43 protein-coding genes and 2 pseudogenes (2 of these 45 running past the window's edge) are annotated in these 57671 nt (G+C 63.0%); 16 read left to right on the top strand and 29 right to left on the bottom strand.

What is annotated here, in order from left to right; translation table 11 throughout:
- On the bottom strand, positions 1-236 hold the 5' end (the start) of the coding sequence (locus tag BMW76_RS06560) for a proteasome-type protease (protein WP_090864269.1). It extends 676 nt beyond the left edge of the window; 236 of the gene's 912 nt are visible here — the first part of the coding sequence; its start codon is at positions 234-236; its stop codon lies off the left edge, out of view.
- A 361-nt stretch (positions 237-597) separates the two neighbouring features.
- Here BMW76_RS06560 and BMW76_RS06555 point away from each other — a divergent pair, with 361 nt between their 5' ends.
- Entirely contained in the window at positions 598-1497 is a 900-nt protein-coding gene (locus BMW76_RS06555; protein WP_245763133.1) for a hypothetical protein, read from the top strand.
- Between the two features lie 608 nt (positions 1498-2105).
- Entirely contained in the window at positions 2106-3137 is a 1032-nt protein-coding gene (locus BMW76_RS06550) for a helix-turn-helix transcriptional regulator (protein ID WP_143062215.1), read from the top strand.
- A 34-nt stretch (positions 3138-3171) separates the two neighbouring features.
- Here the strand turns inward: BMW76_RS06550 and glmS are convergent, their stop codons facing one another.
- The gene (gene glmS / locus BMW76_RS06545; RefSeq protein ID WP_090864262.1) at positions 3172-4989 is read right to left on the bottom strand and encodes a glutamine--fructose-6-phosphate transaminase (isomerizing); all 1818 of its coding nucleotides are present in this window, start codon (positions 4987-4989) and stop codon (positions 3172-3174) included.
- Positions 4990-5112: 123 nt separating this feature from the next.
- On the opposite strand from glmS, the gene BMW76_RS06540 reads away from it, so the two are divergent.
- The 5 genes and pseudogenes from BMW76_RS06540 to BMW76_RS06520 all read left to right on the top strand — a co-directional run bounded on the left by BMW76_RS06540 (position 5113) and on the right by BMW76_RS06520 (position 12217).
- Positions 5113-7107 carry a glycosyl transferase family protein gene (locus BMW76_RS06540; RefSeq protein ID WP_322789259.1) on the top strand — a complete coding sequence of 665 codons (1995 nt, stop codon included), beginning with the start codon at positions 5113-5115 and terminating at the stop codon, positions 7105-7107.
- On the top strand, positions 7104-8789 hold the full coding sequence (locus BMW76_RS06535; protein WP_090864258.1) for an NfrA family protein: 1686 nt from the start codon (positions 7104-7106) through the stop codon (positions 8787-8789). Before BMW76_RS06540 ends, BMW76_RS06535 begins: the two co-directional genes overlap by 4 nt.
- Before the next feature lie 23 nt (positions 8790-8812).
- Positions 8813-9922, top strand: a pseudogene (gene wecB / locus BMW76_RS06530) (non-hydrolyzing UDP-N-acetylglucosamine 2-epimerase); the annotation flags it as partial.
- Positions 9923-10201: 279 nt separating this feature from the next.
- On the top strand, positions 10202-10549 hold the full coding sequence (locus BMW76_RS06525) for a hypothetical protein (protein ID WP_090864255.1): 348 nt from the start codon (positions 10202-10204) through the stop codon (positions 10547-10549).
- Between the two features lie 24 nt (positions 10550-10573).
- On the top strand, positions 10574-12217 hold the full coding sequence (locus BMW76_RS06520; RefSeq protein ID WP_090864253.1) for a DUF2334 domain-containing protein: 1644 nt from the start codon (positions 10574-10576) through the stop codon (positions 12215-12217).
- 78 nt (positions 12218-12295) lie between these two features.
- Here the strand turns inward: BMW76_RS06520 and BMW76_RS06515 are convergent, their stop codons facing one another.
- The 10 genes and pseudogenes from BMW76_RS06515 to bcsB form a co-directional block, all read right to left on the bottom strand.
- The gene (locus BMW76_RS06515; protein WP_245763129.1) at positions 12296-13198 is read right to left on the bottom strand and encodes an alpha-amylase family protein; all 903 of its coding nucleotides are present in this window, start codon (positions 13196-13198) and stop codon (positions 12296-12298) included.
- A gap of 125 nt (positions 13199-13323) precedes the next feature.
- Positions 13324-13509, bottom strand: a complete 186-nt coding sequence (locus tag BMW76_RS06510; protein ID WP_245763128.1) for a hypothetical protein — start codon at positions 13507-13509, stop codon at positions 13324-13326.
- Entirely contained in the window at positions 13506-15056 is a 1551-nt protein-coding gene (gene bcsG / locus BMW76_RS06505; protein WP_090864249.1) for a cellulose biosynthesis protein BcsG, read from the bottom strand. Before bcsG ends, BMW76_RS06510 begins: the two co-directional genes overlap by 4 nt.
- Positions 15057-15098: 42 nt before the next feature.
- Positions 15099-17633 carry a UDP-forming cellulose synthase catalytic subunit gene (bcsA, locus tag BMW76_RS06500; RefSeq protein WP_407668891.1) on the bottom strand — a complete coding sequence of 845 codons (2535 nt, stop codon included), beginning with the start codon at positions 17631-17633 and terminating at the stop codon, positions 15099-15101.
- On the bottom strand, positions 17630-18415 hold the full coding sequence (bcsQ, locus tag BMW76_RS06495; protein WP_090864245.1) for a cellulose biosynthesis protein BcsQ: 786 nt from the start codon (positions 18413-18415) through the stop codon (positions 17630-17632). The genes bcsA and bcsQ overlap by 4 nt, the downstream gene beginning before the upstream one ends.
- Positions 18412-18618, bottom strand: coding sequence for a hypothetical protein (locus BMW76_RS06490; RefSeq protein ID WP_245763127.1), 207 nt, complete (start codon positions 18616-18618; stop codon positions 18412-18414). Before BMW76_RS06490 ends, bcsQ begins: the two co-directional genes overlap by 4 nt.
- Positions 18618-20555, bottom strand: coding sequence for a cellulose biosynthesis protein BcsE (bcsE, locus tag BMW76_RS06485; RefSeq protein ID WP_245763126.1), 1938 nt, complete (start codon positions 20553-20555; stop codon positions 18618-18620). The genes BMW76_RS06490 and bcsE overlap by 1 nt, the downstream gene beginning before the upstream one ends.
- Before the next feature lie 31 nt (positions 20556-20586).
- Complete coding sequence (locus BMW76_RS06480; RefSeq protein ID WP_090864241.1) at positions 20587-24633, bottom strand: cellulose synthase subunit BcsC-related outer membrane protein; 4047 nt, start codon at positions 24631-24633, stop codon at positions 20587-20589.
- A complete protein-coding gene (gene bcsZ / locus BMW76_RS06475; protein ID WP_177200319.1) occupies positions 24612-25898 on the bottom strand; it encodes a cellulose synthase complex periplasmic endoglucanase BcsZ in 1287 nt (428 codons plus the stop codon). Before bcsZ ends, BMW76_RS06480 begins: the two co-directional genes overlap by 22 nt.
- Before the next feature lie 9 nt (positions 25899-25907).
- Positions 25908-28217: pseudogene (gene bcsB, locus BMW76_RS06470) on the bottom strand (cellulose biosynthesis cyclic di-GMP-binding regulatory protein BcsB); the annotation flags it as partial.
- Positions 28218-28363: 146 nt separating this feature from the next.
- On the opposite strand from bcsB, the gene BMW76_RS06465 reads away from it, so the two are divergent.
- Positions 28364-28786 (top strand): diacylglycerol kinase, encoded by a 423-nt coding sequence (locus BMW76_RS06465; RefSeq protein WP_090864235.1) that lies wholly within the window; start codon positions 28364-28366, stop codon positions 28784-28786.
- Between the two features lie 845 nt (positions 28787-29631).
- Here the strand turns inward: BMW76_RS06465 and BMW76_RS06460 are convergent.
- The 6 genes from BMW76_RS06460 to BMW76_RS06430 form a co-directional block, all read right to left on the bottom strand.
- Positions 29632-30438 carry a transglutaminase family protein gene (locus BMW76_RS06460; protein ID WP_090864233.1) on the bottom strand — a complete coding sequence of 269 codons (807 nt, stop codon included), beginning with the start codon at positions 30436-30438 and terminating at the stop codon, positions 29632-29634.
- Positions 30439-30451: 13 nt separating this feature from the next.
- Positions 30452-31402: an alpha-E domain-containing protein gene (locus tag BMW76_RS06455; protein ID WP_090864231.1), complete on the bottom strand. Its 951-nt coding sequence runs from the start codon at positions 31400-31402 to the stop codon at positions 30452-30454.
- Positions 31403-31531: 129 nt separating this feature from the next.
- Positions 31532-32941, bottom strand: a complete 1410-nt coding sequence (locus BMW76_RS06450) for a circularly permuted type 2 ATP-grasp protein (RefSeq protein WP_090864366.1) — start codon at positions 32939-32941, stop codon at positions 31532-31534.
- A 371-nt stretch (positions 32942-33312) separates the two neighbouring features.
- Positions 33313-33765: an HU family DNA-binding protein gene (locus tag BMW76_RS06440; protein ID WP_054919981.1), complete on the bottom strand. Its 453-nt coding sequence runs from the start codon at positions 33763-33765 to the stop codon at positions 33313-33315.
- 229 nt (positions 33766-33994) lie between these two features.
- A complete protein-coding gene (gene pdxR, locus BMW76_RS06435) occupies positions 33995-35482 on the bottom strand; it encodes a MocR-like pyridoxine biosynthesis transcription factor PdxR (RefSeq protein WP_090864227.1) in 1488 nt (495 codons plus the stop codon).
- A gap of 188 nt (positions 35483-35670) precedes the next feature.
- Complete coding sequence (locus BMW76_RS06430) at positions 35671-37191, bottom strand: peptide MFS transporter (protein ID WP_090864365.1); 1521 nt, start codon at positions 37189-37191, stop codon at positions 35671-35673.
- Between the two features lie 325 nt (positions 37192-37516).
- Here BMW76_RS06430 and BMW76_RS40195 point away from each other — a divergent pair, with 325 nt between their 5' ends.
- From BMW76_RS40195 to BMW76_RS06390, 8 genes are all read left to right on the top strand, one after another.
- Complete coding sequence (locus BMW76_RS40195) at positions 37517-37705, top strand: hypothetical protein (protein WP_143062214.1); 189 nt, start codon at positions 37517-37519, stop codon at positions 37703-37705.
- 252 nt (positions 37706-37957) lie between these two features.
- Complete coding sequence (locus BMW76_RS06420) at positions 37958-38527, top strand: cupin domain-containing protein (protein WP_090864223.1); 570 nt, start codon at positions 37958-37960, stop codon at positions 38525-38527.
- Between the two features lie 210 nt (positions 38528-38737).
- Positions 38738-40354, top strand: coding sequence for a peptide ABC transporter substrate-binding protein (locus BMW76_RS06415; RefSeq protein ID WP_090864221.1), 1617 nt, complete (start codon positions 38738-38740; stop codon positions 40352-40354).
- Positions 40355-40372: 18 nt separating this feature from the next.
- Complete coding sequence (locus BMW76_RS06410; RefSeq protein WP_090864217.1) at positions 40373-41311, top strand: ABC transporter permease subunit; 939 nt, start codon at positions 40373-40375, stop codon at positions 41309-41311.
- Between the two features lie 11 nt (positions 41312-41322).
- The gene (locus BMW76_RS06405; RefSeq protein WP_177200312.1) at positions 41323-42207 is read left to right on the top strand and encodes an ABC transporter permease; all 885 of its coding nucleotides are present in this window, start codon (positions 41323-41325) and stop codon (positions 42205-42207) included.
- A gap of 13 nt (positions 42208-42220) precedes the next feature.
- Entirely contained in the window at positions 42221-43210 is a 990-nt protein-coding gene (locus BMW76_RS06400) for an ABC transporter ATP-binding protein (RefSeq protein WP_090864213.1), read from the top strand.
- A complete protein-coding gene (locus BMW76_RS06395) occupies positions 43207-44205 on the top strand; it encodes an ABC transporter ATP-binding protein (RefSeq protein ID WP_090864211.1) in 999 nt (332 codons plus the stop codon). Before BMW76_RS06400 ends, BMW76_RS06395 begins: the two co-directional genes overlap by 4 nt.
- 155 nt (positions 44206-44360) lie before the next feature.
- Entirely contained in the window at positions 44361-45878 is a 1518-nt protein-coding gene (locus BMW76_RS06390) for an OprD family outer membrane porin (RefSeq protein WP_090864209.1), read from the top strand.
- A 79-nt stretch (positions 45879-45957) separates the two neighbouring features.
- On the opposite strand, the gene BMW76_RS06385 is transcribed toward BMW76_RS06390, so the two are convergent.
- From BMW76_RS06385 to BMW76_RS06335, 11 genes are all read right to left on the bottom strand, one after another.
- The gene (locus BMW76_RS06385; RefSeq protein ID WP_090864364.1) at positions 45958-46257 is read right to left on the bottom strand and encodes a hypothetical protein; all 300 of its coding nucleotides are present in this window, start codon (positions 46255-46257) and stop codon (positions 45958-45960) included.
- A gap of 71 nt (positions 46258-46328) precedes the next feature.
- Positions 46329-47264 (bottom strand): 2-dehydropantoate 2-reductase, encoded by a 936-nt coding sequence (gene panE, locus BMW76_RS06380; RefSeq protein ID WP_090864207.1) that lies wholly within the window; start codon positions 47262-47264, stop codon positions 46329-46331.
- Between the two features lie 157 nt (positions 47265-47421).
- On the bottom strand, positions 47422-48606 hold the full coding sequence (locus tag BMW76_RS06375; RefSeq protein WP_090864205.1) for a thiolase family protein: 1185 nt from the start codon (positions 48604-48606) through the stop codon (positions 47422-47424).
- Positions 48607-48673: 67 nt separating this feature from the next.
- Positions 48674-50128: an efflux transporter outer membrane subunit gene (locus tag BMW76_RS06370; RefSeq protein WP_090864202.1), complete on the bottom strand. Its 1455-nt coding sequence runs from the start codon at positions 50126-50128 to the stop codon at positions 48674-48676.
- A gap of 58 nt (positions 50129-50186) precedes the next feature.
- Positions 50187-51767 carry a DHA2 family efflux MFS transporter permease subunit gene (locus BMW76_RS06365; protein WP_090864200.1) on the bottom strand — a complete coding sequence of 527 codons (1581 nt, stop codon included), beginning with the start codon at positions 51765-51767 and terminating at the stop codon, positions 50187-50189.
- Between the two features lie 22 nt (positions 51768-51789).
- On the bottom strand, positions 51790-52905 hold the full coding sequence (locus tag BMW76_RS06360; protein WP_090864198.1) for an HlyD family secretion protein: 1116 nt from the start codon (positions 52903-52905) through the stop codon (positions 51790-51792).
- A 76-nt stretch (positions 52906-52981) separates the two neighbouring features.
- A complete protein-coding gene (locus BMW76_RS06355) occupies positions 52982-53425 on the bottom strand; it encodes a MarR family winged helix-turn-helix transcriptional regulator (protein ID WP_090864362.1) in 444 nt (147 codons plus the stop codon).
- Between the two features lie 63 nt (positions 53426-53488).
- Entirely contained in the window at positions 53489-53914 is a 426-nt protein-coding gene (locus BMW76_RS06350; RefSeq protein WP_090864195.1) for a MarR family winged helix-turn-helix transcriptional regulator, read from the bottom strand.
- 96 nt (positions 53915-54010) lie between these two features.
- Positions 54011-54910 (bottom strand): transglutaminase family protein, encoded by a 900-nt coding sequence (locus tag BMW76_RS06345; protein ID WP_090864193.1) that lies wholly within the window; start codon positions 54908-54910, stop codon positions 54011-54013.
- Positions 54907-57540, bottom strand: a complete 2634-nt coding sequence (locus tag BMW76_RS06340; RefSeq protein ID WP_090864191.1) for a circularly permuted type 2 ATP-grasp protein — start codon at positions 57538-57540, stop codon at positions 54907-54909. The genes BMW76_RS06345 and BMW76_RS06340 overlap by 4 nt, the downstream gene beginning before the upstream one ends.
- Positions 57541-57582: 42 nt before the next feature.
- Positions 57583-57671: the 3' end of a transglutaminase family protein gene (locus BMW76_RS06335; RefSeq protein ID WP_090864189.1), read on the bottom strand. The gene runs 3358 nt beyond the window's last position; only the last 89 of its 3447 coding nucleotides appear in the window; the start codon falls outside the window, past its right edge; its stop codon occupies positions 57583-57585.

Genomic DNA, 57671 nt, shown 5'->3' with positions numbered 1-57671 from the left:
GTCGAAACGGTCCATAGCGTGGGCCGCGAAGGATCGGCGGACTCGGACAGCTCGTGCAGCACGGCCTGTGTGAGCGACAGATTGCCCGCGCTGAGCAGCACCAGCACGCGCTCGCCCGGCTCTTCGAACACCGACATCTTGCGCGCGGTGCTGATGTGATCGACTCCGGCGTTGGTCCGCGTGTCCGAGAGGAACACGAGGCCGTCGTCGACGCACATCGCCACACAGTAGGTCATTTCGGTACTCCCGCGTCTCTCGATCTCTCGATCTCTCGACGATAGACGATATGCAGACAGGCCAGTGGATCGCCCAGAAAAAACCCGTCGCCTATGCCGACAGCGACGGGCTCACTTTAACCGCTCTCTGTGCATGGTACCGCATGCCCAGTGCTCTGCTCAGCAGAAACAGAGGTGCAAAAAGCCACCTCACAATCACGGCAGTGGCGGCTGCAAACCCTTATCTTCAGACAATTACTCGTTAATTTGCTGGTAACATCGCGCTTTTTTTACTCTTTTCAGACGAATGACCTTTCTCGCCAAGACAAAGAAATCCCTCCCCGCCGCGGCCGTCGCCGCCTGTCTCGCAACTACATCGCTGATGTTCGCGCCGTCCGCTCAGGCGCAAGTCGAAACATTGAAAGCGCCCGTCTACGGCGTGACGCTCGATGATCTGACGAAACTGGATGCGATCGTCGCATCGCTCAGCAATTTGCCCTATCGTCCGACCGTGCGCGTCGTGTTCGATCCCGACACACCCGCTTCCGATTACTATGCGCCGCTTCTGCGTCTGCACGCCGTCGCCTATGTGATGGGCGAAGTCATGGACTCGTATTACTTTCCGACGGATCTCGCCACGTATAAGGCGCGCACCCAGGAACTGGTATCGAAGCTGAACGGCACCGTCGACGTCTGGGAAATCGCAAACGAAATCAACGGGGAATGGCTGCGCAATCATCCTTCCGGTTCAGCCGCGACAGTCAATTCGGAAGAGACGCAGATCGGCCAGATGGTTCTGGCGGCCAACTCGATCGTCAAGGCGGCCGGTGGCAAGACGGCAATCACGCTGTACTACAACGATGACAGCAAGGGCAATAACTGCTGGGAAAAGCCGCAAGACTATTGGAAAACCTGGCCGACGAGTTTCCTGCCCGCGTCCGTGCTTCAGTCGACGGACTACGCGCTTTTCAGCTACTACCCGTATCAGGATTGCACCGGCCTGTCGCCCTCGTGGAATGCAGACTTCGCGGCCCTCGAGAAGATCTTCCCCAATGCGAAAGTCGGCTTCGGCGAGATCGGCACGTCCAGCACGTCCGCTCCAACGTCGGTTCAGCAGAACCTGATCAAGACGTACTATCCGATGGTCAACACAATGACCGATCCACGCTTTATTGGCGGCTTCTTCTGGTGGAATTACGCCGAGCAGATGCTCCCGTATTCGACGAGTAGCTATTGGCAACTGCTGCGCCAGACGATGATCAATCTGAAGGCGCCCAGCTAATGCGGTGACTGTATCGCATTAACTCGCTAATGCATTCGTAACACGAGTGCCGGAAATCGGTGCTCGTGCTTTCGTAATACGCCCAATGATATTAATTAGATAAATTGACTGCATCGACTCTGGGTGAAAGTACCTATCTTGGGTTGGCGTCAAATGCAGTACAACAAAGCCAGATAGACCTGTTGTTATCGAAAAATTCATTGATGGTCAAAGGTAAGATCGTGCATATGTCGATGCCCTCGAAGTACGAGTTACCTTTCCTTCTCTAGCAAAATAGAATGCCCTTTCCCTCCGGCACGATAACAACATCAGTCGCTCTCTTTTCCTGAATATGTTGCTTTGCGGTGCTCCTGCATGGTTGAATCTTTAAAACCTTTTGGCCGCACCACATCGGGGAGCGTCGAAAATAGATAGTGCGCAGACGCTGCATAACAAGCTGTCTACGACGGACGATACATCGTATGAGAATATTAAAAGACGCCAAATAGCGGCATTACGTCACGGAACGTGAGAAGCCGTCGACTCGTATTTCCAATCCCAAAGAAGACCGTTGAATTGATCTGACAGGCGACATCGGCCTGTCATGGTCGACCTTTGCAATCTTCTTTGTGGAAAGCGAGGCCGTAAAGAATAGCGAGGTGACCATCATGCGACAATTGAGCGATGCAATACTGTCTATCTATAAGGCTTCGAAGAGCAGTACGCAGACCCAGTTTTTGATGTACGCCTTTCGCACCATCAGCGAGTACGTGCCATTCGACCGACTCCGCTGGCGCGCCGGTGTCACGGGTGACACGGGCCTCGTCATCTATACGCTCGGCTCGCTCGCCCCGCCTCGTACACCCGCAGACCATCTGATCACCATTGGGTGCGATGGCCATCGATCAGCCGAAGACAACAAGCCAGTACTTCTGCCCCGAATCGTCGGGGCGCTGGAAGAAGAAACGCGCGATTGCTATGAATTCGAACACCGCGCGAACACCGTTGCCGTCTGGTATCGCTTCGCAGAACATGAAGAGGCGCGCCTCGGCGAGCCCAATCTGCGCTTCGCAACGCTCTCGTTTCTCGTACTTTCATTACATCGCGATGGCGCGATGCGGTCGTTCACCGACAACGAACGCGATATCGTTCAGACGCTGCACACGCATATCAGCGAGGCGTGGGCAACGAACGTATCCGACGGGCTGCAACGGTTCCAGTACGACCAGCACGAGCGCGATCGAGCGGGCGCCATCGTGACCGCGGATGGCATCCTTCTATTCGGCGACGAGCGATTCTTGCGCCACCTTGCCGAGCGATGGCCAAGACCGGTCGATGCGCGTTTGCCGGAGCCGCTGCGCCTCGCATTGGCCGCCGGCAAAACGCGCCACATCGAAACCACGCATGGATACCGGATCATGCGCGAGGGGGCGATCGCGTATATTTACGCGCACCCGAGAAGAGCCGTCGATACACTGACGGCACGCGAGCTACAGGTTGCGCAAAAGGTGGCATCGGGTCTGACTCACAAGGAAATCGCGCGACTGTTTGGCGTCTCACCGAGTACTGTCCGAAAACAGATCGTGTCGATACACGAGCGAATGGGTGTGCGCAACAATGCGGAACTTGCGGCTCAACTCGGACCAGGCCTTAGCCAGTAACCGCAAGTTCACGCATTAGCGACTCTCCGCGAGCTCATTCAACTGTCACCGACTTCGCAAGATTGCGCGGCTTGTCGATGTCGGTCTGCCTCGCACACGCACAGTGATACGCAAGCAGTTGCATGGGCAGCACATGGAGTATCGGCGAAAGAAGCCCGAAATAGGCACCTGTTTCGAGAACCCGCAATCCGCTCGCACACGAAAGCCCTGTTCCGCTATCGGCGATCACGAACAACTGGCCTCCGCGCGCGCGTACCTCCTGCATGTTCGATTTGAGCTTATCCAGAAGCGCATCGTTCGGCGCGGACACGATGGTCGGCATTTCCGGCGTGACGAGTGCCAGCGGCCCATGCTTCAATTCACCCGCGGCGTACGCTTCGGCGTGAATGTACGCAATTTCCTTGAGCTTTAGCGCGCCTTCCATTGCAATAGGGTAATGCGCGCCGCGTCCCAGATAGAACGCGTTCTCATGCTGACTGATCTCGCTCGCCCACGCGATGATTTGCGGTTCTTGTGCCAGCACTGCGCGGCACGCTATGGGCAAATCCCGCAACTGCTGGAGATAGGCACTCTCCTGTTGCGATGTCACCGTACCGCGCACGCGCCCTAATGTCGCCGCAAGTAGAAAGAGTGCGATGAGTTGCGTGGTGAACGCCTTCGTCGAAGCGACGCCGATTTCCATGCCTGCACCAGTTAGAAACGTACTGCGCGTCGTCCTCATCATCGCACTGTTCGCGACATTGCCGATTGCCAGCGTGTTGTCGAGCCCCATCATTTGCGCGTACTTCAACGCGGCCAGCGTGTCAGCCGTTTCTCCTGACTGCGAGACGGGCACGACCAGCGTGCGCGGATCGTGGCATTGATCCCGATAGCGGAATTCGCTGGCAATCTCGACCTGCACCGGCAACCTCGCGATCGTCTCGAACCAGTGCTGCGCGACTAGCCCTGCGTGGTGGCTGGTGCCACACCCCAACAGCAAGACTTTACCGACCGATTCAAACGTCGAGCGGTCGGCGCTCTGAAAAATCGACGGAGTCAGCGCGTCGATTTCTCCCAACGTTCGGGCAATCGCAAGCGGCTGCTCGAAAATTTCCTTTTGCATGTAGTGCGAGAACGAACCGAGCGATGCGCCTTCGAGCGATTGGGCGATCATGCGGTCGGGACGCTTCACGCTGCGGCCATTGCGATCCCATGTGATGAGGTTGCCCGGCGTCAGATCCACGACGTCGCCATCTTCCAGGAAGACGAAGCGATTGGTATAGCCTGCAAGCGCGATGGCGTCCGATGCCAGAAACGCTTCCGTCTCACCAATGCCCGCTACCAGCGGCGACCCGTCTCTCGCGCCGACCATGCGGCCCGGCTCGTCATTGCTGAATGCAGCGATCGCATACGCGCCATGGAACATGCGGGTTGCGCGAATCACGGCAGAAAGAAGATCGCCGTCATAGAAAGAATGCACGAGATGCGCAATGACTTCCGTATCCGTCTCGGTCTGAAACTCGTAGCCTTGCGCCGTCAAAATCGCCTTCAGCGATTCGTGATTTTCGATGATGCCGTTGTGCACGATCGCGATCAGATCCCGCGAGAAGATCGGATGTGCGTTTTCAGTCGCGGGCGCACCGTGCGTCGCCCATCGTGTATGTGCAATGCCAAGCGATCCTTCCAGATGTATGTCGGAGATCGTTCTCGCCAGCGAATTGACGCGCGCGGTACATCGCGCCCGACGAGGCATTCCGGCCCGGTGCACGGCCACGCCGCACGAATCATAGCCCCGATATTCCAGCCGGCGTAGTCCCTCGATCAACATCGGCACGACGTTTCGCCGCGACACAGCTCCCACGATTCCACACATGACACACCTCCCGAGCAAATCATTCGACTGCAACTCAAGGATGATGTGAAAGTGATAGACGCTGGAGAAGTGGCAAGCAATGGTTCAAATGTTCCATTGCTGATTGAACACGCGCCGCCTTCAATGAGAGTGCCGAGATCACGCGAGCATGAAGACGCCATGCAAACGACTGCCCTCTGGACTCTGTACCTGACCGCACTCAACGTCGTCGCACTTTTCACCGCGTGTGTCATTTTCGTCAGCACGATCGACGATCTGATGCTCGACGGCTTTTTCTGGCTGACCGAGTTGAAGCGGCGAATGCGTGGCGAACAGAGGCAAACGGTCGACGTGCCGATGCTGAGACAGCTAAGCGAACAGCACTTCGCCATCATGGTGCCCGCGTGGAAGGAATATGACGTGATTGCCAAGATGGTCGAGAACACGCTGTCGACTATCGAGTACGACCATTACACGATCTTCGTCGGCACGTATCACAACGATGCCGAAACGACGGCTGAAGTCGAGCGCATGATTCGCCGCTATCCCGGACGCGTCACGCGCGCGACCGTGCTTAACGACGGACCGACGTGCAAGGCGGACTGTTTGAACTGGATCGTCGCCGCGATCTTGCGTTATGAGGAGAAACACCACATCCATTTTGCGGGTGTCGTGATGCACGACTGCGAGGATGTCATTCATCCGATCGAACTGAAGTACTTCAACTATGCCGTTGAACGTCACGACCTGGTGCAACTTCCCGTGCTCTCGCTGCCGCGCAAATGGAACGAGTTCGTCGCGGGAACGTATATGGACGATTTCAGCGAAACCCATCAGAAAGACATTCCGACACGCGAGCGCTTGACGGGCGTCGTGCCCGGTGCCGGTGTCGCTTCATGCTACGGGCGCCGCGCGATAGAAACGGCCATGAGACTGCGCGGCGGCTGTCCGTTCAACACCGACTCGCTGACGGAAGACTACGACTTCAGCTTCCGGCTCCGCGAGATGGGCATGACGGAGACGTTCGCGCATTTTTCCATTTCGGAAGATTCGACCGATCTGCCCCGTGTGCGAGGCGGACGCAATCAGCACACGACGCGCGCACTGCTCGCCACCCGCGAGTACTTTCCCGATACGTTCAGAACCGCCTATCGTCAACGGGCCCGCTGGATTCTCGGCATTGCCTTCCAGGGCTGGGAGCAACTGGGCTGGAACGGCAGCCTGCGGGCGCGCTACATGTTTTTCCGCGATCGCAAAGGCATGGTCACGTCTGTCGTGTCGGTAGTCGCCTATTTCGTGCTGGTCAATTTCATTGCACTCGCCACATTACAGGCAGGCGGCTATGACATATACGTCGATGCACGACTCGCAATGGCTACCGATTATCTCTATCCCTTGCTGTCGACCAATGCAGCGATGCTCTTTCTGCGCGTGTGGGAGCGATACTACTTTGTCGCAAAGCTCAATGGCCGTCTGCAAGGGCTTCTATCGATACCACGCCTCATCGTCAACAACCTCATTAACTTCTGCGCCGTCTGCCGTGCGTGGAAGATCTATATCCGGCACCTCGCAACGGGCAAGCCGATCGCCTGGGACAAGACGGCTCATACGTTTCTCTCCAATGAAGCAATGGGAAAGTCACGTCGCCGCCTTGGCGAGATCCTCATCGACTGGGGCGTGCTGACTCAGGAAAAGCTCGAGGCGATTTTGACGCTGCAAGGCCAGTGCGGCAGAAAGCTCGGAGAACTTCTTCTCGAACACGCGTATGTGATGGCCGATACACTCGCCGACGCTCTTGCGGAGCAGTCTGAACTACCGCGCGTCAGCCTCGCCAACGTGGCCGTCGATCTCTGTGCCGGCGCGCTGCCTTACGAGCTTCAGCACGCCTTTATCATTGTGCCTTTTTCGATTGGCGAAGACGGCACGCTAAATTGTGCAGTCGGCAGTCCCTTGACGGTGGACGAACAAGGGATCGTCCACCGAGGTGCCGGAACTAAAGTCGCGTATTTCATTGCTGCCGATTCAGAACTGAAAAGCCAACTGCGCAAGCACGCACGATATGAAGAACTGGAACGGGCGCGCGCACAGGTTTTGCCATTCGTCGACCCGAAGATAAGCCCCGGACCGGGGGTCGCATGAATACAACCCGGCCGACAGCATCCGACTACACCCGGAAGCAGCTTGGTTGTGCGGCCGCCGTGCTCGTGTGCCTTACGCTTTGCAGCATCGACGCGTATGCGCAACCGAAGCTGACTCCGCGTGCATATCGGCTGGCGGACGCCGCGTACAAATCGATCGCTGACGGCAACCTGCCTCGCGCGGAAAGCTACGCGGAACGCGCATGGACAGTGCAGCCCGGTAGCGAGCAACTGGGCCTGCTGCTGCTCGATGTGTACGTCCGCGAAGGCAAAACACCCGAGGCGGACTCTCTCGGGGAAACGCTGCTGGAGCGCTTTCCTGACAGTCCACAAGTACTCGCGCAAAACGGCTTTCTCGCACAGCGTCAGCAACGAAGCCAGATGGCTTTCCGCTATCTGTCCGCGGCGCTTGAAAAAGGGAAGTGGACGACAGAACAACAGCGAACCTTGCGCCTCGCGTGGGCCGATAGCGCGCTCACCGCGCAGCGTCCCGACGAGGCTGAGAAAGCGCTCGCCCCGCTAGCGGACCAGACAGACGCCGCCGTCCAGTTGCGGCTCGCGCAAACCCGACTGATCGAAGGCGACCGTCAATCAGCCGTTTCAGCCGCACAGATGGCGCTCGATCACGCGACGACGGACGCCGACCGCACGTACGCGCAGGCAATCATCGACCAGGCCCACAATGCCGAACTACAGGAAACACAGGCCGCCGCCACAGCGCATTTGCAGGCTGCGTATGACCTCCTGCGAGAGCGCAAGGACTCGCAGGCACTCGAAGAATTTCAAACGGGTTTCGATCAGGGCGCGGGCACTGCCGGGAATTATGCAGACGCCGCTTATGCCGCAAAGCGCACTTTCGATAACGAGCGCTCCGTCAAACTCTTCGAGCAAAGCCTCGATGCCGACGACAAAGAACACGCTTTCGACGAGCAGCGGCGCTTCGGATATAAGCGCGAAGTCGAAGAACTGCAAAGAGAATGGGGCTTTCAACTAAGCCTGCCGTATCAGACGGCCGCTTTCGGTCCCGAAGGCACAGTCGACGTATTACAGCCCGGCTTCGAAGCCTATTGGCAACCGCCGAAGATCGGCTACCGGGACGGCCGCATTCTGCAGTTCTTCGTACGCGGTTACGGCACAGCCTACGACGGCGCCGGCAATGTGACGGGCGCGCCGACCATTCAAGGTTCAGTCGGCGTGCGTTACAAGCCGCTTCCGTCTCAGAACCTAGTCGTGACGGGCGAGCGGCTCTTCAAGATCGGAAGCCTGTCGACGAACGATTTTCTATTCAGGCTGGGCTATTCGTCGGAGGACGGCACTGACCTGCGCGTCACCGAACCAAGCTGGCGAAGCTGGCAGGCCTATATCGAAGGCGCGTATTTCGTCAATGCGGGCCGCTACATCATTTACACAGAACTTCGCTATGGGCATACGTGGCGCGTGACGCCCATCAGCGAAAAGCTCACCGTCTATCCCCACGTGGCGCTCGCGGGCGATCACGACAACAAGGCAACGGATCAGACAGCGCTCGGCATCGGACCGGGGGTGCAGTTCCGTTTCTGGTTCCGCGAATCGAAATACCGTGCCCCGGCAAGCTGGGCTGACGTGACGGTGCAATACCGCTTCCCGTTGACTTCGGCCGCACGCGCACGCGGTCTCGTCGTGCGCGCAACTCTATGGTTCTGAAGACGCAACTGAAGGAGATGACGATGAGGAAAGTATTGACTGTGTTCGGTACCCGGCCCGAGGCGATCAAGATGGCGCCGCTCGTCCAGAAACTGCGCGAAGCACCGGGTTTCGATGTTCAGGTATGCGTGACGGGCCAACACCGCGAGATGCTCGATCAGGTACTCGGCCTGTTCGACATATCGCCCGATTTCGATCTGGACGTCATGCGCAAACGGCAGTCGCTGACGGAGATCACGTCGGACATTCTCAACAGCATCGGCGAGGTTTATGACTCGGTGAACCCGGAGATCGTACTCGTGCATGGCGACACGACGACGACACTCGCCGCGAGCCTTGCTGCCTTTTATCGGCGTGTAAAGGTGGGGCACGTCGAGGCCGGTCTGCGAACGGGGAATATCTGGTCTCCGTGGCCGGAAGAATTGAACCGCAAGCTCTGCGATGCCGTGTCGAGCTGGCATTTCGCTCCAACCGCACGAGCCCGCGACAACCTGTTGGCCGAAGGCGCAAACGCAAAGCAAATCGTGCTAACGGGCAATACCGTGATCGACGCACTGCTCGGCGTGCGTAGAAAAATAGAAAGTGATTTCAATTTGGCCGAAGCAATCTCGCTGCGATTTCCCGGCATCGACTGGACACGCCGCATCATCCTCGTGACAGGACATCGCCGGGAAAGCTTTGGCGAGCCGTTCCGGAAGTTTTGCACCGCGCTGCGCATTCTCGCGCAGTCGTATCCGGATGTGCAAATCGTCTACCCCGTGCACCTCAATCCGAACGTACGAGAGCCGGCAGAGCAAATACTTCGCGACTCGCCGAACATTTATCTGACCGGCCCGCAAGACTATTTGCCTTTCGTGTTCCTCATGACGCGCGCGTATCTCGTGATAACCGATTCGGGCGGCGTTCAGGAAGAAGCGCCATCGCTTGGAAAGCCCGTGCTGGTGACACGCGATACGACGGAGCGCCCAGAAGCCATAGAAGCGGGAACAGCCAGACTGGTCGGCACGGATATCGGCCGCATTCTCACAGAAGCATCGAGTTTGCTCGACAACGAACATGCCTATCGCAGCATGGCCTGCGCAACCAACCCTTATGGCGATGGACAGGCGTGCACAAGAATCGTCGCTGCCCTGGAAGAAGCGTCTGCGCGTGCGCCGATTCACGTGGCAAACGCGCCCATGCTCGTCGACGTTCTTGCGCCAATAGCGTCGCCATATCTCCCCGTCGAGGATTCCGAAGATATCGTCGTTCCGGACCTCGACATCCCCGGGACAAAGAAGCCGGACAGTGAGCCTTCAATCGACGTTTCGCTCGATGAAACAGGCAACGTCAACGTGCGTCCCGATTAACCGCTTCGCTCTTTCGCGTCGACGTCACATTGATGGCGTCCACGAAAGGGCAATGGAGAGTTCATGATGAAACCGCTGAGACTTATCGCAAGCACCGCCTTGTGCGCCGCCTGTCTCTGTGCCGTGTGGCCGGCTGCTGCACAGGAGGTCGCGAGTGTTGTCAATTCCGCCGCCGTCGCGCGTCCAGGCGGGCTCGCAGTGACACAGAATCTGCAGGTTTATGGAACGAAGCCACCGCCGCCCAAGCCAGGCGGAAAAGTGACGCCGCCCGACAAGCCGCCTGTCGTTTCCGTCATTTCACCCGGCATGCCGGATAAGGACAAGGACGATAGCGAAAAGGGTCATGGTCAACGCAACGGCCAGAATCTGCGGCAGTTCAGCCGCGCTGACGGTACATTCGTTCGTCAGTAATGACGCGCATACAGGAGCCTCATCATGAAAAAGCTCATGACGATTGCAGTACTCGTCTGCGCGATATGTCTGGCCGGCACGCCTCGCCTGACAAGTGCGCAAACGACCACGGCGAAAGTGCTCGTTCTTTACGATGCACCCGCCAACGATCTCTATTCAAATCTCGGCCTCGCTTATGCGATCATGCTTCGCAACCTGATCGGCCACTTCAATGCAACGGTCGATCTGAAGCCCGTCAACAACTACACGGCGGGCACGCTCGCGCCCTACTCCGCTGTCTTCTATATCGGCAGCTACTACGGCAATAGCACGCCCGCCGCGTTCCTCTCCGACGTATCGGCGAGTACCAAGACCGTCGTCTGGTTCAAGTACAACATCTGGAACCTCGCATGGGACCAGACGTATAACTTCACGGGGAAAACGGGCATGACGTTCTCGGGTCTGCGTGGTCTTAGCACGACGCCGTCATCGAGTAATCCGACGCCCGATTTCTTCGACACGGTCAGCTACAAGAACGTCAATATGGTGAAGTACTATTCGTATGATTCCACGTCGGGCGTCATCAGCGCGGACCCGGATATCGGCGTCGTCGCAATCGCCGATCCGACAAAAGCAGCGACGCTCGTCACGATCAAGGATAGCCAGACCAGCGAGGTTGCGCCCTACGTCGTCAAGGCGGGCAATTTCTGGTATTTCGCCGACGTACCTTTTTCGTTCATCGGGCCGCGTGACCGCTACCTCGTCATCTGCGACATGCTGCACGACATTCTGCAAAGTGGTGCGGCCATCAACCATCGGGCACTGGTCAGGCTGGAAGACGTCAGCGCGGTTACGACGGTCAGTTCAATGAAATCGCTGACCGACTACCTGTTCTCGAAGCGAGTACCTTTCTCGATTGCGACCATTCCACTCTATAAAGATCCGCTTGGCGTGTATAACGGTGGTGTCCCGCAGACCATTCATCTTGCGCAGGCCACGGGCCTCAAGCAGGCGCTGAACTATGCGCTGACGCGAGGCGGCAAGATCCTGATGCACGGGTACACGCACCAGTACAACTCGGTTCCCGATACTGAAAATGCCGTCAGTGCAAACGATTACGAGTTCTGGTACAAGCCTCAGGAACGGCCCGTGGATGAAGACTCGACACAATGGGCCTCAGGCCGTCTTTCGGCGGGGCTGCTGGAGCTTTCGCAAAACGGCTATACGCCGTTTGCGTGGGAAACGCCTCATTATCAGTCGTCGCCACTTTCGATCAAGGCCGTGCCGCCGCTCTTCAAGAAGACGTATCAGCGTGTCGTGTACTACACGTCCGATACGCCCCAGCTCAATTCGAATGTGCCAAACAAGGACTTCGAGGTCGGCCAGTTCTTTCCTTACATCATCAAGAGCGACTACTACGGGCAACTCGTACTGCCGGAGAACCTTGGAAACGTCGAGTACAACATCTGTTCGATCGATCCGTTTTCATGTCTGACATACACGAAGCAGGACATTCTGACGAATGCCCAATATGCGCTCACCATACGTGACGGATTCGCGTCGTTCTTCTTTCATCCGTTCTGGCTCGAACCCGATCTAGGCCAACCCGGACTAGCGGATTTCAAGTCGATCATCACGGGAATCACAGGGCTTGGCTTTACGTTCGTCGATGCCAGTACCGCGCAGTAGCGGCGCGGCGAGTCTCTGCAAATGCGCGCCTGTCTTTATGATGGCGCGCATTGCGTTGAGTCGGCTACAAGCCTTTGGCTAAAAGCCTTTATGCGCTGACGCCTCGGGCGCGAGCAACCGGATAGTGCTGTCCGAGACGTAGTGCGGGCCATCGAACAGATACACCGAATAGCCTTTATAGGCGAGCAGTTGAGGACGGATTTCGTCGGCCGTGGCGGGACGGAAAGTCTCGCCGCCAGCCGGACGAAACGCTTCGGCTATCACACGTATGCGCTGCTTGCCGAAACGTTCCGACAGTACATCCAGATATTGACGCGCGATGCGCGGCTCGCGGGCATAGACACCGCAACCGTCCTGAAAGAAGACACCAACGTCGGGGGGCAGCCAGGTTTGCATCCAGTCCGCGAGCGGAACAGGCCCGATGTTGGACTGATCGTAGACCGTGATCCACAGTGGTCGCGGCAGATCGGCAAGTCGTGCTGCGAATGCCGATACGTCCTTCCACGTCGGGTCGACCTCGACGGGAAAGTAGTAACCCGTCACATGCAGCGGGACAGGGACTCGCGCGATGTCGAGCGACTGGGTGACGAGCTTTGCGACGTTCGCGCGCGCTTTGGGTTCGGACGGGTACGTAGCCAGTCCGAGTATGACGTTTCTGGCCCACGGTTGCTGGCCGATTCGCTGCCAGTCGACATGGTACGGTGCCGTCGGCAACGCGCTGCCGTCGATGAGCGACATGTTATCGAATGCCGTCCACTGGACGAGGAGGTTCTGGCCGCCCAGCACGTCCCAATGCCCCGTTGGGTATGCCGTCTGTTCGTCCGGCTGCCAGACGGTGCCATCGACGTGGACGTCCTGTGCCATCGTCGAGCAGCCCGCGATCATTGGCACGAGCGCTGACATGAACGCCAGCACGCGGAGATGGGAGATCGCTTTAACTGCGCCGCCACGTCGTAATGTCCCTGTTGCCGTCTTGGTCATGTCAGCTCACGGTTGGCGCTATGCAGCGGTTTGCGCCGTGACTATTGCCTGAAGATTTGCAACGCCAGCATTGCTAATGCTAGTTCGTGTGAGTGGTCCATTCAACTGGCTTTGTTAGCCTCTCCTCATGCCCCGTTATCGCCTTCGAGCTTCATCAGCCGCGCGAGCACAGGCCAGCGCACGAGCGCGTCCTCGTACGCGCCGCGTGCCTGCTCGTCGACGTAGCGTGCGGGGTCGACCTCGGGAACATGGCGCACGAGGCCGTCGATGTCATGTCCGGGCTCGTACCCGTTTTCCGCGTGTCCTTTCATCGTGCATCCACCCATACGCCGTCCGGCGTCCTGACCATGTAGCCGGCGGCCGTCGTCATCGTCACTGTGCCCTCGTTCTCACCGATCATCTGCGTCTGCGGCAGATTCGCCGCATATTGCGAGAGCGCGACGCCGGGCTTGAAAGGACTGTTCGATACGAGGTTCGACAACAACTGCGCGATCGCGAGGAAGCTCGTCGGATGATCGATCACGGTGGCCGGACCGTGATTTCCATCGAAGCCCACCAGCCGCACGCCGACCGGCCCGTGGACGATGCGCGGCGTCGGAATCTCGCGCAGACCCGCCACCTGGTTGCTGTCACCGCGCAACGCGGCACCATGCTCCGGCACGAACACGATCACCGCGCGCCGGCCTGATGACGCAATCAGGTCTGCAAAGCGGTCAAAGTCGTTCATCAGCCTGTTCACGCGCTGCGGATAGGACTCGAGGCTCGACAAGCTGCTGTCGGGCAACTGGTTGCCGTCGTGCAGGCTGATCGTGTTGTAGTACAGCGCGACCGGGCCGGCAATTTGCGCGCGTTGCGCGTACCACTTTGCGAGCGTGCCGTAGTCGTCGCGAATCGCGGAGCCGTCGAACGCATGCATTGCGACGGGCACGTCCGTGTTCGAGATCATCGGGGCGTTGGGCACGCCGATGTTGTCGTGAATGATCTGCAGGAAATTGTCGAATTGCCCGTCGTGGTTGAGCAGCGTCTGCGCCGTGTAGCCTGCCGCGGCGAGTTGCCCGAACAGATGGCACTGCGGCGGCGCGTCCTTGTACAGATCCGCATGCGACTCCTGTCCGCAGGTTGCGCGCAGCACGCGAATCGCCGCCGGGCCACTGTAGCTTGCAGCCGTGCTGAAGTTCGTAAACAGATAATCGAAGTGACTCAGCATCGGATGATTGCGCGCCTTCGCCGCGTCGAGATCATCCCAGGAAAGCGAGCAGATATGCAGCACGATCACGTCGAACTGGCGCGAGGGGTCTTCACCGGGTTTGCCGAAATTCACCTGTCTCTGTGATTCCGCCTTCCTGAAAGCCGCAAGCGCCGCGTCGCGATCGACGGGCTGCGCCACTGTCTGACCCGCAGCCACTGCTGCCGTGGATGTCTGCGAAGTGCGTACGAGCAGCGCCGCGCCTGCCTGCCAGACGGGAATTGCGACAAGCGCCACGAACACGAACGTCGCGACGCGCAACCAGCGATTGACGAGCAGGTAGCCGAGCACCGCGCCGACGATCGCGAGCAGCAGCATCGGCGGCAGAAAGCGTCCTGCCAGTTCAAGCCAGTAGCCGCCGCTGAACGTAGTGAGGTTACCGAATTCCTCGACAACGCGCGAAAAGGGCGGGACGTTCGCCTCCCGATACATCAGCGGCAGTCCGATTGCGAGCCCGATCAGATTGCGCACGACGCGCAGCCAGCGGCGCCGGAACATCGACGTCGCGGCAAGCACAGCCGCGAATACGATATTGGCGAGCCACAGCGGCGTCAGATGGCCGGACTCAAACAAATAAAGCTTCGCGATGAAATACAGGTTCCACAAAGTCATGATCGAGGTCAGAGAGTCGACGAGGGTTGCGGGCGCTGCCCATCAGTATCGTGTGCGATCGAGTGCAAGCAGTGATTGCACGGCGCGCCGCCCGCTCGCCAGCACGCGCGAATAGCCTTCCACGCCCATCAGCAACACTTCCTTCAGGCCGCGCAATGGCGCGTCATTGTTGTCCGTGCCGTTCCATCCGAGCCAGGCATCGGCGCGGCCGAACGTGCACTGCACGAGCTGCCGTTCCTGCTCGAGCGTGAGCGCGTCGAACTGCGCGCCGAGCTGCCGGCCAGCGTAGCGGCACGCGCGAACCGGGAAGTGGAACAGACGGTCGCCGCGGCTGACGCAGACGTCGAGCGTGTCGCCCGCCCGGATCGCGAGCCCCGGCTCGACATCGAATCCGAAGCCACCCGTCGAGTAGTCGGTCGTCGTGCAGCTGACGGTGGTGCCATCGGGGAGAATGAGGGTGGCAGGTATGCGCATCGCGATACGGTGCGTCACGCGTACCTGCTTCACCTCGCGCGCGACGCCAAGCGCAGCGCCTAGCATCACGAGGTTATAGAGTGTCCAGGCCATGTTCATGACGATCGTGGGACCTTCCGCGCCCTGCTCCAACGCGAGGCGCGACGCGCCAACTATCAATGCGCACGCGTTGAGCGCAAGCAGCAGGAGATAGGGCCGCGATATGGTCCAGTCGAAGAATCCCTCGGCGATCCGGCCACCCTTACTGGTCACGTTGAACTTGCCGTGCCGGGGGCTGAAGAACGCGACAGTCGTCGGCAGCGCGATGTACCACGCAAGCACGGACTCGTACACTTCGGCCCAGAACGAGTGCCGGTAGCGACCTTGCATCCGGGAGTTCGCGATATTCGCAAGCACGATATACGGCAACACGTAGCTCGCGATTCGCGTGGCGGCAGCATTGATGAAGTACATCTGAAAGAACAGGTACGCCATCGGCATGGTCAGGAAAATCAGACGCGGGATGCCGTAGAAGAAATGCAGCATCGCGTTGCTGTAGCAGAGCCGCTGAAAGAAGCTGAGTCCGCGCCCAAGGAAAGGGTTGTCGATGCGAAATATTTGCGCCATGCCGCGTGCCCAGCGTGTGCGCTGTGCGATGTGACTGGCGAGCGTTTCGGTTGCGAGCCCCCCTGCCTGCACGGTGGGCAGGTACGCGCTCGTGTAGCCGCGCCGATGCAGCTTGAGCGCGGTGTGTGCGTCCTCGGTCACGGTCTCGACGGCAATGCCGCCAATTTCATCGAGTGCGCTGCGCCGGAGCACCGCGCAAGAGCCGCAAAAGAACGCGGCATTCCACAGGTCGTTGCCGGCCTGAACGAGCCCGTAGAACAGATTGCCTTCGTTGGGCACGCGGCGGAACGTCCCGAGGTTGCGCTCGAACGGGTCCGGAGAGAAAAAATGATGCGGTGTCTGCACGAGCGCACAACGCTTGTCGCGCAGAAACGTGCCCATCGTCATCTGCAGAAACGAGCGTGTCGGCACGTGATCGCAGTCGAAGATCGCGACGTACTCGCCCTGTGTACGTGCAAGTGCGCGGTTGATATTGCCCGCCTTCGCGTGCCGGTTGTCATCTCGCGTCAGATAGCCGATCCCCGCTTCGCGCGCAAAGGCTGCGAATTCAGGGCGATTGCCATCATCGAGCAGATACACGCGCAGACGATCGGCGGGCCAGTCGATGCCTTGTGCAGCGAACACCGTCGGCTTCACGACGGCAAGCGGCTCGTTGTAGGTCGGTATGAAGATGTCGACGCTCGGCCAGTCGCGCGGATCGGCTGGCAATGCCTCGACCTTGCGCTCGAGCGGCCACGCAGTCTGCAGCAGGCCGAGCACGAGGATCAACCACGTGTAGGCTTCCGCGCCGAACAGCATATAGCCGGCGACGGCTTCACCGGGTGACGCGAACACGAGCGTCTCGGTGGCGCGCCACCACGCATAGCGCGTCATCGCGAACAGCACAAGAAGCGCAAGGACCAGCAGCGGCGCGCGTCCGGGCACACGGCGCAAGACGAGCGCGACGAGCACGGTGACGGAGAAAAACTCGAACTGGCCACTGGGCGTCAGCGGCGACGTGCCGACAAGCAGCCAGATCGCCGTGCCAATTGTCGCGAAGACGGGCAGGAGCCAACGCACCTTTCCGACTGCGCCCACGCCGCGTTCGACGCGTTCGCCCCAGCGCACCCACGGCAAATCTGGCAGACGCGCCAGCAACGCTCGCCAGCAGGCCGCGAGCCAGAGATAGGGCGGCACGATCCACGTGTCGATCCATTCGAACGACAGCGTGCGCCGCGGTCGGACGAACGCGCGCCACAACCATTCACGCGCACTGCGGATATCGAGCACGCCCCAACGCGCGGCGAGCGCAATGAGCGCTGCACGCGCAGCATCGCGCACGCGATCGGGCCGCCCCGCTGCTGGCGGATGGAAAAAGAGGCGCACGCACCAGTCGAGCGCCGTTCGCTCGGCGGGCAGACCGAGCCCGCGTGCGAGCCAGTCCAGCACGCGCGTGCGCCAGCCGACGTCGACGGCATCGGCAGACTGGCTGTTGTCGTCCATGTGTGACGTGCTCATCGGTCTTTGCCCTTGTCGGCACGTTCGCCGAGCCACGCGTCGAGCCAGTTCGCGAGACCCTGGAAGTCGTGTGCAGTCTGCGAGTACGGTGCGTCGTCGAAGAGCCAGCTGCCACGCGCGAACGACTCCGGCAGCGCGGCATCGAAATGCACGCGCTGATCGACGAGGAGATCCGGGCCGAGCGCGGCACGGAGCATCGCCAGCACATCGCGCTGCATGTCGCGCGCAGGGTTCAGCCGGTTCACGACCACTTTGAACCGCGCACTTGCGGCCTGCAGATGGGGCAGATTCGAAACCAGCGTCGCACAGGCAACCGGTTCGGGCGGCGTGACACATAACACGAGATCGGCAGCGCGAATCGCCTGGTCTGCCTGAAGCGACGGATAGCGTGGCGTATCGATCAGCACGGCTGCGTCATCGTCCAGATCGAGCATCGCGAGCGCGCGTGCAAGCCACTGCGGCGTCTGTGCAAGCCGCGTCTCGCATCGCGTGTTTTCGGCGAGCGGTCGCCGGCCGTAGGGAACGAACAGCACGCCCTCTTCGTTGCGCCACGTCCATTCCTGCCACGGGTCCACGCCGTCTGCCGCTTCGACTGTGATCGCATCGCCGATGCCCGGCCCATCCACCGAATCGAGGCCGAGATACGCACCCAGAACGTTCTGCGGATCGAAATCGAGCGCGACGATCGGACGGCCGCGGCGCGCGAGCAACACGGCAAGCGCAGCGCTCAACGTGGTACGCCCCGTCCCGCCCGCCGTCGATACCACCGCGATGGTCTTCATCGGCCGGCCTCATCACGTCGTGCAACTTCGCGCACGAGTTGCGCGCTCAGTGCGACGGGCTCGAGCGTACACGGCACGGCCTCGCGGGGATCGAAGCGCTTCACGCCATCGAGACCGCGCCGGGTGCCGAAGCGTTGCCAGAGCATCCAGACGGGAACGGCAACGACCATGCCCGTCACCAGACAGATAAGCAGAAACGGCATCACGCTTTCTCCCGGATGAGCACAGGCATCGCCGCGCGAACGGCGCGGCGTGGGCGCGGTGTGACGAGCGCCCTGTCGCCGGATCGCGACGTCGCTGAAGCCGAGGTCTGCGCACTCATATTCGCCGTGCCCGGCTGATCGGCTGTCGTGTGGCTTTCCTCATCCGCTCGCGGCGGCCTGTCGACTTCTTCGGCTGTCGACGATGACGGGGCAGAACGAGGCACCGTGAGATACAGGTCGCTGTAGTCCGCAAACCGCGTGCGACGGTTCGCTGCTTCGAGATCGCGCAGCTCTGCGTCGATCGCGTCCTCGGTGAAGCGCTCCACGCGTTCCGCGAGCTGGTCCACGGGCACATCGAAGACGTTCGCGAGTGCGCGATCGACGTCGGCTGGCCGGCACGCGAACAGAAACAGATAGAGATGACTGGCGTCGAGCGTCAGCACGTCACCGGAGCGCCGGGGCATGCAGTGGCGCAGCGCCTCGCGATGAGCCTGGCCGGGCGCGAGCCTGAGCTTCACGAGGACATGCGGCAACTTGAGCGGCGCGCCGCGCGCGACGGTCGTGCGAAGCCGCTCGCAGAATTCGCCAACGGGCAGATAGCCCGACCCCGAGTCGCTCAGGGCGGCAGCCAGCGCGGCGCGGTAGTCGATGGCAACAGGGCGCGTATGCAGCTGCCCCTGAAGCGAGTGCAGCAACGACTGGATACGCGAGAACGGCAGCTCGCGACCTAGCACCAGATTCGCGCCCAGATTCAGGACGAGCAATTCGTACTGGTGCCGCAAGACCTCGCCTCGCTCCACCACCGCGATCTTGAGCGCACGTCCGCATCGACGGCGCAACGCATGAACCGTCGAGCAGAGAGGCTCGAGATCTGCGCTGCCTCGATAGTCCAGCAAGACGGTCGCAGCCTGGGCGCCGCTGCATGCGGCGAGGAGCGACATCTGATCTTCCACGATCTCCCAATGCGGCGGCAGCCAGCGCTCTTCACTCTGCACCGCGGCGCGCGTCACCACGACGCGCGCGTCGTCACGGGCGAGCAACACGTCGCCGTCGACTTCCCATGCATCCGCCGTCACGGGAGCCACAGTTAGCCGTCCCGCCTCGGAAAAGCGCAACCCGAGACGCTCGCCCGTCACCAATGTTTCTCCACTGCGCCAGAAATCCCCGTGCCATAGCAGCTCGCCATGCGTGTGTTGCACTCGTGCGACTCCCGCGCATGCGGCATGGAATTCGGGACGCCCGGCGAGCGCCGCCAACCCGTCCGACGCATCGTCCATTCCGTCCGTCTGCGACAGGCCGTGAGATGTGGCGTCGCTCGGCCGGGACGCAGCTTGCGCGGCTTCGGCGTCCAGCAGCAGCACCATCGCGACACGTCGTGCCGCGCACCAGCCGGCGAGCGCGCGGCCTTCGCGCGCGAGGGCCACGGGATCGCGCCAGCTGAACCAGCGCTCGCCTCCCTCGATGATGTAAAGCGCCCGCCGGCGCACGCCGAACCGGCGAAGCGCTTGCAGCGCGCCAATCAGACGCGCGAATGCGACAGGGCGCGCGCCGTGTTCGGCGTGCGCCGCCTCGGGAGGCATCGCGAGGACGTTCAGGCCACGGGGCCAGCCACGCGCCGGGCGATTGTCGTCGAAGCCGAGCTCGCGCAGCCGCGCAGTGACGGCGTCCCGTTCTCGCGCGAGCACCACGGTCACGTGACGCGATTGCGCGGCCCGCACGCTCGCCCAGATCAGCGCGTCCGCGGCCGGCGTGCGTCCCGTCGCGTACACCGCGTAGAGCTTGCCGTTCTCGATCCACGCCCAGTCGTCGGGCAGGCCGTCGACTCCGAGCCGGCCAGTCCTCGCAGAGGGTGGGCGCATCATGCTCTTTGCGGCGGCCAGCCAGCGACGCAGCGGTAGAGCGCCCGTCGTCGCGAGGGAGGAGGAAGCGGTGTCCATGAAAGTGTCCGTTCGTTGATCGATGCGCCGTTCAAAAGCTCGAATACAGGCGAACCGGTGTCGGCGACAGGCTGCGGTCCTTTTTGCGTGCATCGAAGGAATAGCGCACGTACACCATGCCTGCGCTCGGCGCGTAGTCATGCGCGTGATCGATCTCGACGCGCACACCCGCTACCAGATGTGCGTTGACGCGATATTGCGCAATGGCCGAAATCCCATACGAAAAGCTCACGCCCTGCGTCGAGCTGCCCCCGTAGACCAGGTTGCTGCCGGAAGCAAGCGGAGGAAAGCCGGGTCCGTAGAACGACGGCAATCCGTTCGGGTAATAGGGCGAGTCCTTTTCGTAGGCGTTCGACAATCCGACGGTCGCCGTGATGTCCCAGGTGAGCGCATCGTGCCGCCCTTCCCATTCGAGCGGCACGCCGAGCGACAGGTAGCGCTGCGGACTGTAGTAGCCGCCCTGTCCGTAGCTGTAGAAACGCAGATTGTCGGTGTAGTGCCAGGCGTTGCCGATGAGGCCGGTGTTGACGCGCATGGTCGCGCGCTGCCAGACGGGCGTGATGAAACCCGTGCGCAGCGTGACCTCCTGGTTCGACGCAACGTTGCGCCCGGTCAGCTCGGCGACGCCCAGGTCGGCGAACACGCTCACGCGGCCGACGTCGACAGCCGAATGCAGATCGATGCCGTCACGCCGCACGCCGCCCCAGACGGCGCCCGTCACCGGGTCGTGCATGCCGGCGTAGGCCAGCACGCTGCCCGTCTGCGGGCGCCGGGACACACTCGCGCTGAAGCTCGCCGGACCGGCATCGAAGCGGTAGCGTATGCCACCCACCAGGTAGTGCACAGGAAAGCCGAGCGGAGTCGTGCCGATGTCGACACGCCACGCATCCGATACATAGCCCGTACCCAGTGCCACGCCCGTCGCTCGCTGGCTTGCATAGCGCTGCACGTTCGCGTTGACCGCGTCGGCGAGCGCCGGGTTGTTCGCCCTCCATTGGGCGAGTTGCGCCAGGTCCGCATTGTCGACCCTCGCAAACGTGCCGAACGTATCGCGCGTGAAGGTGTTGGGGCCGCCGATATCGTTGGGCCAGTCGCCCAACGACAGCTTGCCGGCATCGAGTGTCACGGTATCGATATGCGCGAAGAAGTGTCCGTCATAGCGATACGGGATCTGCACGTACACGGGCGCCTGCCACGCGTGAAACTCGGAGATGCCCGCGTCGCCCGACTTGTACGCGGGCAGCACGCCGGCTTCGATCATCGGATCGCGGCGCTGCTGCAGCCCGGCTAGCGCGGCCTGCGCGGGCGTGCCGTCGGCAGCGTCAGAAGTCACGCCCGCCAGCTTCTCTTCACGCGCCGACATCCGGTACAACGATTCGGCTTCCTGATAATGACCGAGATCCTGTGCAATGCGGCCCGCCTGCACCGTGACGTCCGCTCGCCCCGGATAAGCGACACGCAAGGCGTCCGTGATCTGTCCGGCTTCCGTGTACTGGCCCAGCACGGACAGCCGGCGGGCTGCCGAAATGCGCGTGTCGACATCGTCCTCGGGAGCCGCATCGACGACGCGCCGCACGACGGCAAGGGCAGCGCGCCGTTCGCCGTCTTCCGCCTCGATGCGCGCAAGCGCAAGCTGTGCGTCCGCGTTATTGGGCGTAGCGGCGAGCAATGGCGCGAGCGCCGCGCGAGCCGCGTCGTAGTGCCCCTGCGCACGTTGCACATCGGCGACCTCGAGCGCATAGCGCGGATCGCGCTGGCCCGCGGCGCTGACGCGAGCGAGCAAGCGCTGCGCGCGCGCGTAGTCGTCGCTGTCCAGTGCATCGTCGATCTCGCGCAACGCAAGACGCAGCGCCTGATCTTCGAGCCGCGAGCGCTCGCTTTCGTCGAGTCCGTCTATCGCTCGAATCTGCGCGAGCCAGCTATCAAGCTCGGCGTCGCGGCGCGCGTGCCCGAGCAGGTCGCCGTATCGCAGGCGCACGCCCGCATCCGCGCGCGCGGGGTTCGCGCGAATCCAGTCCCGCAGCAAGGCAAGACCGCGATCCGCGTCGCCCGCATCGATCAACATCGTGCCGACGCCCGCCAACATATCGGGGTCGTCGGCTGATAGCGTTTCGGCATGTTCGAGCATGCGCGTCGCGCCAGCCCGGTCGCCGGATGCGAACGCGGCACGCGCGCCTGTCAGCGTCAGTTGCGCATCGAGCGTGCGCGCGAGCGCGCGCATGCTCTCGCTGCGCCCGGCGTCGTCGACGCGCGCGAGTGCCTGCTTCGCTCCCGCCACATCGTCGATGGAATTCAGATAGAGCGCGCTCGCATAGAACATCTCCGGCGACGCGGACTGCTTCATGCCATCGTTCATCACGTCGCGCCCGAGTTGCGGCAACCCGATGTCGCGATAGAGCCGCGCGAGCGCAAAGCGCGTCCATGGCGCATCGGGTGAGAGCCGCAGCGAAGCCTCGTAACGCTGCGCGGCGGGACCCAGCTTGCCCTGCGCGGCCTCGCGCGAAGCCTCGTCCGCGAGCACGCCGCCGCGCATCGCATCGAGGCTGCGCCTGTCTGCCGGGTCGCTGAAGCGGCTGCGCAGCGCCTCGATCAGCGGTCCGAACTGCTCGCCGCGGCCCGTCTGATCGAGCAGCGTCTGCATGCTGCGCACAGCGCCGAGACCAGGCGCGCGCGCCGACAAGAGGCTGCGCAGCAACGGCTCCGCGCCCTGCCAGTCGTGCTGTGCAAGCAACGCATCGGCAAGCAGCAGTTTTGCATCGGGACTGTCCGGTTGCATCGCGAGAGCGGCGCGCGCGGCGTTCGCCGCGTCCTGCGCACGGCCCGCTGCCGCTGCTGCGCGGCCATCGGCGAGCGTGCCCCAGAATGCCGCCGTGCGCGCGAGACCTTCCCATTTGCCGCGATCGTCCGCGTCGAGCGCGGCTGCGCGCAGAAACAACACGCGTGCTTCGTCGCGCCGTCCCTCGCGCATCCGCGCGAGCCCGAGGCCGCCGACTGCGTTCGCGTCGTCGGCCCGCGCGTGGGCAGCCTGGGCGAGAAGCGGCTCCGCGCTGGCGAGATCGCCGCGTGCAAGCGCCTTGAGCCCGCGCTGCTGCGCGATATAGTCCGGGTCTCGTTCGAGCCGGCGCTGTGCGTCGAGCCGGGCATCGATCGCCGCCACGCGGTCCTGGAACTCCGCGTCATCGGGTACCAGCGCAAGCCAGGCGCGCAACGCATCGCGATAGGCCGGATCTGCACCCGCCGATTGCAGCACGTGACGCCAGACGTTCATGGCCGCGGCGTGATCGGCGTCTGGTCTCAACGCAAGCCGCCACGCGAGACGATTCGCCTCCGCGCGTGTGTCGCTGCTGCCGTTCAGCAGCCCGGCGAGAACGAGCATCGCATCGACGTCGTCAGGGTTCGCGGCAATGCGCTGGCGCAGCCCATCGACGGCGAGCACCCTGCCTTCCTTCGTGCCGGAGAGAATCTGGTAATACTCGACACCGAGCGGGCCAGGCGACGCGCCATGTGGAAACAGCGCGACGAGCCTTCGCGCGGCCTCGGCCGACTGGCCGCTTCGCGCAAGCAGACGGATCGTGGCGAACTCCTCACGGCCGCTCGTCGCGACGCGCAATTCGTCGGCGAGCGCTTCCGTCTGCGCGCTGCCAGGCGACTGCCGTCGCAGACGCGCGAGCGCGTCCTGCGCTTCGCGAGTGCGTCCGATCCTCAATTGAATGCGCGCCTGCTCGGCCAGCAGATCGGGCGCATCGGGCGCGATCAGCAGTGCCTTATCGATCGACTGCGAAGCCAGATCGTCGCGATGCTTGGTCGACCACATGCGCGCAGCCGCGAGCAGACGCTGGGCGTCGGCGGGCAATCGCTGCGCGACATCGCTTGCGAGCGCGGGCGGCATGGAGGCACCGGACGCGGGCCGCGCCCGCCCCGCGGGTGCAGCAGCAACCGACGCCTGCGCGGCGACGGACGCGAATCCCGTGAACACGACCAGGCTCGTGATAGCGGCGAGCGCACCCCTCGCGCGCGATCGGCGAAATGCGCAAGTGCGTGCTACGCGGCGCACGTTCAACGCGCACCTCCGTGGCATGCCGCGCTCCAGCGCACATCGAGCGTGCCGTCGGCAGCGAAGCGATAGCGGCCTTCGCGCCAGCCGAGTCCGAACAGCGTCAGCACACTCGAGTAGTAGCCGGGCGGCGTTTGGGCGTCGAGTGTGTCGATCCGCGCGACCTGCGCGTCGGCGAGCGGCGAGCGTCCAAGCGCATCGAGAAACGGCACCGACGCCGCGGAAAACCCCGCATTGCCCATGTTCTGGCCGGGCTTGCCGCTCACGGCATCGATCGTTTCGGGCGGAGCACCATGAGCGGCAATAAAGTCCGCGTAGGGTTTGAAACGCTCGGCAAGCCGGTTCGACAGCGGGTCCCGCCCGTTCATGGTGCCTATCCACAAGTACACGCGAATCGCGTTGTACGCGCTGACGGCATGCGTCTCTGCGTCAGGCTGAAAGCCGTGTCCACGGCGGTACAGCGCCCAATCCGGCGCGTAGCCGAGAGGCGCCGTATCGAGCAGCACGCGCGAGCCGCTTTCGACGACGCGAGCCCAGCGCGCGTCGGAGGGCAAGCGCGTACCGATGCTCCGCAACACCTGCGGGGGCGAATAGGACGGGTTCACACGCCAGAGGTCCGGCTCCGGATGAAAGCCCACGGCTCCGGGCAGCAGCGTAAGGCCGAGACCAGGAATATTGGCGGTCTCGGCATCGAGTACATGCTTTGCGAGCAGCGCACCAAGCGCAAAGTAGCTGCGTTCGTCCCACAGCGCGCCCGCTTCGAGCAGGGCGTAGGCGATCCACAAGTCGGCATCGGATGCCGCGTTTGCATCGAGCACGGCGAATTCGCCATCCGGGCGACGCCCCCATAGCCATGCGGGCAGATGCGTCGCCAGATCGCCTTGGGCGAGATTGACTTCCGTCCAGCGCAGGATTTTGTCGAAGCTCGCGCGGTCGTTGGCGACCAGCGCGAAGAACAGCGCGTAGGCCTGTCCTTCGGAGACAGTGCGCTCATCGGCCGACCCTGCGTCGATCACACGGCCGTCTGCGGAAACGAATCGCTGAAGGAAACCCTGCCAACGCGGCCAGACCTGAGGCGCGCCGCATGATCGCGTCGCGACGGCTTGCGCTGGATTGTCCCGTCCCGCCGCGTCCGCGAGGACGACGGTCGCCGCATGCGCAATCGCGCAGCCGAGCAACGCGAGCGCGCCCGCAAGCGCCCGCAGATACGCCCCTCGCGCGCGGACTCGTGGTCTGCGCAAACACGCTGAACGCGCGCCTCGCGTGCGCTGTTGCTCTTCACGGCACATCGGCATCGCTCAGATTCCCCGCCGCCGCTCTGCGAGCGCCTGCAAACCTGCGAATGCGCCGATCGCCAGCAGAAGACCCGCAATCACGCCGAGAACGCCAAGCAGCAACGGATGCTGGATGGCATAGCGCCACAGCGGCGCGTACCACGGCAGTTCGCCAACCAGATAGGTCGGCCCGACCCGCATGCTTTCCACCGAATCCGCACGGATCAGCGCGACGTCGCCCTGCACCTTGCCCACGCGATCGGCCTTGTCGAATGCATCGAGCAGCGCAGGGAGATGTGCTTCGTCGGTCGCCGTCAATGCAACGACGCTTCGATGACGGCTGCCGGGCGCTTCGAATCCGATCAACGCAGCGAGCGCACCATCGCGGTCGAGGTGCGCGCCGCCCTTCGGCAACAGCGAACCATCACGCCAGTGCTCACGGACGGAGAAAGACGCCGGCTGGATGCCGCCCTTGGCCCCGTCGATCGCGAGCGGCAGGCTCGCGCGCCAACGTGCGAAGAGCGGCATCGAATCGCCCGTGCCGATCACGAGCAGATCCTTGTCGGGCACCGACGGGAGTTCCGACGGGCGCGTGATCTGCACGCGCAACGACGGCAGCCCCGTCCACTGCCCCATATGTCCGAGCACCGTCAACAGGGATTCGAGTTCTTCGCGCGACGGATGATCGGGGATCACGACGGCAGTCTGCGCAAGGTCTGCATACCGCGTGAACGGAAAACCACTGTTCGAGAAGTACGCGAGATTGGGCATCTCCGCATAGTGAATGAAGCGCGAAAAGTCGATTGTCGAGTCGGGGTCGATCGCGGCCTGTACGGGATTCGCCGCGACACCCTGGCACAGCCCCGTCTTCTGCGAGTCGAGACGGAAGCGCAGTTGCAGCTGGTTCGCACTGCCGACGCGAAAAGCAGGAATCTCCAGCGCGCTCGCCGCGCCTCCGCCTGCAGCCGGCAGCAGCGGCAATTGCAGATGGCCCTGGGCATCGTCGGCTTTCGCTGGCGCAAGCCGGTAGGACTTCACAAGCTGATCGTTGATGTCGATGGCGAGAGCGGAGTTGTTCTGCACCGTCGGCGCGGTGTAGCGATACTTGAGCTCGAGCGGCACGCCCGCTCCGCTCCACGAGAAAATGTCGGCGGGCACGCGCAGGTTGAGCCGGATCGCGTCCGGCGTGCTGCCCGTCACCTGTAGTTGCTGCGTGTTGTCGACGAGTTCGTGGAACGCCACCTTCCGGTCCACGGGCAGCCAGCGAGGCGCGTCATATGGCTTGCGCGGCGCGCCGATATCGACCTGTGAGACGCGCACGGCCGGCCCCGACATCGCGTTCTTGCCGAGAACGAGTGCGTAGGCAGCCTCATCGACTTCGCTCGCGTCGCGCCCCGTGACGACGAGCAGCTTCTGCGCGGGCGCGCTCGGGTTGTCCGCGACGATCAGCATCGGCCCGTCGACATCCGGCAGCGAGAGTGCGGCCGGCAACTGCGCGCGCGTGCCGATTACGACGGCGTGACTGTTGGCTGGCAACGCGTCGAGCGCCGGAAAGCGCGCGCCGCGATAGTCGGCGAGCGCGCCGAACCACGACGCGACGATCGCCGCGCTGCGCAGCGTCGCGTTGTCGGGCGACGGCGGCAGCACGAACGGCAGATCGAGCCGGCCGACGTCGCGCCGGTCGAAGAATGGTGCAGGCAGCAACGCCAGATCGTTGGGCAGACGGATCGGCGAAGTTTGCAGGATCACCTCGCTCGCGGGGCTTATCTGGGCCCACAGGGCAGAACTATCCGGGTCCTCGCAATGGTCGAGCGTGTAATGCGCGACGAGGTTGAGGCCGATCTGCGTGTAGTCGGTCAGAAAACGCGGATCGAGCGGAATATCCTGAGTCACCATCTGGCCCGCATGCTCGCGGTCGAACGGCACGGTCGCGAACGCCTCGCCGTTGAGCATCACCTTCATGTGCGAGATCGGAAAGACGAGCGCCGGCGAGTACGTGAACCGCAGACGCAGCCATGCTGCACTCACGGCATGATCGAGCCGCACGCCCAGATTCACAGTGCGCGTGTCGTCGAGACCATGCAGATTGAGCGGCTGCCAGGCCCCCAATGCAGCGAATGAAACATGCTGCGCAGAGGCAACCGATGAGGACGCGACGCGCGCGTCCGCGCCTCCCGGCACGCTGGCGGCAACATGCGTCGCCGACGTACGCACAGCAGAGTCAGCCGTAGTTTGTGCATGCGCCGGGAGACCGGCAAATACGAGGGACGCACCCGCAAGCGATGCGGCGAGACAAGCCGACACGAATGTTTTCATGAGCGCGTCGACTCGCTGGCAAGCATGCGCGCGACGCGCGGCACCGTCAGATGGTCATTCAGTAAAGCGAGCAAGGAGTCGGAGAGCGCCGGTTGCAATTCCGGCGAGGTCAATGGCGGCAGCACTTTGTGATAACTTCCGGCAATTAATTTATTGGTCCCATCATGAGTCGATCGACTGATTCGACGTCACCCGCAAAAACGTGCAAGCGCAACGGTCCGCTGCGAGGGCTGTTCGCGCTGCGCCACTCGTATCGGGGGTTCGTCGCAACCGTGCGCCACGAAAGCGCGTTCCGTCAGGAACTGATCGCCGCTATGGTGCTGATTCCATCTGCTGCGATCGTGCCGCTGCCCACGGTCGAGCGCGTGATGCTTGTCGCAACCACGCTGCTGGTCCTGCTTGTCGAACTTGTCAATTCGGGCATCGAGGCCACCGTCGATCGCATCTCGCCTGACCGGCACGAACTCTCCGGTCGAGCAAAAGACTGTGGCAGCGCGGCAGTCACTGTCGCCGTGCTGATCTGTGCAATCGCGTGGATCACGCTGTGCGGCCCGCTGGCCGCGAACTGGATAAGATCGCTGTTCTGAGCGCGCAGCCGGCGCGAAGTCCGGCACGAACACGGCCGCCAGAAGCTCGCAAGGTAGTGCGCCCGCTGAACTGGCCGTATCGCAGGCAGAAGGTGGTCCGCCTTCCGCCTGCGCGCGATAGGCTACCTGCCGCGCACGGGCGCCAGCGCGCGTTCCCTGATGTTCTGCAATCCCAACCCCGTAGACAGCTGAAACAGCCGTATCGTCGTTATTTCTGCAGCTCGTCACCTGCGAACAAACGCGAAATAAGCCATTCCCTGATGCGAGCCCGACGCTCATTATCTCAAAACTCCAGTGGACATTTTCGGGCAAGCACAGCGCTGTGCACGCAAATTGGAGCGGCGAAATGCCGCGAAGGGCACCCTTGCGCGTAGCAAGGTCCTCAGATGGTTAATCGCCCGTATTGGAACCCGGTGCTGTCCGCATTGCTGAGCGACGGTGATGTCCTGTTTTGCCCGTACTACTGTTAACGGACAGTTGGCTGCTGGCTTGAGCTATCGGAACACCGTACAAACGTTTGCCCCATAAATTAAGTAGAAATCATCCGAAATAGCCTGGAATCTGGGAATGGTGCAGTGACATCGACTGCATCGGCCGGCAGGTTTGGACTTCATTCATCGCTTTAAAAAAATGCTGCGCCTTCTTTCAATTTATTAAGGGACGTAAATGGACCGGTCATTGTTAAATCGAGCAACGCGATCGGTCGACGGACGTCTATGAAAATCCGGGCGATGTTTCTATGGGAATGACATCAGCCAGCTATGCGGCAGCGAGACCATATGTTTTCGATGGACTGCAACGCAGTCGATTGCGCGACTAAAGACACCTTGCAGACGAGAAACGCCCTACTGCCCCACCTGCTCCTGCGCCCTCACCGCAACCGACACATCGAGCGTCTCCTCCAGCCCGCCGATCCTCCGTCCGCGCACGGGCGACGCCGCTTCGTAATCACGCGCCGCCGCGAGCCGGCAATACATCTCGCTGGCGAACGCCGCGTGCGTGACATCGACGGAAACCCAGCCCAGCCCCGCGAGCCACACATCGACCCACGCGTGACTCGCCGCATGCTCGACGTCGCCGGGTTCGATATAGCCGCTCACGTAGCGCGCCGGCAGGCCGCGCGCGCGGCAGCACGCGAGCATCAGATGCGCGTGATCCTGGCAGACGCCCTTGCCGAGCGCGAGCGCCTGCGACGCCGTGCTCGCCACGCCCGTTACACCCGGCTCGAACGTCACGCGCTCGACGATTTTCTCGGCCAGCGCGATCAGCGCCGCCGGCCTGTCGAGGGGCGGCGCCGACGCAGCCAGTTCGCGAATCGCGGAATCGCACTCGGTCAGCCGCGTCGCGCACGTGAAATGCTCGAGCGGGATCGCGCCCGCGCCATCGCCGAGCCGCCCATCGATCAATGGAAAAGTGTCGATTTCGCCCGATACGTGCACGCGAATCTCGTCGTGTGGCTTGTTCAGCACGAGCGTGTGCAGCACGTTGCCGTAGGCGTCGAAGGTCGAGTCGAGCTTGCCCGGCGCATCGAGCGTCCAGCGCCGCACGACCTGCGAAGCACCGCTCGACGGCGTGAGGCGCAGTTGCTGGATCGAATAATGGACCGTCGATTCGTAGCGGTAGGATGTGTCGTGGCGGATCGAGAGAAACATTGAGGGGACTCCGTCATGCAACAGCCAGCATCAGATAGGTCCGCGCGACCATGTTGCCGAGTTCGAACACGCGGGCAAGGAATTGCGTGAGCCACGCATGCAGGCCGGCTTCGAAGATCTGCCGGATATCCGCGTAAAGCAGCTCGGCGCGCAGCTTGCCGGCGAAGCGCTCGCACTGGTTCGAGCCTTGCGTGCGCAACATCGCGAGGTTCTCGCAGACGCCGTCGAGCGACGCCAGCAGCGAACGTGGCATCTGCGAATTGAGGATCATCAGCTCGACGACGCGCGCGGGCGTCACGACATCGCGATACACCTTGCGGTAGATTTCCAGCGCCGACACCGAACTCAGGATCGACGTCCAGTAATAGAAGTCTTCGAGCTGACGGGCGGCCTCGCGCGAATTCGGCTCTGCATCGGCGAAACGCACGTCGAGAATGCGCGCCGTATTGTCCGCGCGTTCGAGGAAGGTGCCGAGCTGCGTGAAGAAGAACGCGTCGTCCTGTAACGCGGTGCCGATCGTCACGCCGCGCGACAGATGCGAGCGGAACTTCACCCATTCGAACAGCGCGGCGGGATTGCTCGCCACCTGGCCGTGGCGCGTGCGCTCGTTGAACTCGAGCCACGTGTCGTTGATCGTTTCCCACCACTCCGTCGTCAGCGTGCCGCGCACCGCGCGCGCGTTCTCGCGCGCCGCCTGCAGGCACGCATGAATGCTCGACGGATTCGCCGGATCGGCGACCATGAAATCGAGCACGTTTTCGCGCGTCGGCTCCGCGTGGCGCTGCGCGAACGCGTCCTCGAGCTCGGAGATGCGCAGCACCGAACGCTGCGCGCGCTCTTCCTGATCGGGCGTCTGCGGCAGCAGTTGCGCTTTCAGGTTGATGTCGAGCATGCGCGCGGTGTTCTCGGCGCGCTCCATGTAACGGGCCATCCAGAACAGATGATCGGCGGTGCGGCTCAGCATGTCGGCTTTCCGTGTTGATGAGGCGCGCGTCCGTCAGTGTGATGCGGAGCGCGCCGGGTTGCCCGTTTTTCGCGCGGCGTCCATCGTGATGGGCGGACGCCCGCTCTTCAGAACATCGGTCGAATGCGGTCAGTCGACCATCCAGGTGTCTTTCGTGCCGCCCCCTTGCGATGAGTTGACGACGAGCGAGCCCTCCTGCAACGCAACGCGCGTGAGTCCGCCCGCGCACATCGTCACCGTCTTGCCCGACAGCACGAACGGACGCAGATCGATGTGGCGCGGCGCAATGCCCGCTTCGACGAACGTCGGGCACGCGGACAGCGCGAGCGTCGGCTGCGCGATGTAGCCCGCCGGCTTCTCGATCAGCCGCTGGCGGAACGCCTCGATTTCCGCCGACGTCGACGCCGGCCCGACCAGCATCCCGTAGCCGCCCGCGCCGTGCACTTCCTTGACGACGAGTTCGGGAAGATGCGCGAGCGTGTACGCGAGATCGTCCGGCTTGCGGCACTGGTAGGTCGGCACGTTATTCAGGATCGGCTTCTCGCCCAGATAGAACTCGATCATCTCGGGCACGTACGGATAGATCGACTTGTCGTCGGCGATGCCCGTGCCCATCGCGTTCGCGAGCGCCACGCGGCCCGCGCGATACGACGTCAACAGTCCCGGCACGCCGAGCGCCGAATCCGGACGGAATGCGAGCGGATCGAGAAAGTCGTCGTCGACGCGCCGGTAGATCACGTCGACGCGCCGCGGCCCCTGCGTCGTGCGCATGAACACGTAGTTGTCGTCGACGAACAGGTCCTTGCCTTCCACCAGCTCGACGCCCATCTGCTGCGCGAGGAACGTGTGCTCGAAGTAAGCGGAGTTGTACATGCCGGGCGTCAGTACGACGACGACGGGATCGTCGACGCCCGCAGGCGCCACCGAGCGCAGCGTATCGAGCAGCAGGTCGGGATAGTGCGCGACGGGCGCGATGCGGTTCTGCACGAAGAGTTCGGGGAAGAGCCGCATCATCATCTTGCGGTTCTCCAGCATGTACGAGACACCCGACGGCACGCGCAGGTTGTCTTCGAGCACGTAAAAGTCGCCGTTCTCGCCGGCGCGCACGACATCGACGCCCGCGATGTGCGCATAGACGCCGAGCGGCACGTCGACGCCCTGCATCTCCGGCCGGTACTGCGCGTTGGTGTAAACCTGATCGGCGGGCACGACGCCCGCGCGCACGATCTTGCGCTCGTGATAGACGTCGTGGATGAAGAGATTGAGCGCCTGCACGCGCTGCCGCAGTCCCGCTTCGAGCGTCTGCCACTCGCCGCGCGGGATGATGCGCGGAATCAGATCGAACGGGATGAGACGCTCGGTGCCGGACAGATCGCCGTTGACCGCGAACGTGATGCCGACCCGGCGAAACAGAAGATCGGCTTCAGCCCGCTTTCTCGCGATCGCTTCGTTGCCCTGCTGCACGAGCCAGCGTTCGAACCGCTGATAATGCGGCCGCACGGCGTCATCGTAATGACGCATCTCGTCATAGCATCGCATGTCACGCCCCACTCTTTTTGTCGGATCGAAGGCGAATGCGCTGCGCATTCGGTTGTCGATCACGTTCAAGCAAGCGTTATGCCATTTCCTTTACACGCGCGGCGTGCAGCGGATGCACTCGAAGCGCGCACGCGGATGGGCAGACGACCCGACGCCATCGTAGCGCGGCGGTACGCGATGCGCCACTAAAGTGCGTGGCGTCGCGCACGCGGCTCGATTCGATGCAGACGCGAACCGTCTTTGGGAATGTGACGCAATGCAGGGACGATGCAGTCACGAATGCGTGCAGACAAAAAAATCCCCGCACGCTTGCGCGTTGCGGGGATCGGGATGAACGCGGCAGCGGTTTGCGCCGCTGCCGTCGACATCGATTACGCTGCTGCTGCGTCCTTCAGCTTTTTCAGCGCGCGTGCCTTGATACGCACGCTTGCCGGCTTGGCCGGGAACCAGCGCTCTTCACCCGTGAACGGGTCCTTGCCGAAGCGCTTTTTCTTCGCCGGAACAGCCTGAACGACGATCTTCAGAAGACCCGACAGCGTGAATTCGCCAGCGCCCTTCTTGTGAACGGAACCGAGGATCGTGTCTTCGAGAGCAGCCAGAACTGCCTTCGCCGACTTCGGCTCGACGCCCGCGCGCTCCGCAACGTGTGCAGCCAGCGAGGCCTTCGTGAAGGTGTCCTTGATCGGCGACGGAGCGCCGGACGCCTTCACGGCGACCTTCTTAGCCGTGACTTTCTTTGCGGGAGCAGCAGCTTTCTTTGCAGCAACCTTCTTGGTCGGTACCGTAGCAGCCTTCTTGGCTACCTTTTTTGCGGAAGTCGCCATGTTTCTCCTACCTCTAGGGTTCAGTAAAAGCGAGAAGCGCACGCGATATGCACACGCTTCAAGGCCGGATTCTACAAGCGCTTTTGGTTTCTGAGCGAATCTTTTGTGTGTAACGGTTACGGTTTGTTGCGTGGCGCAGACTACCTCTCGCATTTCACGCCTGTTTTTAAGGGGTAAACGTGAACGGCAAGCGAATTCGACACACCTGTCCAGCGCGAATCGTCGAGCTTCAAGTCCTTGATTCGACACGCGGCATCAGCTTCGCGAGCTTCGTGAGCGGGGCATCGATATGGTCCGCCTCGATGCCGCCATAGCCAAAGATGAACCCCGGTCGCTGTTTCGCGCGAACGAAGAAAGGCGCGAGACCATGCAGCGCAATCGACTCGTCTCGCGCCGCTTCGATCACGGCGGCTTCCGTGAGCGGCGCCTTGAGCAGCGCGGCCAGGTGAATACCCGCCGTCGGCACGATCGGCTCGAACCAGCGCGCGAGGCCGCCTTGAAGATGCGCGAGCAGGCACGCGCGGCGCGCGGCGTAGAGCTTGTGCATGCGCTTGACGTGCTTCGCGAAGTCGCCGTTCAGCATGAAGCTGCCCAGAGCCGTCTGGGTCAGCGAGCAGCCATGCCAGTCGCCGATCTGCCTCGCCTTCTTCAACGTGTCGAACAGCGACGCGGGCGGCACCGTGTATCCGACGCGCAGCTCAGGAAAGATCGTCTTCGAAAACGTTCCCACGTAGGCGACGAGGCCCGCGCGATCGAGGCTTTTCAAAGGCTCCATCGGCCGGCCTTCGAAGCGGTATTCGCAGTCGTAGTCGTCTTCGATGATGATGGCATCGCGTTGCTGCGCCCATTCGAGCAGTTCGACGCGCCGCGCAAGACTCATCGGCATGCCGAGCGGAAACTGATGCGACGGCGTCACGTAGACGAGGCGCGCGTTCTTCGGCAGCTTGCTGACGATCAGGCCATCGGCATCGACGGGCACGGGCACGACCTTCGCGCCCACTGCCGTCAGACAGGCGCGCGCGGGCGGATAACCGGGATCTTCGACAACGGCCACGTCGCCGGGGCGCAGCGTGACGCGCGCGATCAGATCGAGCGCGTGCTGCGCGCCCTGCGTCACGATGATGTCCTCCCAGTTGCTCGAGACCGCGCGGCTGAACGCTAGATAGCGCGCAATCGCAAGCCGCAGCTCCTGTTCGCCGGCGGCATCGCGATAGATGCCGCGTCCACGCGATTGCACGCGCAGCGCGTGATTCACGCAGCGGCGCCAGACGTCGAACGGAAAATGCGACTTGTCGGTGATGCCGCCGATAAAGTCGAACGACGCGCCGAGCGTCGGCTGCGGACCGAGCACTTCGGGCACGGCGGACCACACCGGTTGCGCGCGGGCGCTGGATCGCGCAGCGGTGCTTGAGCCATGCAAGCCCAGCGCGTCATGGGCGACGCGCGCGTGTGCCGGACGTTCGGCGGGCAGGCGCTGCAATCCTTCGGCGACGAATGTGCCCGAGCCCGCGCGCGCATTCAGGAAGCCTTCGGCAAGCAGACGCTCGAATACGTCGAGCGTCGTCTTGCGGGACACGCCGAGTTGCGTCGCGAGATCGCGTGTCGACGGCAGTTGCGTGCCGCCCGCAAGGCGTCCTTCGATGATCCCCGCCCGCAGTTGCCGGTAGATCTGCCCGGCGAGATCGTGGCGGCCCTCGACGGCGATGTGGATGTCCATGTCGTCCCGTTGCTTCGCTTGCTGTGTTTTTGCAAGCTTAACGTGGGAAGCGGCGGCAATGCCGCGACGGCTATCTTTCGGTTTGGTGTTCGGTTTGGTGGCAAGCGCACGCACAAAAACAAAAGGCGCGCCCAACCGCGCGCCTTCCGGCATTCACTGAAACTAGACGGCCCCGCGGGGCCGCGGCGTCATTGCGCCGAAGCGGCCACTGCCCCGGCCTCGCGCGAGTTCTCACGCGCTTCGTCGGCGCAGCGCTGATGCGCGCGCGACAGCTTGCCCATCAGCGGCAACAGCAGAATCGCGACCACAGCGCCGAACGCCGCAAGCCAGCCGAGTTCGGTAAAGAGCTTCGTATACAACGGCAGCGAAGACATCGGATCGAGATCGCCGGCCGGCATCTTCGCCAGATTCGCGACGACGCTGCCCAGATACTGCGAGACACCCGTCGCCACGAAATACGCGCCCATCATGAAGCCGCTCATGCGAGCCGGCACGTAGCGCGCGATCATCGCGAGACCGAGGCCGCTCACCAGCAGCTCGCCCAGCGAGTACAACCCGTAGCCGCCGACCATCCACCACGACGACACGCGCCCATTCACCGCGAAGCTGCCGCTCCATGCATAGACGAAAAAGCCTGCCGCGACCACCGCGAAACCGAATGCGTACTTCGCCGCCACGGGCACGTCCTTGCCGTTTTTCGCGAGCTTCGTATACAGCGTCGCGAGAAGCGGGCTCAACAGCATGATCCAGATCGGGTTCAGCGCCTGGAACTGCGCGGCGCTCCACGTGAACAGATGCGAGCCGAACAGCGAGAACGTCGGATCGACATTGCGCAGCGCGAAGAGCGTCAGCGACGTCGACATCTGTTGATAGAACACGAAGAACAGGATCACCTGCAACACGAGAATCAGCGCGGCGATCAGGCCCGAACGCTCGGAGCGCTCGCACTTGAGCAGCATGTACGCGAAGATCGCGAGAATCGCGACGCCTGCCGTGTACACGCACGCGACGGCAATCGCCTTGTGCTGCAACACGAACATCGTCGCCGTACCGAGCGCGATGCCGCCGAGCGCGACGGCCAGCACGCGCATCCAGCGCACGGGTTCGGCATCCGGCGCGGAACCGACATGCGACAGCGTGCGGAACATCAGGAAGTAGTTGATCACGCCGATCAGCATGCCGCCGCCGCAGACGGCAAACGCCGTATGCCAGCCCCAGTGATCCTTGATCCACGGCGTCGCGAGCATCGACACCGTCGAGCCGATATTCACCGCCATGTAATAGATCGTGAACGCGCTGTCGATGCGCGCGTCGTCGCCTTCGTAGATGCGGCGCACGAGATTTGCCGCGTTCGACTTGAAGAGGCCGTTGCCGACCACGATCACGCCGAGCGACGCATACATGTAGTCGAGGCTGTCGTTCGGCAGCGCGAGCATCAGATAGCCGGCAGCGAGCACGAGCGCGCCGAAGATCATCGAGCGGCGCGCGCCGAGAATCTTGTCGCCGATCCAGCCGCCGATCGACGGCGACGCATACACGAGCGCCGCGAACGCGCCCCACGTGAGGTTCGCGTGGCTGTCGTCGAAACCGAGCTTGTCGATCATGAACAGCACGAGCAGTGCCGCCATGCCGTAGTAGCCGAAGCGCTCCCACATCTCGATGAGAAAGACGGTCGAAAACGACCGGGTCTGGGATACGGGTGAGTTCATGTGTTCCTCGAATTCATGCAAAAGCTGCCGCGCGCGCACGCGTCGATCCGACGCCATGCCACGTGGCGAAGCTGGAAAAACTGGAGATCGTCGATGACTTGCCGTGGCCGATGCGCAATGCGGCATTCGACGACGGCTCAGTGCGGTACGAGCGACGGACGTTGCGGTCCGCGTCGAAAACGGAACAACCAGGACTTCAGCGGGAGACCGTCAACGCGAAAGACCGCGTGACGAAGGCGCAATGATAAAGCATTGCGCGCCCGGACCGGCTTTGCGGACCGTTCGGGCACTCGTGCCGGATACGCGGGATGGCGGAAGAAACACTATGGAATGGATCGACATGCGTGTTCACCTTCGGTTATCGGTGGGAGCCCGGTCAAGACGTACCGATCAAGAGACCGCCGCAGGATCGCTGCAAACGGACGTGCTGGCGGATCGGCCCTGCAAGCCCGGTCCGCGCGAGATCGCGATTCTGCGCATGAAGAAACGTCTTGTCGCCTCGGGAATTTACTGAGGTCGGTATTAAAGCGCACTGAAGCTTTCATCCAGATTCACGCACCGTCCTTATGCAGATCGAGTTGTCTAATGCGAATCCGATGGACGCTCTTTGCGATCTGGCAACATAGAGTGCTTTCTCGAAATTAAATAACGCGCATGAGCGGCGTCGATGCGTATTCAACGTCTTCAAGACGGGTCGCGCGCGGCGCGGCATCTAACAAGATTTACTTATATCAAACTAATTTTGACGGACTAATTTGGTTTTGTTATGGTCACGACACTTGAGAAGGACACGGCACTTGCACTGGGGAGCAAGATCCGCGCGCTGCGGCAAAGGCTAAAGCGCACGCTCGATGAAACGGCAACGGCAGCAGGCATTTCGAAGCCGTTTTTGTCACAGGTCGAGCGCGGACTGGCATCGCCGTCCATCACGTCGCTGGCGGGAATTGCGCATGCGTTGGGTGTCAAGGTGCAGTACTTCGTCGATACGCCGAGCGAAGAGCGTTCGGTGTGTCGCGCAAACGAGTTGAAGTTTTTTGGTTTCGCAGACTCGGCGAATCTGTTTGCCCGGATGACCAATCTGTCGGGGGGCCGTCAGTTGGAAGCAATCCTCGTGAGGATGCCACCCGGGCAAAAGCGTTCCGAAGTCACGACGCATGCCGGCGAAGAGTTTATCTACGTCGTCGAAGGGCAAGTGTCGTTGACGCTGGAAGGCAAGACCTTCGTGCTGCGCGCGGGAGACAGCGCGCATTACGAATCGACGCTGCCGCATAGCTGGGCGAATACGGCCCGGAAAGAGTCGGTGGTCGTCTGGGTCGGTACGCCGAGGCTGCTTTAGAAGGCGGGCATTTCAATCCTGGTTGGAAGCGCTTCCGCATGTCGGGGAGCGCGATGAATCGGCGGTGAAGGATGCCTGTAATAATAATTGTAAGGAATCCTCTATGCCGTACACCGAGCAAGGACCACCCCGGTCCACATCACGCGGATAACCGTTAGCGGCATCCGTGCCGCTCGCGTTCCTCTCCCGACTCTTTCTGCGACTTAAACCATGAAAACAACGTTCGTCTACGCGACGGCGCTGACCGCGCTCGTCCTTACACTTCAGCAAAACGCATCGGCCGTCGTGATTCCGCCCGGCGCAACGCTCGCCTCAAGCCAGGAACTGACACGCCAGGTGCCCGGCGAAACCGAATCGCTCGACCCCGCGCACATCGAATCGTGGACGGGCAACACGATCGGCCTCGACCTGTTCGAAGGCCTCACGCGTATCGACGCAGCAGGTGCGATCGTCCCCGGCGTCGCGCAGTCGTGGACACGCACGGCGCCCGACACGTGGGTCTTCAAGCTGCGTCACGATGCGAAGTGGAGCAACGGCCAGCCCGTCACGGCAGCGGACTTCGTGTACGCGTGGCAACGCGTCGTCGATCCGAAGACGGGTTCGAAGTACACGGTGCTCGTCGAGTTCGTGAAGAACGCGAAGCAGATCATCGCGGGCAAGGCGCCCGTGACGAGCCTCGGTGTGCGTGCCGTCGATCCGTACACGCTCGAAGTGAAGACGGAAGTGCCCGCTGCGTTCTTCCCGCAACTGACCGCGATGGCGACGATGGCGCCCGTCGACAAGGCGATCGTCACGAAGTTCGGCAGCGACTGGACGCGTCCCGCGAACTTTGTCGGTAACGGTGCGTTCGCGCTTTCGGACTGGCAGCCGAACAACCGCCTCGTGATCGCGAAGAACGGTAGCTACTGGAACGCGCCGAAGGTGGCGATCTCGAAGGTCACGTATCTGCCCATCGAAAGCGATGAGACGGCTATGCGCATGTATCAGGCAGGCCAGTTCGATTACACCTACACGATTCCTTCCGGCATTTTCAACCAGGTCGACAAGCAGTTCGGCCAGCAGTTGCAGAAAGGGCTGCAGATCGCGACGTATTACTACAGCCTCAATAACGACGAGCCCGTATTCAAGGACAAGCGCGTGCGCGAGGCGCTGTCGATGGTGATCGATCGCGATCTGCTGACATCGAAGCTCACGTCGAGCGGCGAACTGCCGATGTACGGCCTGATCTCGAAGGGCACGGAAGGCGCAGCCGTCTACAAACCGGAATGGGCGTCGTGGCCGATGGCGAAGCGCGTCGACTATGCGCGCAACCTGCTGAAGCAAGCGGGCTATTCGGATGTGAAGCCACTCGTGTTCACCTTCACGTACAACACGAACGATCTGCACAAGAAGGTCGCGCTCTTCGTGACGTCCGAATGGCGCACCAAGCTCAGTGTGAACGCGAAGCTGGAGAACGTCGAATACAAGGTGCTGCTCAAGCAGCGTCACGACGGCAAGGTGCAGGCGTCGCGCGACGGCTGGTTCGTTGACTACAACGACGCGATGTCGTATTTCGACCTGATCCGCTGCGGCAGCGTGCAGAACGACCAGCACTACTGCAATCCGAAGGTGGACGCACTGATCGACCAGGCGAACCAGCAGACGGACGACAAACAGCGCACCGCATTGCTCACGCAGGCGCATGACCTGGCGATGAACGACTATCCGATGATCCCGCTGTTCCAGTACTCGGCGGCGCGTCTCGTGAAGCCGTACGTTGGCGGATACACGCCGACCAACTATCTCGACATGCGTGCGTCGCAAGACATGTACGTGCTCAAGCACTAAACGGCAGGAACCGCACCCATGCTTGCATACACGTTGCGCCGCACGTTGTGGGCGATCCCGACGATTCTCGCTGTGATCACCGCGTGCTATCTGCTGCTGCATCTCACGCCGGGCGGTCCGTTCGACACCGAGAAGCAGTTGTCGGCGGCCACGATCGCGAATCTGAACGCGCGCTATCACCTCGACGAGCCGCTGTGGCAGCAGTATCTGCACTATCTGTGGGGACTGCTGCACGGCGACCTGGGCCTGTCGTTCCGCTACACCGACTGGTCCGTCGCCGATCTCGTGCTGAAGGCGCTGCCCGTGAGTCTCGGCGTCGGCGGCGTGTCGGTGCCGATCGCGGTCGTGATCGGCGTCGCGCTCGGCACGATTGCAGCCGTGCGGCGCGATAGCGTGATCGATCACGCGGTGATGGTGCTCGGCAATATCGGCAACGTCGTACCGCCGTTCGTGCTCGGGCCGCTGCTCGTGTGGATGTTCGCCATTCTGCTGAAGACCGCGGACGGCCACGGCTGGCTGCCCGCGGGCGGCTGGGGCGAAGGCGAATGGCGTTATCGTGTGCTGCCCATCGTGCTGCTGACGTTCATCAACGTAGCGCTGATCGCGCGCGTCATGCGCGGCAGCATGATCGAAGTGCTGTCGGGCAACTTCATCCGCACCGCGCGGGCGAAGGGCCTGCCCGCGCGCACGATCGTCCTGCGTCACGCGATGAAACCCGCGCTGATGCCTGTCGTCTCGCTGCTCGGCTCGGTGTGCATCTCGTCGATCACGGCGGCCGTCGTCACCGAATCGGTGTTCGCGCTGCCGGGACTCGGGCAGCTCGTCGTCAACGGCGCAATCAACCGCGACTACACGCTCGTGCTCGGCCTCGTCGTGCTGACCACGGCCATCGCTGTCCTCTTCAACCTGCTCGTCGACCTTGCGTATGCATGGCTCGATCCGCGTATCCGCTACTGATACCGATGAGAATGCCACCTGTCACCTTGACCGTCGCCGTCGCGCCGCCTTCGCGCAGCCCGCTCGCGACTGCCGCGCGCCGTTTCGTGCGCAACCGCGCGGCCTTCATCGCGCTGCTGTTGCTGGTCCTCATCGTCATCGCGTGCTTCGTCGGGCCGCTGCTGTCGCCGAACAATGCGATCGACAGCGACTGGTCCGCGATCAGCCTCGCGCCGACCTTCGACAACATGCACTGGTTCGGCACCGACGAACTCGGCCGCGACCTGCTCGTGCGCACGCTCGTCGGCGGACGCGTGTCGCTCGAAGTCGGCTTGCTCGGCACGTTGGTGTCGGGACTGATCGGCGTCGCGTGGGGCGCGACGGCCGGCTATCTCGGCGGGCGCGTGGATGCCGTGATGATGCGCGTCGTCGACATGATGTATGCGATCCCCTACATGCTGATCGCGATCCTGATGATGACGCTGTTCGGCCGTGCGTTCTATCTGGTCGTGCTGACGATCAGCGCGTTCTCGTGGCTCGACATGGCGCGCGTCGTGCGCGGGCAAACGTTGTCGCTGCGCTCGCGCGAGTTCATCGACGCGGCGAAGGCGATCGGCGTCAACTCGCGCTCGATCATCGCGCGTCATATCGTGCCGAATCTGATCGGCGTGGTGGTCGTCTACGCGACGGTCACGGTGCCGACCATCGTGCTGACGGAATCCGTGCTGTCGTTTCTCGGACTCGGCGTGCAGGAACCGATGACGAGTTGGGGCGTGCTGATCCAGGACGGCGCGCAGAAGCTCGAATCGACGCCGTGGCTACTGCTGTGCCCCGCGCTCATGCTGTGCGCGACGCTCTATTGCGTGAGCTTCGTCGGCGATGGCTTGCGCGATGCACTCGATCCGAAGGACCGCTGAGAGGACACGCACGATGGCACTACTCGAAGTAAACAACCTGAGCGTGCGCTTCTCGCGCCGCGACGGCGCGCCCGTGGACGCCGTGCAGCGCGTGTCGTTCTCGCTCGACAAAGGCAGGACGCTCGGCATCGTCGGCGAATCGGGCTCGGGCAAGAGCCAGACGGTGATGGCGCTGCTCGGGCTGCTCGCGAAGAACGGCAAGGTCAGCGGCGAAGCGCTGTACGACGGCGCAAACCTGCTGACGATGAACGAAGCCGCGCTCAACCGCATTCGCGGCGACCGCATCGGCATGATCTTCCAGGACCCGATGACGTCGCTCAATCCGTTCCTCACGATCGAGCGGCAGATGACGGAGACGCTGCAACTGCATCGCAAGCTGTCGCGCCGCGAAGCGAAAGCGCGCGCAATCGAAGCGCTCGAACGCGTGCGTATTCCCGATGCCGCGCGCCGCATCGGCATGTATCCGCATGAGTTTTCGGGCGGCATGCGGCAGCGCGTGATGATCGCGATGGCGCTGTTGTCCGAGCCCGAAATCCTGATCGCCGACGAGCCGACGACGGCACTCGACGTCACCGTCCAGGCGCAGATCATCGAGCTGCTGCGCGAGCTGAACCGCGAGCGCGGCACCGCAATCATTTTGATCACGCACGACATGGGCGTGGTTGCGGGCCTGTGCGACGACGTGATGGTGATGTACGCGGGCCAGACGGTCGAGCAGGCGCCCGCGCAACGGTTGTTCGCCGCGGCGACGCATCCGTACACGATCGGCTTGCTGAACGCGCTGCCGCGCCTCACCGACGAAGACGATCAGCCGCTGCAGACCATTGCGGGCAATCCGCCGCTGCCGGGCGAAGCGTCGCAGGGTTGCGCGTTTGCGCCGCGCTGCACGTTCGCCGAGGACGCGTGCAGCGCGACACGTCCCGCGCTCGAACCCATCGGCGATGAAGCGCGTGCGTTGCGCGCATGCCATCGTCCCGTCCAGATCATCGCGGAGGTGCTATGAGCGCTCACGAAACGCTACTCGAGGTCGACAACCTCAGCGTGCATTTTCAGATCGCACGGGGCGGCTTCCCTTGGTCTGAGAAGGCGACGTTGCGCGCCGTCGATGGCGTGTCGTTCGACGTGCGTCGCGGCGAAACGGTCGGGATCGTCGGCGAATCGGGCTGCGGGAAGTCGACGCTCGCACGCGCGATCATCGGACTTGCGCCTATCACATCAGGCAGCGTTCAGTGGAAAGGCCGCGAAACCGTTGCTGCCAATTCAAAGCGTGACATGACGCAGATTCGCCGCGACGTGCAGATGATTTTTCAGGACCCGCTTGCATCGCTCGATCCGCGCATGACGATCGAACAGATCGTCGCGGAGCCGCTGAAGACGCATCAGCCGCAACTGGGCCGCGAAGAAACGCGCGTGCGCGTGCAGACGATGCTCGAACGCGTCGGCTTGAACAACCATCATCTGCGCCGCTATCCGCATGAGTTTTCGGGCGGACAGTGCCAGCGCGTGGGCATTGCGCGCGCATTGATCGGCGAGCCGCAACTCGTGATCTGCGATGAGCCGGTGTCGGCGCTCGACGTGTCGATCCAGGCGCAGATCGTCAACCTGCTGCGCGACCTGCAACGCGAACTGTCGCTGTCGCTGCTGTTCGTCGCGCACGATCTCGCCGTCGTGAAAGCCATCAGCCAGCGCGTGCTCGTGATGTACCTGGGCCGCGTGATGGAATTCGGCGACAAGCGCGACGTGTATCGCGAACCGCAGCATCCGTACACGCGGGCACTGCTGTCGGCCGTGCCGCTGCCCGATCCGTCCGCCGAACGCGCGCGCGAACACGTGCTGTTGCGCGGCGAGATTCCGTCGCCGCTCAAGCCGCCTTCCGGTTGCGCGTTTCGCACGCGCTGCCCGGATGCGATCGACGCGTGCGCGCACGAGCGGCCCGTCGCGACGTCCGCAGGCATCGGCCATACGCAAGTTGCCTGCATTCGCGCCGCGATGACCTGACAGCCGGCTCATATCGACGAGACCCGAATCCACGACGCAGCCAGCCGCTGCGTCAAGGGAGGCGTTCGTTTCCGCGACGGTGGAAACGGGCGAAAGCGTGGTTCGGCCGACCGCCGCGCCACTGTTCAATCAACTAGAAAAAAGCTGGAGTTTCAATGACAACCCAACGAACCACATCAGCAGCCTCGACACTCGCGCTGCTGGCAATCGGCCTGCCCGCATTGACGATGGCGACGAGCGCGCTCGCCGATGACGCGGCCATTCCCGCCGCTGCAAGCGCAGCCGTGGCGCAGACCACACCGCAAACCGCAGCGCAGGCTGCGCCCGCGCCGCAAGCGAAGGCCAAACCGGCGGCCACGACGCTCGCTCAAGCGACGCCCGAAACGAACAACGCCGTCATCAATGCCGAAGCCACCCAGGCCGTCACGCCGCCCGAGCAGTTGTCGAGCCAGGCGAAGAGCAAGGGCCTCGTCGCCGATAGCCATCTGAATCTGCTGTTCCGCAACTACGCCGACCATTTCGACAACGAAGGCGGGCCGCATCGTCACGCGTGGGTTCAAGGCATGCAGGCGAACTTCGAATCCGGCTATACGCGAGGGCTCGTCGGTCTTGGCGTCGATGCGTCGCTGTTCGCCGCGTTGAAGCTCGACGGTGGTAATGGCGCGGGCAACATGGTGCATGTGCGCAAAGGCGGCGGCGGCTCCGATCAGCTCGCGTGGGCGTATCCGGGCATGTACGACATCAAGGGGCGCATCTCCGAGACGGTCGTCAAGTACGGCTTGCAGATCGTCGACAACAATCCGTTCCTTGAACCGCACGACAACCGCTCGTTGCCGCCGACGTTCCTCGGCATATCGGCCGTGAGCAATGACATTCACAACGTCACATTGCAGGCGGGCAGCTTCACGAAGGTCGACGCGCGCGGCCACACGAACCTGACCGATATGAACACGTCGTATGGCGGCACGACGTTCAAGCGCCTCTCGTACTTCGGCGGCAACTGGGACTATTCGCCGAACGGCACGGTCACGCTGTACGCGGACCAGGCGGAAGACGTGTGGAATCAGTTCTACGCGTCGATCTCACATTCGATCGGCGACGTGAACAGCGTCAAGTGGGCGGGCCTCGCGAACATCTACTCGACGCATCAAATGGGTTCCGCGCTGCAAGGGCATATCAACAACAATGCGTACAGCCTGTCGCTGTCGGCGCAGCATGGTCCGCATCAGGTGCTGCTCGGCTATCAGCAGATTCTCGGCGACCAGTTCTTCGACTATGTGAACGAGACCAACGGCATTTATCTCGTGAACTCGATGGACGTGGACTACAACGCGCCGCACGAGAAGTCATTTCAGTTGCGGTACACGTTCGATGGCAAGTATGCGGGTCTGCCCGGCTTCAAGGCGATGGTATGGGGTGTGACGGGTTGGGGCGCCGATGCGTCGGCCGGCGCGGCTTCCAATGCGATCGGCCCGTACACGCGAAATGGCGAGTTCGTGCACGGCACGCACCATGAAATCGGCTTTATTCCAAGCTATACGCTGCAAAGCGGCCGCTTCAAGGACACGAAGATCACGTTCATCGCGATGTATCACAAGTCGACCGCGCATTACTCGGACCCGGACAACATGGAGTACCGGCTTGTCGTGAATGTGCCGGTGAAGGTGTTCTAAGCGGAGCGTCGATGCTGTTCATGCTTGCGGGCATCGCCATTCGATTGCCTGCAAGCGCAAGAACGGACCGCATCAATGTTCAGAAGATAACGGACACCACGATCGCCAGCCACACTGCGATCACGCCCGTTAGAAACATCACGCGCGCGATGCGAATTTTCGCGTCACTCGTTTCCGGTTCGACGGGACTCGTCGCCATCCACGGCACGAGCCCGAGAAACGCAAAGCCTAGTATCGCGATTCCCGCGACGAACTTGTCGGCGAGCGTCCAGTCGCCTGCTTCCTGCAGGCCCCAGTAGCCGAGAAAGATGATCCCGATCGAGAACATCGTCGCGGAAGCCGTGCAGAGGGCGGGCACCGATCCTTGAGGAGTGGGCATGATCCACCTCGCGTGAGTCAGTGCCGTCGATTCTACGTCAGCTTCCGAACGCATCGCCCTGCATTCGCGGCCTAAGCCGATTGCCGCGCCTGCCGCGCCTCGTATGCTTTCAGATGGCTGTACGCGACGCGCAGCAACGACAGCGCGCGTTGTTGCGCATCGCCGCCGCGCGCGATCAGATCGCCGACGATATGATCCGCCTCGATGCGCGACTGCCCTTCGATATCGCGCAGCATCGATGCCGTCAACGGCGAGCCCTCGGCAAAGAGAATCGTCTGCGCGCGGGCATTGGATGCGTCGCCGAGCGGATACCCGTTCGACGCCGCGACGGCCTTGCATTCTCCCAACATGCCTTCGATCACGCGCCGCCCATCCGGCGTTTTCAGAATGTCGCCGATGGCGGCGCGATGCAGACAGGTGGTGGCCGCAAGCGTCGCGAGGAATACCCACTTCTCCCACATCTGCTGAAGGATGTTGTCGGCCGCCGCCGAATCGAAGCCCGCGCCTTCGAACGTCGACGCGATCGCGCGCACGCGCTCGCTGATGCCGCCGCCGAGTTCGCCGAAGCCGATCGAATGCATGTCGTTCAAATGCACGATTTCGCGCTCGCGATTGAGCGTTGCGGCGATCACGCACTGGCCGCCCAATACTTTCGATGCGCCGAACTTCTCTTTCAGCACATCGATGTGATGCATGCCGTTCAGCACGGGCAGGATCATCGTCGCTTCGCCGACGGCGGGCGCGAACGATTCGATTGCATCGTCGAGGCTGTAGGCCTTGCAGCTCAGCAGCACGAGATCATACGGCTCGCTGATCTGATCCGCGAGCACGGTCTTCGCGTCGCGCAACGTCACATCCCCGCGCGGACTTCTGATGACGAGCCCCGAGCGTTGCAGTTCTTCTGCGCGCTTCGCACGCACGAGAAACGTGACGTCGCGGCCCGCCTGTGCAAGACGGCCGCCGAAATATCCACCTGTAGCACCCGCGCCGACTACGAGAATTCGCATTGCTCCTCCTTGGGTCATCTTCCGTTCGTGGGCATCGCGCGCGGCTTCATGCGGTCGCGTGCGATGTCTGTGCATATGCAGTATGTCGTAAATCTTCGCGGACCGCAGCGGGCTTGCCCAACCCGCCGCGAGTCCTCACATGCCGACCAACCGCACGTCAAACGATTTCAATCGCGAGCGCAATGCCCTGCCCACCGCCGATGCACAGCGTAACGATGCCGCGCTTCAACCCATCGCGGCGCATCGAATGGATGAGGCGCGTCGTGAGAACGGCGCCCGTTGCGCCGATCGGATGGCCATGCGCGATCGCGCCGCCTTCGACGTTGATGATGTCGTGCGCGAGCCCGAGCTTTTGCGCGACCGCGAGCGGCACGGCCGCGAACGCCTCGTTGATCTCGACGCGATCGACATCGCCGAGCTTCCAGCCTGCGCGTTCCAGCGCGATCTGCACGGCGGGCACGGGGCCGAGTCCGAACATGCCGGGCTCGACGGCCGCGATGCCGAACGCGGCGAGCCGCGCCGACGCTTCGATGCCATGCGCGTCCGCATAGTCGCGTCCCGCGACGATCATCGCCGCCGCGCCGCTATTGAGGCCGGGCGCATTGCCCGCCGTGATCGTGCCATCGGGACGAAACGCGGGGCGCAGCTTCGCGAGCGTTTGGACCGTCGTGTCGGCGCGCGGCTGCTCGTCGCGTGCGAACTGCACGGTGCCCTTGCGTCCTTCGATTTCGACGGCAACGAGTTCCGCGTCGAATGCGCCGCGTTCCTGCGCGGCCACGAAGCGCTGTTGCGAACGCGCCGCCCATTCGTCCTGCGCGGCGCGCGTCAACTCGGCTTTCTTCACGAGGTCTTCCGTGTGCCAGCCCGAGTGCTCGTTCGAGAACGCATCGACGAGCCCATCGCGCAGCATGCTGTCGTGCACCTGCGCGTTGCCCATGCGGCTGCCCCAGCGGCCGCTTTCGAGCAGATATGGCGCGCGGTCCATGTTCTCCATGCCGCCCGCGACAGCCACGTCGCCCAGCCCGAGTGCGATCTCCTGCGCGGCCGATACGATCGCCTGCGCGCCCGATCCGCACACGCGGTTCACCGTCAGCGCGGGCACCGACACGGGCACGCCGCCGCCGATCGACGCCTGCCGCGCGGGGTTCATCTTGTTGCCTGCCTGGATCACGTTGCCCATCACCACCGACGACAACGTCTTCGCGTCGATCCCGCCACGCCGCAGCGTCTCGCGCACGGCAATAGCGCCGAGCCGCGTCGCGGGGACTTCTTTCAACGACCCGCCGAACGCGCCGATCGGCGTGCGGACGGGATGGGCAATCACTACATCGCGTGCATTCATCGCTATTCCTCAAGTTGAACTACTGCACTTCGATGCCTCGCGTGAACGAGGCGCTTCGTTGAAGGCTTCAGTTGGCGGCCACGTCCGTCGAAGGCCGCGTCTTCGCGATATCGCCATCGGCGGGCGCGTCCCAGCCGCCACCCAGCGAGCGGTACAGCGCGACGGCCGCCTGCGCATGCTCGCGCTTCGCCTGATTCAACGATTCGGCGTCACGCAGATACGCCTCCTGCGCCGCGAGCACATCGAGAAAGCTCGACGCGCCCCCCTTGTACAGTTCATTCGACAGCCGCAGCGCATGACCGGATGCATCGAGCGCGCCGGCGAGCTTCGCGACCTGCGCATCGCCGTTGACGAGATCGCTGCGCGTGTCCTCGATATCCTTCAGCGCGTTCAGCATCGTCTGCTGCAAGCCAAGCTGCGATTCACGCATGCGGCTTTCGTTTTCGTCGATGTGCGCGGTGATGCGGCCCGCGTTGAAGATCGGGCTCGTCGCGCTCAGCGCTGCGCTGAAGAGGTTGTCGGTCAGCGTCGGCATGCCGAGATACGACGACGCAAGAATGCCGTCGCTCAAGCTCAAGCGGAACTTCGGATAGCGGTCCGCTCTCGCGACGCCCACTTCGGCCGCGCGCTGCTCGACGGTTGCATAAGCGGTGCGAACATCGGGACGACGCAGCAGCGCTTCGGAGGGCAGCGTCTGCGGCACGCTTTGCGCGGGCACGGGAATCGGCCGCGCTTCGTCGATCAGCAGGCTGCCGACGCTTTCCGGCGTGCGTCCCGCGTACACCGCGATCAGGCTCATGTCGTGCTGAATGTCCGACCTGATCTTCGGAGTCTGCGCCTGCAAATCCTGCAACTGGTTCTGCGCACGCGCGACGTCGAGTTGCGTCGACAGCCCGTATTGCAGGCGCTCCTGCGTGAGCTTCAGCGCGCGGCTGCGAATCTGCTCGTTGTCATTGATAATCTGCAATTGCGCCTGCGCCCAGCGCAAGTCGATATACGCAGCCGCCGTGTTCGCGGCCAGCGCAAGCCGCAACTCGTTGAGCGCCGACTGGCGTCCCGTCGCTTGTGCCTGCGCGGCGAGCACGGCAAGCCGCTCGCCGCCGAATACGTCGGGCTGCCACGAGGCCGTCAAGCCGACGCCCGCCTTCTTCACATAGCCGAGCGGCGGCGGCGTGTTCTGCCGCTCGTACGCGGCCGTCGCGCCTGCGTCGAGTTGCGGCGCGAGCGCCGCGCGCTGCTGCTTCGTGATGTCCTGTGCCTGCTTCACGCGCTCGACGGCCGCTTTCACGTCGAGGTTGTCGCCGAGCACGATATCGACAAGCCGATGCATCGTGGGGTCGCCGAATTGCGACCACCATGCGTTGGCATCGACGGTGTCTTTGGGCGCATCGACACTCCACGCGTCGGGCGCGACCGTCTTCACGGTCAGCGGCAAATCGGCGTGCGTCGCGGGCTGCACGGCGCACGCGGCGAGTGTCATCGCGGCAGCAACGGCGAGCGCTTTGGCTACGATCGATTTCATGTCGGGTTTTCCAGTCGGGATCGTTGAATGAGCAGCGGTTGAATGAGCTGCGCGCGTTTCAGTGCGCATCGGGCGGCGGCGCGGTATTGCCGAAAGGCCGCGAGAACAGCACGCTCGCGAGACCGACGACGAAGCACAGCGAGACGGCGAGGAACGTATCGGAGAACGTGAGCACGAGCGCTTCGCGCATCAACAGTGCGTGCAGTGCACCGAGTCCCGCTGCCGCGCCGTTCAGCACATCGCCCCCGACCGCCGCGAAATGCGCGGCCTGATCGCGCAGCAGCGCTTCGATCACGGGACGTCCCGCGCTCACGTGTTCGTCGAGCCGTTCGTAATGCAGGTTCAGGCGGTCGTTGAGCATCGTGCTGCATACGGCGATGCCGATTGCTCCACCCAGATTGCGCATCAGATTGAAGAGCCCGCTCGCGGACTTGAGCCGCGACGGCGGCAGCGAACCGAGTGCCATCGTGACGATGGGCGGCACGCAGAACTGCTGGCCGATGCCGCGCAGCGCCTGCGGAATCAGCAGTTCGTGCCAGCCCCACTGATTCGTCAGCGGCACATACAGATAACAGCCGACGCCGAAACAGATCAGCCCGAACACCATCAGGAGACGCATGTCGACGAAGCGCGCCAGAAACGAGTACGCGGCCAGCGCGATCAACTGGAAGCAGCCGACCGACAGCAGCGCGACACCGATCTGCAGCGAATCGAAACCGCGCACACGCGACAGGAACACGGGCGTGAGGAACACTGCGCAGAAAAGCCCGATGCCCGTGATGAACGACAGCAGACTGCCGATGCCGAAGTTGAGGATCGCGAGCGCGCGCAGATCGACGATTGGCTCCTTCGCGGTGAACGCATGCACAAGGAACAGGAAGCCGCAGATCACGGAAATCCACGTGCAGAACAGAATCGCGTGATCGCCGAACCAGTTCTTGCGCGGGCCTTCTTCGAGCACGTATTCGAGGCAGCCGAGAAAACCCGACATCAGCAGGATGCCAAGATAGTCGCCGCGCTTGAGCAGCGACAGATCGGCATGATCGACGTTGACGAAGCGCGGCACCAGCACCGTCACCAGCGCGCCCGGCACGAGGTTCAGATAGAAGAGCCAGTGCCACGACCATTGATCGGTGATCCAGCCGCCGATCACCGGGCCAATCGTCGGCGCGAGTGACGCGAGTGCGCCGATCGTCGTCGATGCGATCAGCCGCTGCTTGCCCGGAAACAGCACGAATGCCGTCGTGAACACGGTGGGAATCATCGCGGCGCCGAGCGCGCCTTGCAGCGCGCGAAACAGGATCATCGAGTTGATGTCCCATGCGAGGCCGCACAGCATGCTCGTCAGCGTGAAGCCGAATGCGGAGAACGCGAATACCCAGCGCGTCGAGAACACGCGCGTGAGCCAGCCCGACATCGGAATCACCAGAATCTCGGCGATCAGATACGAGGTCTGCACCCAGGAGAGTTCGTCCTGGCTCGCGGACAGTCCGCCGCCGATATCCTTCAGCGACGACGCCACGATCTGGATATCGAGCGTCGCCATGAAGAAGCCGAGGCACAGCAGCGAGAACGCGAAGACTTTGGTGCCCGTCGGCAGATCGGCGGGATTCATCGGAACGGATGTCGTCTTGCTCATGATGGGCGTTGCATCCGTCGAGTTACGAAGCCGCGCGGGCAGCGTCGCGCGCCGTCTCGCCGTCGCCGCGCAGATGCACTTTCACCGTCGCGGAGAGGCCCGGTCGCAGCACGCCCTGCATCTCCTTCGGCACCGACAGGCGCACACGCACGGGCACGCGCTGCACGATCTTCGTGAAGTTGCCGGTGGCGTTCTCGGCGGGCAGCACGCTGAACGTCGCGCCCGTCGCAGGCGCGAGGCTCTCGACGGTGCCTTCGATGCGATGGCTCGACGCATCGAGATCGACGTCGACGGTATCGCCGACCTTCATCTTCTTCAACTGGTCTTCCTTGAAGTTCGCGTCGATCCACAGGCCGCTCGCGGGCACCACCGTCAGCAGCGACACGCCGACATTCGCGAGCACGCCGACGCGCGCCGTGCGATTGCCGACATAGCCGTCGATGGGGGAACGGATCGTCGTGTACTCGACGTTCAGCGCGGCCACGCGCTGCGCCGCTTCGGCTGTCGCGACACGCGCATGCGCATCGCCGATCTGCGCGTCGAGCACGCTCAACTGACGTTGCGCCGCGATCAGCGCTGCGCCGCTGCGGTCCACTGCGGCGCGCGCTTTCAGGAGATCCGCGTCCGCGCGCTCGACGACCTGGTTCGACACGGCATCGTCCTTCACCAGTTGCCGATAGCGCGTTGAGTCCGACGCGCTGCGCGTAAGCTCGGCGCTCGATGCACGTACCTCGGCGGATTGCTCGTTGATCGTCGCGAGTTGCAGCGACTTCTTCGCTTCGAGTTCCGTCACGGACGCCTGCGCGCTCGCGACTTCGGCACCGGCCTGCGCGAGACGCGCATCGTAGTCGCGCGCGTCGAGGCGGATCAGCACCTGCCCTGCTTTCACGTACTGGTTGTCCTGCACCAGCACATCGGTGACAAAGCCGTTCACCTTCGGCGCAAGCACGGTGACGTCGCCGCCCACGTACGCATCGTCAGTTGTTTCGATAAACCGGCCGACGAAGAACCAGTACGATCCCGCCGCCGCGATCACGACTATCACGGCGATCACCGCTAACAACATCCACGGAATGCTGCGGGTCTGTTTCGCGGCGCCGGCGACGCTCGGCGGTGCAACGGAAGGTGAAGTAGACATGTTTAAATGTGCGTATGCACCGGAAAGCATTGAAAAAAAGCGCGTGAAAGCGCCGCTGTATTTCCTGCTGAGTCCTCTACCGCCTGGTCATATCGAACAGTTCTTCTCGAAGCGACGCGGCACGCTGCGTGCCGAAGCGTTCCTCGAATTCCTGCTGCGCCGCATGCCAATGCTCGCGAGCCTGCTTCAGACGTTCTTCACCCGCCGACGTCAACATCACAGTCAGCACGCGCCGATTGCTGCGCGACGCTTCCGTGAAAACGAGCCCGTCGCGTTGCAGCGGCTGGATCGCGCGAACCAGCGACGTGCGCTCCATCACCATCGAATCCGCGAGTTCCTTCATCGTCATCCACTTGCGGCGGCGCAGCCGGCACATGATCGAAAACTGTGTCGTCTTGAGGCCGACGCGCGCGAGATGCCGGTCGTAAAGCTGCGTCACGAAGCGCGCCGCCTGCCGGATCGCGAAGCAATCGTCGTCGGGCGATAACTGCACTTCGGGCGTCTCGGTCTCTACGTGCATATGCACACCAATAAATCGATTTGATCGAACGCGTCTTTCGACGCACCAAAAAACACAATGGGATTACGACGACGTGAGGTTGAACAGTTCCGCGCGCAACGCCTTGGCGCGGCTACGGCCGAACTTGCCTTCGAACTCGTCCTGCGCGGCGCGCCATGCAAGAGCGGCCTGCTCGAAGGTCTTCTTGCCCGCATCCGACAAACTGAACTGGAACGTGCGCCCGTCATGCGGCGACGGCTCGCTGAGCACCAGACCATCGCGCTGCAACGGCTTGAGCGCACGCACGAGCGTCGTGCGCTCCATGACCATCGTGTCGGCGAGTTCCGCCATCGTCAGGCCCCGCTTGCGCGCGAGCTTGGCGAGAATCGTGAACTGAGCCGCCGTCACGCCAACCTGCCCCAGATGGCGCTCGTAAATCTGCGTGACGTAGCGCGCCGCCTGGCGCAGCGCGAAGCAGTTGCAATCGTCGTGGGAAATGGGCTTGCTCATGAACGGCAGTCTATATGTGCGTATGCACGCTGTCAAACTGCGCAGCGGCGTCGGGGTGAAATTCATTGTTGCGGTCGCCGCTCAGAGAATCGCCGTTCAGAGCGCGAGCACGCTGACGGCAACTTCGACGCGATGCGCGCCGCCGCCGAGTATCATGCCGCGCAGCAGCGACACGTCGCTGTAATCGCGGCCGATCGCGAGCGTCACGTGGTCCATGTCGGCGAGCACGTCGTTGGTCGGATCGAGGTCGATCCAGCCGCTTTCTGGACAATGCACGGACACCCACGCATGCGACGCGTCCGCGCCGATCAGCCGCGGCTGGCCCGGCGGCGGATCGTTGCGCAAATAGCCGCTCACGTAGCGCGCCGGCAGACCGAGCGCGCGCAAACAGCCGATCATCACTTGCGCGAAGTCCTGGCAAACGCCGCTCTTCATATCGAACGCGCGTTCGGCGGGCGTATCGAACATCGTCGCCGATGGCCTGTAGTCGAAGTCCGCGTGAATGCGATGCATCAGATCGATCGCGCCCGCGACGATGGGCGTGCCCGGCTTGAAACTGCGCAGCGCGTAGTCGCGCAACGACGGCCGCAACGCGATATTCGGCGACGCAAAGCAGAACTCGACCTGCGGATGGCACGCGCCGCCCGCGCGAAAACGAAGCAAATCCGCGACCGCTTCCCATGCGGGCGTCGCGTCGGGATCGAGACGTGTCCAGCGCGGCGCCAATTCGACCGTCGTTTCGCTGATCATTTGCAAACGTTCGTGCGGCGCATCGAGCGCGAAATACAGCACGTCGTTGCCGAACGCGTCGATGCGGCTATGCAGATACGAAGGCTCCGGCTCGATGCGCTCGGTGTGCGCGACCACACGCTGCCATGCGCACGCGAGCGGCCGGATCGTCGCGAGATGCTGCGCCGTTTCGACGAGCGTCGAATAGTGATAGGTCGTGCGATGCGACACGGACAGCAAGGTCTCTTCGCCTTTCGTGCCCTTCATGACGACACCTGCGCGGCGAATGTATTCGCGTGGCTGAAATAGCGCGCGCTGACTTCATTCGCGGCCGCCGTGACGCTCATCGCGAGACGGTCGCACAGCGAAACCAGTTCCGCGTACATGCCGTTGGTGTCCGTCGCGCACAGTCGTTCGAGCGACGGCAGCATGCGCGTATGCGGCAGCAGATCGCTGAACGGCCGATGACGCCCGCCGCCCGCCGCATTCGAAATATCGTCGAGCTTTGCGCACAGTCGCGCATACACGCCATACAGGCCGCGCGGATTGGTCGGCTCGATCACGAGCAGATCGAGCAGCGCGGGCACTTCGAAACGCCCCGGATACAGCGAGCGATACGTCAGCGTGCTGTCGAACAGTTGCAGCAGCAGATCGAAGCCGGCGGGCGTCGCTATCTGACGCTGCATCGCAACGATGCGCAAGATCGACGTCATCGCCCACACGCGCTCGATATGCCGGCCCGCGAACATCAGGCGCCACGCTTCGTCGCGCGTCATGCGATCGCCTTGCGAGCCGCTGATCGCGGCGAGCTGCGTCGCGAGATGCTCGAGCGCGTCCATCAATGTGACGCGGTTGTAGCGCGCCTTGCCGCGCGACGACGCATTCGACGACACCGCCGCAGCAGGCGTCAGCTCGTGCAGCGCATCGCGGAAGTCGTTGCGCGCGGCGAGTGTGATGCGCCAGTGATCGTTCGACAGCCGCCCGCGAATCTCGCCGCTCGCGCGCGCCTGGCTCGCGAGGTTCTGGCCGATGCTGTAAGCGCCCGTGCTCTCGTGCAGATTCGCGACCAGCGTGCGCTCGAATGCCTGCAACGATTGGCCCGCAACCATGTCGCCCGATTGCACGAGACCGAAATGCAGCGCGAGTTCGACGAGCGTCGAGAACATCGTGTCCGCGCCATTGCTTTCGAGCGAGCCGAGTATCAGCCGCAGAATCCGCACGTTGTTTTCCGCGCGTTCGCCGTAACGGCCGCTCCAGAACAGATTCTCCGCCGCGCGGCTCGACACCGTGCGATGCTTGCGCGCGAGATCGGCGGGCTTGAGCGGCGAAGGCAACAGCGTGAACGCGGAACCGGGATGGCTCGACAGCACCCACGTATCGACGCTGCTGCCGCCGAACTGCATCGACACTGACGACTGCCGCTCCGCCGCGAGACGCGTGAAACTGCCGGGCAGCACATGCCAGCCGCCGTTCGCATCGGCGACGGCAATCGCGCGCAACACGCACGGCCGGTTGCCGAGCGCGCCGTCCTCGTAGCGCGGCGTGCACGAATACGGCAACGGCTGCTGGATCGTGAACGCATCGGGCGAACGCTCGATGCGGCCGCGCCACTCTTCGAGCCGCTGCACGCCGCGCGCGATGCCAGGCGGTCCATCGGGCGATATCGGAGTGCGGGCGGGCCACGTCGGCTGAAGAAACGCTTCTTCCATGTTCGCGAACGCGTGCTCGCGCGCGGCGTCCTCGCCGCACCACCACGTCGACACGCCGTTGAGCAGCAACGGCTCGTCGAGCAGCGTCTGCGCGATGCCGGGCAAAAAGCCGTGCATCGCGGGCGATTCGAGAAAGCCCGAGCCCGGCACGTTCGACATGATCACATTGCCCGCGCGCATCACCTGCAACAGGCCGGGCACGCCGATCGTCGAATCGGCGCGCAATTCGACGGGATCGCAGAACGCGTCGTCGAGGCGGCGCAGCACGACGTGCACGCGCTCGAGTCCCGTGAGCGTCTTCAGGTACAGCATGTCGTTGCGCACCGTCAGATCCTTGCCTTCGACGAGCGTCACGCCCAGATAGCGCGCGAGAAACGCATGCTCGAAATAGGTCTCCGCGAACGGCCCAGGTGTGAGCAGCGCGATATGTGCGGCGCTGTCGGTCTTGCCCGGGCCGGTGTCCTTCGGCATCGTGGCCCGCGCCCATTCCGCGAGCGTCGCGACCAGCGTCGAGAACGTCGGCGCGAGCCGGCTCACGTGTAGCTCGCGGAACGCATCGGCGAAAACGTTCGACACGATCAGCCGGTTTTCCAGCGCGTAGCCGAGACCCGACGGCACTTCGGTGCGATGCGACACCACCGTCCATTCGCCGTTCGGCGCGCGCGCCAGATCGACGCCGACCACCTGCAGAAACTGGCCGCCCAGCGGCATGAAGCCCTTCACGGCGCGCAGATAGCCCGGATGTCCGTAGACGAGCGCCGGCGGCAGCTTGCTCTCGCGTAGCAGCGTCTGCGGGCCATACACATCGGCGACGATTGCATTGAGCAGTTGCGCGCGCTGCTTCACGCCGCGCTCGATCTGCGACCACTCGCTTTCGTCGATGATGAACGGCAGCAGATCGAGCGCCCACGGACGCGGCTCGCCCTTGTCCGCGTACACGTTGTATGTGATGTCGTTGTCGCGCACCTGCTGCGCAACCGACGCGCGCCCCGTCACGAGACCCGCGATGCCTTCGTCGCCGAGCAGTTCGAAAAAGCGCCGCCACGGTTCGCGCAGCGCGCCCGATGCGTCGCGCAGTTCGTCCCAGTGGCCCTCGCGCACATCGAGCAGCGGCATCGTGCGCAGCAGCGCCAGCACATCCGGATGGCCCGCTGCCGCTTCGAACGGAAAGGTCGATTGAAAAGCCAAGGTGGTATCGCGATTCTGTTGTTGTCGGTTCGACCCGTTTGTTTACCAGTGCCGCAAATCGAGCGTGAACGGAAATTCCAGGCTGCGCGGCGGCGTTTCCACGACGAGCGGACCGGGCGTATGGCCCATCG

The sequence above is a fragment of the Paraburkholderia diazotrophica genome (genome assembly GCF_900108945.1).
GTDB classification, from domain to species: Bacteria; Pseudomonadota; Gammaproteobacteria; order Burkholderiales; family Burkholderiaceae; genus Paraburkholderia; species Paraburkholderia diazotrophica.
The sequence above is the reverse complement of the archived record's forward strand: the minus strand, read 5'-3'. Positions and strand labels throughout refer to the sequence as shown.

What these genes read in the sequence shown, in the direction of transcription:
- BMW76_RS06555 (WP_245763133.1), top strand. Translation starts at nt 598, where the DNA reads ATGTTCGCGCCGTCCGCTCAGGCGCAAGTCGAAACATTGAAAGCGCCC.
- glmS (WP_090864262.1), bottom strand. Translation starts at nt 4,989, where the DNA reads ATGTGTGGAATCGTGGGAGCTGTGTCGCGGCGAAACGTCGTGCCGATG.
- BMW76_RS06540 (WP_322789259.1), top strand. Translation starts at nt 5,113, where the DNA reads ATGAGAGTGCCGAGATCACGCGAGCATGAAGACGCCATGCAAACGACT.
- BMW76_RS06535 (WP_090864258.1), top strand. Translation starts at nt 7,104, where the DNA reads ATGAATACAACCCGGCCGACAGCATCCGACTACACCCGGAAGCAGCTT.
- BMW76_RS06525 (WP_090864255.1), top strand. Translation starts at nt 10,202, where the DNA reads ATGATGAAACCGCTGAGACTTATCGCAAGCACCGCCTTGTGCGCCGCC.
- BMW76_RS06520 (WP_090864253.1), top strand. Translation starts at nt 10,574, where the DNA reads ATGAAAAAGCTCATGACGATTGCAGTACTCGTCTGCGCGATATGTCTG.
- BMW76_RS06515 (WP_245763129.1), bottom strand. Translation starts at nt 13,198, where the DNA reads ATGACCAAGACGGCAACAGGGACATTACGACGTGGCGGCGCAGTTAAA.
- BMW76_RS06510 (WP_245763128.1), bottom strand. Translation starts at nt 13,509, where the DNA reads ATGAAAGGACACGCGGAAAACGGGTACGAGCCCGGACATGACATCGAC.
- bcsG (WP_090864249.1), bottom strand. Translation starts at nt 15,056, where the DNA reads ATGACTTTGTGGAACCTGTATTTCATCGCGAAGCTTTATTTGTTTGAG.
- bcsA (WP_407668891.1), bottom strand. Translation starts at nt 17,633, where the DNA reads ATGAGCACGTCACACATGGACGACAACAGCCAGTCTGCCGATGCCGTC.
- bcsQ (WP_090864245.1), bottom strand. Translation starts at nt 18,415, where the DNA reads ATGAAGACCATCGCGGTGGTATCGACGGCGGGCGGGACGGGGCGTACC.
- BMW76_RS06490 (WP_245763127.1), bottom strand. Translation starts at nt 18,618, where the DNA reads ATGCCGTTTCTGCTTATCTGTCTGGTGACGGGCATGGTCGTTGCCGTT.
- bcsE (WP_245763126.1), bottom strand. Translation starts at nt 20,555, where the DNA reads ATGGACACCGCTTCCTCCTCCCTCGCGACGACGGGCGCTCTACCGCTG.
- BMW76_RS06480 (WP_090864241.1), bottom strand. Translation starts at nt 24,633, where the DNA reads ATGCCACGGAGGTGCGCGTTGAACGTGCGCCGCGTAGCACGCACTTGC.
- bcsZ (WP_177200319.1), bottom strand. Translation starts at nt 25,898, where the DNA reads ATGTGCCGTGAAGAGCAACAGCGCACGCGAGGCGCGCGTTCAGCGTGT.
- BMW76_RS06465 (WP_090864235.1), top strand. Translation starts at nt 28,364, where the DNA reads ATGAGTCGATCGACTGATTCGACGTCACCCGCAAAAACGTGCAAGCGC.
- BMW76_RS06460 (WP_090864233.1), bottom strand. Translation starts at nt 30,438, where the DNA reads ATGTTTCTCTCGATCCGCCACGACACATCCTACCGCTACGAATCGACG.
- BMW76_RS06455 (WP_090864231.1), bottom strand. Translation starts at nt 31,402, where the DNA reads ATGCTGAGCCGCACCGCCGATCATCTGTTCTGGATGGCCCGTTACATG.
- BMW76_RS06450 (WP_090864366.1), bottom strand. Translation starts at nt 32,941, where the DNA reads ATGCGATGCTATGACGAGATGCGTCATTACGATGACGCCGTGCGGCCG.
- BMW76_RS06440 (WP_054919981.1), bottom strand. Translation starts at nt 33,765, where the DNA reads ATGGCGACTTCCGCAAAAAAGGTAGCCAAGAAGGCTGCTACGGTACCG.
- pdxR (WP_090864227.1), bottom strand. Translation starts at nt 35,482, where the DNA reads ATGGACATCCACATCGCCGTCGAGGGCCGCCACGATCTCGCCGGGCAG.
- BMW76_RS06430 (WP_090864365.1), bottom strand. Translation starts at nt 37,191, where the DNA reads ATGAACTCACCCGTATCCCAGACCCGGTCGTTTTCGACCGTCTTTCTC.
- BMW76_RS40195 (WP_143062214.1), top strand. Translation starts at nt 37,517, where the DNA reads ATGGAATGGATCGACATGCGTGTTCACCTTCGGTTATCGGTGGGAGCC.
- BMW76_RS06420 (WP_090864223.1), top strand. Translation starts at nt 37,958, where the DNA reads ATGGTCACGACACTTGAGAAGGACACGGCACTTGCACTGGGGAGCAAG.
- BMW76_RS06415 (WP_090864221.1), top strand. Translation starts at nt 38,738, where the DNA reads ATGAAAACAACGTTCGTCTACGCGACGGCGCTGACCGCGCTCGTCCTT.
- BMW76_RS06410 (WP_090864217.1), top strand. Translation starts at nt 40,373, where the DNA reads ATGCTTGCATACACGTTGCGCCGCACGTTGTGGGCGATCCCGACGATT.
- BMW76_RS06405 (WP_177200312.1), top strand. Translation starts at nt 41,323, where the DNA reads ATGCCACCTGTCACCTTGACCGTCGCCGTCGCGCCGCCTTCGCGCAGC.
- BMW76_RS06400 (WP_090864213.1), top strand. Translation starts at nt 42,221, where the DNA reads ATGGCACTACTCGAAGTAAACAACCTGAGCGTGCGCTTCTCGCGCCGC.
- BMW76_RS06395 (WP_090864211.1), top strand. Translation starts at nt 43,207, where the DNA reads ATGAGCGCTCACGAAACGCTACTCGAGGTCGACAACCTCAGCGTGCAT.
- BMW76_RS06390 (WP_090864209.1), top strand. Translation starts at nt 44,361, where the DNA reads ATGACAACCCAACGAACCACATCAGCAGCCTCGACACTCGCGCTGCTG.
- BMW76_RS06385 (WP_090864364.1), bottom strand. Translation starts at nt 46,257, where the DNA reads ATGCCCACTCCTCAAGGATCGGTGCCCGCCCTCTGCACGGCTTCCGCG.
- panE (WP_090864207.1), bottom strand. Translation starts at nt 47,264, where the DNA reads ATGCGAATTCTCGTAGTCGGCGCGGGTGCTACAGGTGGATATTTCGGC.
- BMW76_RS06375 (WP_090864205.1), bottom strand. Translation starts at nt 48,606, where the DNA reads ATGAATGCACGCGATGTAGTGATTGCCCATCCCGTCCGCACGCCGATC.
- BMW76_RS06370 (WP_090864202.1), bottom strand. Translation starts at nt 50,128, where the DNA reads ATGAAATCGATCGTAGCCAAAGCGCTCGCCGTTGCTGCCGCGATGACA.
- BMW76_RS06365 (WP_090864200.1), bottom strand. Translation starts at nt 51,767, where the DNA reads ATGAGCAAGACGACATCCGTTCCGATGAATCCCGCCGATCTGCCGACG.
- BMW76_RS06360 (WP_090864198.1), bottom strand. Translation starts at nt 52,905, where the DNA reads ATGTCTACTTCACCTTCCGTTGCACCGCCGAGCGTCGCCGGCGCCGCG.
- BMW76_RS06355 (WP_090864362.1), bottom strand. Translation starts at nt 53,425, where the DNA reads ATGCACGTAGAGACCGAGACGCCCGAAGTGCAGTTATCGCCCGACGAC.
- BMW76_RS06350 (WP_090864195.1), bottom strand. Translation starts at nt 53,914, where the DNA reads ATGAGCAAGCCCATTTCCCACGACGATTGCAACTGCTTCGCGCTGCGC.
- BMW76_RS06345 (WP_090864193.1), bottom strand. Translation starts at nt 54,910, where the DNA reads ATGAAGGGCACGAAAGGCGAAGAGACCTTGCTGTCCGTGTCGCATCGC.